At 49.3% G+C, this 56848-nt stretch carries 59 protein-coding genes and 1 riboswitch (1 of these 60 cut by a window edge); of the genes, 15 read left to right on the top strand and 44 right to left on the bottom strand.

Going from position 1 to position 56848, the window contains the following annotated elements:
* Positions 1-123: 123 nt before the first annotated feature.
* The 12 genes from KNQ04_RS10105 to KNQ04_RS10160 form a co-directional block, all read right to left on the bottom strand.
* Positions 124-861 (bottom strand): Bax inhibitor-1/YccA family protein, encoded by a 738-nt coding sequence (locus KNQ04_RS10105; RefSeq protein ID WP_214850346.1) that lies wholly within the window; start codon positions 859-861, stop codon positions 124-126.
* 59 nt (positions 862-920) lie between these two features.
* Positions 921-1712: an AAC(3) family N-acetyltransferase gene (locus KNQ04_RS10110; RefSeq protein WP_214850348.1), complete on the bottom strand. Its 792-nt coding sequence runs from the start codon at positions 1710-1712 to the stop codon at positions 921-923.
* A 12-nt stretch (positions 1713-1724) separates the two neighbouring features.
* The gene (locus KNQ04_RS10115; protein ID WP_214850350.1) at positions 1725-4736 is read right to left on the bottom strand and encodes an AAA family ATPase; all 3012 of its coding nucleotides are present in this window, start codon (positions 4734-4736) and stop codon (positions 1725-1727) included.
* Positions 4718-5839, bottom strand: a complete 1122-nt coding sequence (locus tag KNQ04_RS10120) for an exonuclease SbcCD subunit D (RefSeq protein ID WP_214850352.1) — start codon at positions 5837-5839, stop codon at positions 4718-4720. The genes KNQ04_RS10115 and KNQ04_RS10120 overlap by 19 nt, the downstream gene beginning before the upstream one ends.
* Positions 5840-6006: 167 nt before the next feature.
* A complete protein-coding gene (locus KNQ04_RS10125) occupies positions 6007-6369 on the bottom strand; it encodes a hypothetical protein (protein WP_214850354.1) in 363 nt (120 codons plus the stop codon).
* A gap of 125 nt (positions 6370-6494) precedes the next feature.
* Positions 6495-7505: a ThiF family adenylyltransferase gene (locus KNQ04_RS10130; RefSeq protein ID WP_214850356.1), complete on the bottom strand. Its 1011-nt coding sequence runs from the start codon at positions 7503-7505 to the stop codon at positions 6495-6497.
* Entirely contained in the window at positions 7502-8266 is a 765-nt protein-coding gene (locus KNQ04_RS10135; RefSeq protein ID WP_214850358.1) for a thiazole synthase, read from the bottom strand. Before KNQ04_RS10135 ends, KNQ04_RS10130 begins: the two co-directional genes overlap by 4 nt.
* Positions 8267-8268: 2 nt before the next feature.
* Positions 8269-8472 (bottom strand): sulfur carrier protein ThiS, encoded by a 204-nt coding sequence (gene thiS, locus KNQ04_RS10140; protein WP_214850359.1) that lies wholly within the window; start codon positions 8470-8472, stop codon positions 8269-8271.
* Complete coding sequence (locus tag KNQ04_RS10145) at positions 8456-9460, bottom strand: NAD(P)/FAD-dependent oxidoreductase (RefSeq protein WP_214850360.1); 1005 nt, start codon at positions 9458-9460, stop codon at positions 8456-8458. Before KNQ04_RS10145 ends, thiS begins: the two co-directional genes overlap by 17 nt.
* Positions 9457-10047, bottom strand: coding sequence for a thiamine phosphate synthase (locus KNQ04_RS10150; protein ID WP_214850361.1), 591 nt, complete (start codon positions 10045-10047; stop codon positions 9457-9459). Before KNQ04_RS10150 ends, KNQ04_RS10145 begins: the two co-directional genes overlap by 4 nt.
* A gap of 89 nt (positions 10048-10136) precedes the next feature.
* A riboswitch (TPP riboswitch) is annotated at positions 10137-10239 on the bottom strand.
* Between the two features lie 65 nt (positions 10240-10304).
* Complete coding sequence (nagZ, locus tag KNQ04_RS10155; protein ID WP_214850362.1) at positions 10305-11537, bottom strand: beta-N-acetylhexosaminidase; 1233 nt, start codon at positions 11535-11537, stop codon at positions 10305-10307.
* Positions 11534-11959 carry an OsmC family protein gene (locus KNQ04_RS10160; protein WP_029333427.1) on the bottom strand — a complete coding sequence of 142 codons (426 nt, stop codon included), beginning with the start codon at positions 11957-11959 and terminating at the stop codon, positions 11534-11536. Before KNQ04_RS10160 ends, nagZ begins: the two co-directional genes overlap by 4 nt.
* A gap of 205 nt (positions 11960-12164) precedes the next feature.
* Between KNQ04_RS10160 and KNQ04_RS10165 the strand changes: the two genes are divergently transcribed.
* Together KNQ04_RS10165 and KNQ04_RS10170 are read left to right on the top strand one after the other, a co-directional pair.
* The gene (locus KNQ04_RS10165) at positions 12165-13352 is read left to right on the top strand and encodes an MFS transporter (protein WP_214850363.1); all 1188 of its coding nucleotides are present in this window, start codon (positions 12165-12167) and stop codon (positions 13350-13352) included.
* Positions 13353-13570: 218 nt separating this feature from the next.
* Positions 13571-14068: a C40 family peptidase gene (locus KNQ04_RS10170; RefSeq protein WP_214850364.1), complete on the top strand. Its 498-nt coding sequence runs from the start codon at positions 13571-13573 to the stop codon at positions 14066-14068.
* 49 nt (positions 14069-14117) lie between these two features.
* Here the strand turns inward: KNQ04_RS10170 and KNQ04_RS10175 are convergent, their stop codons facing one another.
* From KNQ04_RS10175 to KNQ04_RS10195, 5 genes are all read right to left on the bottom strand, one after another.
* The gene (locus KNQ04_RS10175) at positions 14118-14408 is read right to left on the bottom strand and encodes a hypothetical protein (RefSeq protein ID WP_214850365.1); all 291 of its coding nucleotides are present in this window, start codon (positions 14406-14408) and stop codon (positions 14118-14120) included.
* A 71-nt stretch (positions 14409-14479) separates the two neighbouring features.
* Positions 14480-15073, bottom strand: a complete 594-nt coding sequence (locus KNQ04_RS10180) for a hypothetical protein (RefSeq protein WP_214850367.1) — start codon at positions 15071-15073, stop codon at positions 14480-14482.
* A 169-nt stretch (positions 15074-15242) separates the two neighbouring features.
* The gene (locus KNQ04_RS10185) at positions 15243-15431 is read right to left on the bottom strand and encodes a hypothetical protein (RefSeq protein ID WP_214850369.1); all 189 of its coding nucleotides are present in this window, start codon (positions 15429-15431) and stop codon (positions 15243-15245) included.
* 12 nt (positions 15432-15443) lie between these two features.
* Positions 15444-16295, bottom strand: a complete 852-nt coding sequence (locus KNQ04_RS10190; protein WP_251136997.1) for an SDR family oxidoreductase — start codon at positions 16293-16295, stop codon at positions 15444-15446.
* 152 nt (positions 16296-16447) lie between these two features.
* A complete protein-coding gene (locus KNQ04_RS10195; RefSeq protein WP_214850370.1) occupies positions 16448-16903 on the bottom strand; it encodes an NUDIX hydrolase in 456 nt (151 codons plus the stop codon).
* Positions 16904-17244: 341 nt separating this feature from the next.
* On the opposite strand from KNQ04_RS10195, the gene KNQ04_RS10200 reads away from it, so the two are divergent.
* Entirely contained in the window at positions 17245-17979 is a 735-nt protein-coding gene (locus KNQ04_RS10200; RefSeq protein WP_214850371.1) for a peptidoglycan DD-metalloendopeptidase family protein, read from the top strand.
* A gap of 392 nt (positions 17980-18371) precedes the next feature.
* A complete protein-coding gene (locus KNQ04_RS10205) occupies positions 18372-19301 on the top strand; it encodes a peptidoglycan DD-metalloendopeptidase family protein (protein ID WP_214850372.1) in 930 nt (309 codons plus the stop codon).
* Positions 19302-19347: 46 nt separating this feature from the next.
* Here KNQ04_RS10205 and KNQ04_RS10210 read toward each other — a convergent pair whose 3' ends face one another.
* From KNQ04_RS10210 to KNQ04_RS10250, 9 genes are all read right to left on the bottom strand, one after another.
* Entirely contained in the window at positions 19348-20454 is a 1107-nt protein-coding gene (locus KNQ04_RS10210; protein ID WP_214850373.1) for a glycerol dehydrogenase, read from the bottom strand.
* A 99-nt stretch (positions 20455-20553) separates the two neighbouring features.
* Entirely contained in the window at positions 20554-21381 is an 828-nt protein-coding gene (locus tag KNQ04_RS10215) for a sugar phosphate isomerase/epimerase family protein (protein WP_214850375.1), read from the bottom strand.
* Positions 21329-22327, bottom strand: a complete 999-nt coding sequence (locus KNQ04_RS10220) for a DUF6005 family protein (protein ID WP_214850377.1) — start codon at positions 22325-22327, stop codon at positions 21329-21331. The genes KNQ04_RS10215 and KNQ04_RS10220 overlap by 53 nt, the downstream gene beginning before the upstream one ends.
* Positions 22327-22581 carry a hypothetical protein gene (locus KNQ04_RS10225; RefSeq protein ID WP_214850378.1) on the bottom strand — a complete coding sequence of 85 codons (255 nt, stop codon included), beginning with the start codon at positions 22579-22581 and terminating at the stop codon, positions 22327-22329. The genes KNQ04_RS10220 and KNQ04_RS10225 overlap by 1 nt, the downstream gene beginning before the upstream one ends.
* Positions 22578-23786 (bottom strand): AMP-binding protein, encoded by a 1209-nt coding sequence (locus KNQ04_RS10230; RefSeq protein ID WP_214850379.1) that lies wholly within the window; start codon positions 23784-23786, stop codon positions 22578-22580. Before KNQ04_RS10230 ends, KNQ04_RS10225 begins: the two co-directional genes overlap by 4 nt.
* Positions 23773-25422: an IucA/IucC family protein gene (locus KNQ04_RS10235; RefSeq protein ID WP_214850380.1), complete on the bottom strand. Its 1650-nt coding sequence runs from the start codon at positions 25420-25422 to the stop codon at positions 23773-23775. The genes KNQ04_RS10230 and KNQ04_RS10235 overlap by 14 nt, the downstream gene beginning before the upstream one ends.
* Positions 25379-27106: an IucA/IucC family protein gene (locus KNQ04_RS10240; protein ID WP_214850381.1), complete on the bottom strand. Its 1728-nt coding sequence runs from the start codon at positions 27104-27106 to the stop codon at positions 25379-25381. The genes KNQ04_RS10235 and KNQ04_RS10240 overlap by 44 nt, the downstream gene beginning before the upstream one ends.
* Before the next feature lie 444 nt (positions 27107-27550).
* Entirely contained in the window at positions 27551-28468 is a 918-nt protein-coding gene (locus KNQ04_RS10245) for an ABC transporter substrate-binding protein (protein ID WP_214850382.1), read from the bottom strand.
* 87 nt (positions 28469-28555) lie between these two features.
* On the bottom strand, positions 28556-30040 hold the full coding sequence (locus tag KNQ04_RS10250; protein WP_214850383.1) for a helix-turn-helix domain-containing protein: 1485 nt from the start codon (positions 30038-30040) through the stop codon (positions 28556-28558).
* Between the two features lie 104 nt (positions 30041-30144).
* Between KNQ04_RS10250 and KNQ04_RS10255 the strand changes: the two genes are divergently transcribed.
* Both KNQ04_RS10255 and KNQ04_RS10260 read left to right on the top strand, forming a co-directional pair.
* A complete protein-coding gene (locus KNQ04_RS10255; protein WP_214850385.1) occupies positions 30145-31152 on the top strand; it encodes a FecCD family ABC transporter permease in 1008 nt (335 codons plus the stop codon).
* Entirely contained in the window at positions 31152-32150 is a 999-nt protein-coding gene (locus KNQ04_RS10260) for a FecCD family ABC transporter permease (RefSeq protein ID WP_214850388.1), read from the top strand. The genes KNQ04_RS10255 and KNQ04_RS10260 overlap by 1 nt, the downstream gene beginning before the upstream one ends.
* A gap of 42 nt (positions 32151-32192) precedes the next feature.
* On the opposite strand, the gene KNQ04_RS10265 is transcribed toward KNQ04_RS10260, so the two are convergent.
* From KNQ04_RS10265 to KNQ04_RS10275, 3 genes are all read right to left on the bottom strand, one after another.
* On the bottom strand, positions 32193-32513 hold the full coding sequence (locus KNQ04_RS10265) for an antibiotic biosynthesis monooxygenase (RefSeq protein WP_214850511.1): 321 nt from the start codon (positions 32511-32513) through the stop codon (positions 32193-32195).
* A gap of 171 nt (positions 32514-32684) precedes the next feature.
* On the bottom strand, positions 32685-33392 hold the full coding sequence (locus KNQ04_RS10270) for an AAA family ATPase (RefSeq protein WP_214850392.1): 708 nt from the start codon (positions 33390-33392) through the stop codon (positions 32685-32687).
* Between the two features lie 17 nt (positions 33393-33409).
* Positions 33410-34150 carry a hypothetical protein gene (locus tag KNQ04_RS10275; protein WP_214850394.1) on the bottom strand — a complete coding sequence of 247 codons (741 nt, stop codon included), beginning with the start codon at positions 34148-34150 and terminating at the stop codon, positions 33410-33412.
* 149 nt (positions 34151-34299) lie between these two features.
* On the opposite strand from KNQ04_RS10275, the gene KNQ04_RS10280 reads away from it, so the two are divergent.
* The gene (locus tag KNQ04_RS10280; RefSeq protein ID WP_214850395.1) at positions 34300-35244 is read left to right on the top strand and encodes a DUF2268 domain-containing putative Zn-dependent protease; all 945 of its coding nucleotides are present in this window, start codon (positions 34300-34302) and stop codon (positions 35242-35244) included.
* A gap of 50 nt (positions 35245-35294) precedes the next feature.
* Here the strand turns inward: KNQ04_RS10280 and KNQ04_RS10285 are convergent, their stop codons facing one another.
* Positions 35295-36488: an acetyl-CoA C-acetyltransferase gene (locus tag KNQ04_RS10285; protein WP_214850396.1), complete on the bottom strand. Its 1194-nt coding sequence runs from the start codon at positions 36486-36488 to the stop codon at positions 35295-35297.
* A 330-nt stretch (positions 36489-36818) separates the two neighbouring features.
* On the opposite strand from KNQ04_RS10285, the gene KNQ04_RS10290 reads away from it, so the two are divergent.
* The 3 genes from KNQ04_RS10290 to KNQ04_RS10300 are packed head-to-tail and all read left to right on the top strand — an operon-like array spanning position 36819 to position 38590.
* On the top strand, positions 36819-37940 hold the full coding sequence (locus KNQ04_RS10290) for a GGDEF domain-containing protein (protein WP_214850397.1): 1122 nt from the start codon (positions 36819-36821) through the stop codon (positions 37938-37940).
* A gap of 56 nt (positions 37941-37996) precedes the next feature.
* Positions 37997-38173, top strand: a complete 177-nt coding sequence (locus KNQ04_RS10295) for a hypothetical protein (RefSeq protein WP_214850398.1) — start codon at positions 37997-37999, stop codon at positions 38171-38173.
* Between the two features lie 12 nt (positions 38174-38185).
* Positions 38186-38590 carry a DUF350 domain-containing protein gene (locus KNQ04_RS10300; protein ID WP_214850399.1) on the top strand — a complete coding sequence of 135 codons (405 nt, stop codon included), beginning with the start codon at positions 38186-38188 and terminating at the stop codon, positions 38588-38590.
* 43 nt (positions 38591-38633) lie between these two features.
* On the opposite strand, the gene KNQ04_RS10305 is transcribed toward KNQ04_RS10300, so the two are convergent.
* The 3 genes from KNQ04_RS10305 to trhA form a co-directional block, all read right to left on the bottom strand.
* Positions 38634-38891 (bottom strand): hypothetical protein, encoded by a 258-nt coding sequence (locus tag KNQ04_RS10305; RefSeq protein WP_214850400.1) that lies wholly within the window; start codon positions 38889-38891, stop codon positions 38634-38636.
* A gap of 78 nt (positions 38892-38969) precedes the next feature.
* Complete coding sequence (gene rpiA, locus KNQ04_RS10310; RefSeq protein ID WP_214850403.1) at positions 38970-39668, bottom strand: ribose-5-phosphate isomerase RpiA; 699 nt, start codon at positions 39666-39668, stop codon at positions 38970-38972.
* 103 nt (positions 39669-39771) lie between these two features.
* Positions 39772-40419: a PAQR family membrane homeostasis protein TrhA gene (trhA, locus tag KNQ04_RS10315; RefSeq protein ID WP_214850405.1), complete on the bottom strand. Its 648-nt coding sequence runs from the start codon at positions 40417-40419 to the stop codon at positions 39772-39774.
* A 115-nt stretch (positions 40420-40534) separates the two neighbouring features.
* Here trhA and KNQ04_RS10320 point away from each other — a divergent pair, with 115 nt between their 5' ends.
* The 3 genes from KNQ04_RS10320 to KNQ04_RS10330 are packed head-to-tail and all read left to right on the top strand — an operon-like array spanning position 40535 to position 42681.
* Positions 40535-41056 (top strand): DUF1836 domain-containing protein, encoded by a 522-nt coding sequence (locus KNQ04_RS10320; RefSeq protein WP_214850406.1) that lies wholly within the window; start codon positions 40535-40537, stop codon positions 41054-41056.
* A 55-nt stretch (positions 41057-41111) separates the two neighbouring features.
* Positions 41112-42083: a DUF4003 family protein gene (locus tag KNQ04_RS10325; RefSeq protein ID WP_214850407.1), complete on the top strand. Its 972-nt coding sequence runs from the start codon at positions 41112-41114 to the stop codon at positions 42081-42083.
* Positions 42084-42111: 28 nt separating this feature from the next.
* On the top strand, positions 42112-42681 hold the full coding sequence (locus tag KNQ04_RS10330; protein WP_214850408.1) for a class I SAM-dependent methyltransferase: 570 nt from the start codon (positions 42112-42114) through the stop codon (positions 42679-42681).
* A 280-nt stretch (positions 42682-42961) separates the two neighbouring features.
* Here the strand turns inward: KNQ04_RS10330 and KNQ04_RS10335 are convergent, their stop codons facing one another.
* From KNQ04_RS10335 to KNQ04_RS10350, 4 genes are all read right to left on the bottom strand, one after another.
* Positions 42962-43207 carry a hypothetical protein gene (locus tag KNQ04_RS10335; protein WP_214850410.1) on the bottom strand — a complete coding sequence of 82 codons (246 nt, stop codon included), beginning with the start codon at positions 43205-43207 and terminating at the stop codon, positions 42962-42964.
* Positions 43208-43266: 59 nt separating this feature from the next.
* A complete protein-coding gene (locus tag KNQ04_RS10340) occupies positions 43267-45021 on the bottom strand; it encodes a bifunctional diguanylate cyclase/phosphodiesterase (RefSeq protein WP_214850412.1) in 1755 nt (584 codons plus the stop codon).
* Between the two features lie 16 nt (positions 45022-45037).
* Positions 45038-46681 carry a sensor histidine kinase gene (locus KNQ04_RS10345; RefSeq protein WP_353049717.1) on the bottom strand — a complete coding sequence of 548 codons (1644 nt, stop codon included), beginning with the start codon at positions 46679-46681 and terminating at the stop codon, positions 45038-45040.
* A gap of 70 nt (positions 46682-46751) precedes the next feature.
* A complete protein-coding gene (locus KNQ04_RS10350) occupies positions 46752-47189 on the bottom strand; it encodes a YaiI/YqxD family protein (protein WP_214850414.1) in 438 nt (145 codons plus the stop codon).
* Positions 47190-47319: 130 nt separating this feature from the next.
* Between KNQ04_RS10350 and KNQ04_RS10355 the strand changes: the two genes are divergently transcribed.
* A complete protein-coding gene (locus KNQ04_RS10355) occupies positions 47320-49068 on the top strand; it encodes an ABC transporter ATP-binding protein (RefSeq protein ID WP_214850416.1) in 1749 nt (582 codons plus the stop codon).
* Positions 49065-49952, top strand: a complete 888-nt coding sequence (locus KNQ04_RS10360; protein WP_214850417.1) for an NAD(P)-dependent oxidoreductase — start codon at positions 49065-49067, stop codon at positions 49950-49952. Before KNQ04_RS10355 ends, KNQ04_RS10360 begins: the two co-directional genes overlap by 4 nt.
* A gap of 802 nt (positions 49953-50754) precedes the next feature.
* Here the strand turns inward: KNQ04_RS10360 and KNQ04_RS10365 are convergent.
* From KNQ04_RS10365 to KNQ04_RS10395, 7 genes are all read right to left on the bottom strand, one after another.
* Entirely contained in the window at positions 50755-51387 is a 633-nt protein-coding gene (locus tag KNQ04_RS10365) for a DUF975 family protein (protein WP_214850419.1), read from the bottom strand.
* Positions 51388-51576: 189 nt separating this feature from the next.
* A complete protein-coding gene (locus KNQ04_RS10370) occupies positions 51577-52236 on the bottom strand; it encodes a copper homeostasis protein CutC (protein ID WP_214850430.1) in 660 nt (219 codons plus the stop codon).
* A 24-nt stretch (positions 52237-52260) separates the two neighbouring features.
* Entirely contained in the window at positions 52261-53025 is a 765-nt protein-coding gene (locus tag KNQ04_RS10375; RefSeq protein ID WP_214850432.1) for a DeoR/GlpR family DNA-binding transcription regulator, read from the bottom strand.
* A 204-nt stretch (positions 53026-53229) separates the two neighbouring features.
* A complete protein-coding gene (plsY, locus tag KNQ04_RS10380) occupies positions 53230-53841 on the bottom strand; it encodes a glycerol-3-phosphate 1-O-acyltransferase PlsY (RefSeq protein ID WP_214850435.1) in 612 nt (203 codons plus the stop codon).
* Between the two features lie 17 nt (positions 53842-53858).
* The gene (locus KNQ04_RS10385; protein ID WP_214850436.1) at positions 53859-54887 is read right to left on the bottom strand and encodes a M15 family metallopeptidase; all 1029 of its coding nucleotides are present in this window, start codon (positions 54885-54887) and stop codon (positions 53859-53861) included.
* 96 nt (positions 54888-54983) lie between these two features.
* Entirely contained in the window at positions 54984-55418 is a 435-nt protein-coding gene (locus KNQ04_RS10390) for an acyl-CoA thioesterase (RefSeq protein ID WP_214850438.1), read from the bottom strand.
* A 12-nt stretch (positions 55419-55430) separates the two neighbouring features.
* Positions 55431-56848: the 3' portion of an AAA family ATPase gene (locus KNQ04_RS10395; protein ID WP_214850441.1), read on the bottom strand. Its footprint extends 826 nt past the window's final position; 1418 of the gene's 2244 nt are visible here — the last part of the coding sequence; the start codon falls outside the window, past its right edge — the gene reads right to left on this strand; the stop codon is at positions 55431-55433.

A 56848-nucleotide genomic window follows, 5' to 3' on the forward strand; every position in this document is an offset into this window, starting at 1 on the left:
ACAACCCTGCCGGCTTGCGCCTCGCCCGAGGAAAGCACGGGAAGAAAAAAGCATTTGCCCAGCAACACTTTATCAAAAAAAACACCGTCCCCGTCAAAACGGAAACGATGCGTTAAACAGAATTTAGTCACGAGCGGCTAAACGATACAACAAATCAAGCAACTCGATGTAAAGCCAGATAATCGTCACGATTAAACCGAATGCGGCGACCCATTCCATCGACTTCGGTGCCCGTGCCTCGACTTGGCGCGAGATGAAATCGAAGTCCATCACGAGTGACAGCGAGGCGACGATGACGATGACGAACTGAATCCCGATCGCGAGTGGCGAGCTGCCTGTCATGAACGGTAGGTCGACACCGAACAAGGCGAGCAACAAGTTGACGCCGTATAAGACGAGAATCGACAGAATCGCTGCCGTGACAGCCGAACGGAACCGTTGCGTCACTTTAATCATCCCGGTCGTATAGACGAACCACATCGCGAACGACACGACGAACGTCGCAACGACGGCTTTTCCGACTAACCCCGGGTACATGCTTTCGAACATCAAGGAAATCGCTCCGACCGCAACCCCTTCGACAAGCGCATAGACGGGCGACAGGACAGGTGCTGTTTGAGGTTTAAAGGTGATGATCAGTGCAAAAATCAAGCCGAGGACTACCCCGCCAATCAAGGCTGGGAATAAAAATTGTGGATTCGCGGCTAAAAAGAACCACGTTCCTCCGGCTGCTGCCGTGACGAGGGCGAGCAACAGGAAAATCTTACTCATCGTCCCTGCTTTCGTCATCGGTCGTTCACCAGCGCGTGCCGCTTCAAAACCACGGCGCAGGGCTGGGTTTACTTTAAATCGTGTTGCCATCGTGCGTTCACTCCCTTTAATTTATCTTTGTCTTATTACGAATCGTTCCCGAAAAAGTTTCAACTTAACCAGTTATTTAAGGCATTGAGCTGGAACATGACGACAGGAATCGATTCTTTGGCAGAAACGAGGTGTGACGTCGCACCCCCAACCTTTCCGCTCGTGACGAACGGTTCGTCCGTGAACCCTTCGCCGATCGGACCAAATGGGTCACTATCAATCAAGCGGTGCCAATAGTGAACAAATACTTCGTCATCGCCTTGCTTGATTTTACAACCGCTCTCAATGTCCGGACGATCAATCCCGTACTCGGCATAATGCCAGACAGTCGTCGCATCCCATGGTGAGCCGAGATGCAGAATCTGGCCGCCCGCCTCAATGAACCGTTCAATCGGTGAGCCGGGTCCGAACCCATTCTCGAGCGTATGGTCCGCCACGAACTCTGCCGCATCTTTGCCCCAGGCTGCGACCGACCACATCGGGTGGTCACTGCGCTCGACATCCGGAAACGTCCGGAACAACTCCGGCACCTTGCCGACGCTGCGGGTTGGTGTCTTCCGTTTATCATACGCTGGCATTTCTTGACGGACCGTCTCCCACCATTCCTCTGGTACCGCAGGACGGCTCCAATTTTTCGGGTCCGAGTTATCGGTGCTTTGTGTCGCCATCATGATCAAGCCAGCCGGTGTGACGACTTCCTGGACGGCTTCGATGACCGTTTGCGCCCCACCCGGAACCCAGCCGATTTGTTTCATCGCACTGTGAACGAATACTTTCATCCCCGGTTTGACCCCGAGCTGTTTCAGGTCGCGGATTAACTCTGACTTCGTGACCATTTGATTGACTTCCATCTGTCTCACTCCTTATTCAACGACAAGCTGTATCGTTGAGCCTGTTTTTCCTTGCGTGACTTCGATTTTGGCATCAACCCGTGACTTCAGTTCCTGGACGTGGCTGATGATCCCGACCATCCGTCCACTCGCTTGAATCGACAGTAACGTCTCGATTGCTTGTTCGAGCGACTCGGGGTCGAGTGTTCCAAATCCTTCATCGATGAACATCGTTTCAAGGGAAACGCCACCACTCGCTTCTTGGACGACTTCCGACAGACCAAGGGCGAGCGCAAGCGACGCTTTGAAGCTTTCGCCACCGGACAATGTTTTGACATGTCGTGTTTGTGACGTATAGGCGTCAAAGACATTCAGGTCGAGTCCATACTTCTTCAAGCCTTTCCCGGCTTCCGTTTTCCGTTCGAGCTGGAAGCGACCTGACGTCATCTCTTTCAAGTGACGGTTTGCCGCCTGAAGAATCTCATCGAAGTACGCCGTCTGGACGTAGGTCTCGAACGTCATCCGTTGCGCATTTTCACCGACGCCGACGCGTGCCAGCTCCCCGATGATTCCGTACCGTGCGTCCTCGGCTTCAATCGTTTGTTGCAGCATCGCCCAGGCATCAATCAATTGTTTGACATGGATGTGTTCCTTCTCGGCACCGACACGTTGATCTGTCGCTTCCGCCACTCGTCCTTCCGCTGTTTCGACGAGTGTCCGTAAATGCGCGAGATCCGGACGCGCCCCGGCATTGATTTGTTGCTTCAAGCGCTCGAGTCCTGTCGCGACTTCTTGACGCTTGACACGATCCGCTTCAAGCACCGTTGCGAGTTGTTGCATCTCGTGCCGGGACAATCGTGCCTGCTCGAACTGTTCGGACGTCTCAAACCGCTCTTCCGTCAAGGCCCGTTCAAAGTCGGCTTTCGCTTGAGTCCGCGCTGCCGCATGCGTCGCCGCCTCTTCGTTGATGTGTTCAAGCCGTCCTTGTCGTTCTGCGACTTCCCGGTTGAGCTGGTCTTTTTGTTGGTCGACCGTTGTCCGTTCGGCTTCATACTGTGTTTGGTTCGCCTGCAATGTCTGTTGTTCCTGTTCGAGAACTGTTTTCGACGCCGACGGCTCGCCTGCTTTCGTCAGTAACGCCTCGAGTCGTGCAAGCTCAAGTTCCAGTTTCCCTTGCGCAGCGAGCTGCTGATCGATTTGACTCGTCAGTGTCTCGAGTTCTGTTTCGAGCGTCCGCAAGCGTTGTTCGAGCTGACGTTTTTTGTCTTGTTGTTGCTTTTGTTCGGCTTCCGCCGCGACAAGGCGGCTGATTTCTGCGCGAATCGCATCGAGTTCCGTCGGTAGTGCCTGTTCTTGTCCGAGTGTCGTGATCGCATGCTCGAGTTGTCGCTCACGTTCGACGATTGTCCGGTACGTCGCCTGTAACTCCTGGTGCGCCGTCTGGGCTTTTAAGTAACTTTGGTGCAATGCTTCGACATCATCGAGTTTCGTCGCCGTCGCAGGTTTCGGGTGCGTAAGGCTCCCACAAACTGGACATGCTTCCCCGTCGTGCAGGTGTTCAGCGAGCTCGGACGCCAGTTGCATCCGTTCTTTGTTTCGCCCTTCCGCATAGGCAGCTTCCGCCTCTTCTTTTTCTTTGCGGACACGGGTTCCGCGTTCAATCAAGTTTTTCCGCTCCGTTTCACTCTGTTGCCACTCAAGATGTTTTTGTTCGACAGTCTGGAGACTGAAGCGGCGTTCTTGTAACGACAGCTGCGTATTCGAGACGTCAGCAAGCGTCGCGAGTTCCGCTTGGATGCGGGTCCGTTCTGCGCGTTTTGTATCTCGCTCCGTCAGCAACGCTTGTGGGTTCAACCGTGCGACATCCCCCGCCAAACTTTTTTGTTTTTGCTGCAGTTGTTCCTGTTCGCGCAGTTGTTTCAGCTCCGCCTCGATTTGATCGATCCGTCGTGCACCGTCCCGGATTTCTTGTTCACGGCTTGCTAACCGTTCCGCTTGACCTGTGATTTGATCCAGCCGCCCTCGTAACGTCGTCAGTTCTGTCGTCAATTGCCCTTGCGCCGTCTCGAGGCGGACGACCGTCTGTTGCTCTGACAAGTAGGCGTCGTATAGGCCCGTGATGGCTGCTGCACGCGTCGCTGCCTCATAGCGGTCCGCTTGTCGCGTGATGTCGGGTAACATCACGGCAAGTTCTTGATCGAGTCGTGCCAACCGTTCATATTCGACGAAGGCGTGTTCGAGTTGTTCCGCCTGGCGGAAGCGTTCGCTGACCTGATTGACGTCTTGACGTGCCTGCTGTTCGACTGTTTTTGCGGCACCGATCGTTTCATCTAACGACGCCAACAATTCATCCGTCACTTGCCGGATCGTCGTCTCATTTTGATTGACCCAATCGACTTCCAGCGGCAACTCCTCAAGTTTTGCGAGTTGCTTTGTTTTCGTCTCCTTGATGGCGGCAGCAAGATCGAGTGCTTTCCGGTGCAAGCGTTGCTGGAACTCTCCATATTGTTCGGTCTTGAACAGTTGCTTCAGGATTTGCAGTTTGTCTTTTGACTCCGCCATCAACAGCTCCCGGAATTTATTTTGCGGCAACAATAAAATTTGCGAAAACTGTTTATGGTCGAGCTGCAACAGACTTTGAACCCGTTGCTTGACTTCCGGAATTTTGATGGCGAGCGGTTGCCACGCCGTCCCGTCGAACCGTGCCAGTTCCGCTTCATGCGCATAGTCCGTTTTATTGACGGGATGCGGTTGGCTCGGTTGGCGAATCACACGATAACGTTCGCCTTTCAGTAAAAATTCCAGTTCGACTTCTGTTTTGACGTCCGGTCGCGCGAAATGACTCCGTAAATCCGTCATCTCCCGTTCGCCGCCAGACGTCTCCCCGTAGAGGGCAAACGTCAAGGCATCAAAAATCGTCGTTTTGCCGGCTCCCGTATTACCGGAGATGACGAACATCGTCCGTCCGGCGAGTGCCGTGAAGTCAATCGTCTGTTCTTCTGCGAACGGGCCGAACGCCCGTAAGGTCAATCGTTCTGGCCGCATGTCGCTTCCTCCTCTAAGACGGTCTGCATCGCATCCGTCGGTCGTTTTTCCCGGACTGCTTCATAAAATTCACTGAATAAATCGGTCAACGTCGCCGTCTTGACCTGGTCGCGTGATGCTTGGACGGAGCGTGTGCTTTCGCGGGTAAAACCGGTCCGCTCAAGATGTAAAATGTTCGGATAGATTTTCTTCAGCTTACCCATCGGATCGATCAAGGCTTCCGCATCCGTCAAGTTGATTTTGATGTAGTCGTCCGTCGTCTGTGTCGCAACGAACGTCGGATCCATCAGCTCGGCGAGCGTTCCCGTCAACTCCCGTAAATCGCGTTTCGGGGCGAGCGGTTCAAAGCGGCGGTCAAATGTTCCTGCTTCATTGAGGGTCAAGATATCGACGCCTTTGACATGATTCGCCTCCGAAAACGAATACTTCAAGAGTGATCCACTGTAACGCATCGTTTCTGACCGGATCGCGAGCGGATTATGTAGGTGACCGAGCGCCGTGTAAGTGAACGGTGCAAACGTACTGGCACTGATTTGCCCCGCCGTCCCGACCGACAATTGACGCTCCGAGTCGGTCTCAAGTCCACCGATGACGAAGGCATGACCGACGAGGACGCTTGGTCCCGTAATCGTCAAGCCGCTAATGATTTTTCGCATCGCCTCGTCATGGTTACGGATCGTGTCATCCTGATAGACGTAACGGACGATTGCCGGGTCTGCGAACGGGACCGGGTAAAAGCGGACGCCTTTAATCTCAATCGGTTCAATCACCGGTGTCAGTTTACCGGCGAGGTGAAGACCCGACCGTTCGAGAAGTGTTGTTGCGAAACTTAGCCGTTCCGCCGAATCGTGGTTGCCACTGATCGCGATGACCGGAATCCCGCGGTCAAGGACGATGTCGGCGAGTGTCGCGTCGAGTAACTCGACCGCCTCAGTCGGCGGGACGGCGCGGTCATATAAGTCGCCCGCGATGACAACCGCATCCGGGCGTTCCCGGTCGAGTAATGCTAAAAATGCTTCGAGCGCGGCCCGTTGATTGTCAATCATCGATTCGCCGTGGACGATTTTGCCTAAATGCCAATCCGCTGTATGAATCCATTTCATGTTTCTTCACCCTCACTTTACTAATATATTAAGTCTAGTTTAGCACGTCTTAATCGGAAATGACGACTCTCATCCGAGCAAAACGCCCTGTCCCGAAACGGGTGTCCGGTCAATAAAAAAGACAGTAAGACCGGACTTGACCGGATCTTACTGTCTAATTCATTTCATCAATGCTTTTGTCGCATCTGCTTCACAGAGGTGATGATTGAGACCGATCCACCAATGATGGCACCAACAACAATCCCTGTTGTAAATTTTGCTTTACGATGTTTACTAGATATATGGGCTGTTTTTGTTTGTTCGAAAATTTGGGCTAAAGGGGACGTGTCCGGTTCGACTTCGATCAAGTGATCGACATGTTTTTCAACATCTGCTCGTCGCTCGACGCTACAAGGTGACAGATAGAACGGATTTAAGTTCGTCCGGTACCGATCTGGATTCCAGTTCGCTTGTTGAACCGGTTCAGTTGTCTGTTCTGTCCGCTTCGTCTGGTTCGATGATTGGACCACTTTATCGAATTCTTGTTTCATCCTAATCACTCCTCTTCGCTTTCAGTCTACCTAAAACGACACTTTACGTCTGAAGTCTTATTTACCTCTTTTTCAAACATTCAAAACATACATATTGAATATTAGTTTGATATTTTTGTGACTGTTCAGCCGAAATAGGCATGGTAGAGCTGTTTCGCCCGGATAAGGTCCTGTTCCCCGTGAATTAGGACCCGTCCGTCACGAAAGGCGACGAAGCGGTGCGTCTCTGTCTTAAAACTGAGTAAATAATCATTTTTTGCGACAAGCGTCACAACCGGACTCAGATTCTGCTCAAGGTGCGCTAAATCACGTGCCCCATCCCCACGGACCTGGACGGCGTCACGTCCGCATAACGTCGTGAACTGAACGGGTTGATTCGTCAAATACGGATACGTCCGGTCTGTTCCGCACGACGGACATGACGCTTTTCTTAAGGAGGCGACATCGATCCGGCTCTGCTCGTTCGTCCATACATCGAACGCCAGCAATTGACACCGTAACGCGTCCGTTGCCCCGATTAGCAGCTTGAAGGCTTCCGCGACTTGATAGGCGGCGACGAGTTGAATCGCCGGCCCAATCACCCCCGCCGTCTCGCACGTCGCTTGCCCGCGTGGTAAATGTTCGAGCAGACAATGGAGGCACGGCGTCTCGTTCGGTCGAATCGTAAACGTCATCCCGTAACTTCCGACACAGCCGCCGTAAATCCACGGAATCTTGTGTTGCGCCGCTGCGTCATTGATCAACATCCGGATATCGAAGTGATCGGTCGCGTCAAGGATTAAATCGACACCAGAAATCAATTCCGGTAGCTCGTAACGTGTGACATCGGTGACATGAGCTTCGATTTCGACTTCCCGATTGATTGCAGTCAAACGCCGTTTCGCAGCGATCGCTTTCGGAACATGTTGCGCGGCATCGTCCTCCGTATAAAGATGCTGGCGTTGGAGATTACTCCACTCGACGTAATCACGGTCGACGATCGTCAGCTTGCCGACCCCGGCACGGACGAGTTGCTCGGCGCTTGCCGTTCCGAGTGCGCCCATGCCGATGATGAGAACATGTTTTTTTGTCAGCTCATCCTGTCCCGCCTGACCAATCGGACGAAATCGGGTTTGCCGTGAATAACGATCCGTCATCGGCTCATCCCTGTCTCGGGACTGCTCGCCGTCGCGTAGCGTTTCTTTTCGATCCGTCCCGCTTCGAACCCAAGCCGTCCCGCTTCGACGGCTAGCTTCATCGCTCGCGCCATTTTGACCGGGTCGTTCGCGTGGGCGACCGCCGAATTAAGTAAGACGGCGTCTGCACCGAGCTCCATCGCGTAGGCGACATCAGTCGGTGACCCGATGCCTGCATCGACGATGACCGGGACCGTCATCTGTTCGATGATGAAGCTTAAGGCCAGTGGATTGAGAATCCCTTGTCCGGATCCGATCGGTGACGCGGCGGGCATGATGGCGTGACATCCGAGTTCTTCCAGTCTTCGTGCCAACAGCAGATCGTCCGACGTGTACGGTAGGACGGTGAATCCTTCTTTTAATAATTCTTCCGCGGCCCGCAGTGTTTCGATCGGGTCCGGTAACAGCGTTTTATCACAGCCGATGACTTCGACCTTGACCATATCGCACAGACCGGACGCGCGGGCAAGTTTCGCCAATCGGACCGCTTCTTCCGCTGTCTTCGCACCGGCCGTGTTCGGTAATAAATGATACTGACTCAAGTCGAGCGCTTCTAAGAAGTTCGGTTGACTCGCTTCGAAGATATCCATCCGGCGTACGGAAAAGGTCAGAATGTCTGCACCCGATGCCTTTACTGCTTGTTGCTGTGTCGTCACGTCGGGATATTTACCCGTTCCGAGTAATAACCGCGACTGAACTGTCGTTTGACCAATCGTCAACATGATTAACCGCCTCCTACGAAGTGGACGATTTCAAATGAATCGCCGATTTGAATGGGTGTGTCCTGATAAGCCGTCCGTTCGATAATCTGCCGATTCTGTTCAATGATGACCAGTTTTTCTGACAGATTCAGATGCTTGATCAATCCGTCAAGCGTCGTGATCGACGGATCGATGCTGTATGCTTGTCCATTAATGGTGAGCTCCATGTTTGTTCCTCCTCGATTCAGTTAATGCAACAGCTCCCGATTCAACAGTTGACACACTGCCCGTCACGTAATCGGCAATGAGCGCCGCCGTGACCGGGGCGAGTAAGATGCCATGCCGATGATGTCCCGTCGCGACGAAAAGTCGCTCGATTCCCGAAACCGGTCCAATGTAAGGTAATCCATCTGCTGTCTGGGGACGGATACCGGACCAAATCTGGACGATTTCCGCTTCTTCGATTGCCGGGAACAGCCGAATCGCTGACTGTAAGAGCTGTGCGATTCCACCGACGCTGACCGTCGTCGTCTCGTCACCCGGTCGTTCCGTCGCCCCGATGATGATCCGTCCGTCAAACTTCGGGACGAGATAGACATCATCGCTAAACAATGTCTCCGTCAAGACATGCCCCGGTAGACGGACGGCGAGGCACTCTCCTTTGACTGGTACCGTTCTGATGCAGACCCCGCTCGTCGCAAGGAGCGCTTCCGAACCGCGACCGCTCGCGATGACGACATGACGTGCTTGTCGTTTTCCTCTCGTCGTCTCGACACCGCTGACCGTCGCCTGCGACTGAAGTAGTCCCGTCACCGTCGTCTGTTCTTCAATCTGACCACCACGTGTGACGATTGCCTGCCGCAATGAACGGGTCAATTGGACGGGATCGAGTTGACCGACGGAGGCGAACGTGACGTCACGGTCCGCCGTCTTCATCCGAAACGGATTTTCCTTATAACCGCTGTCGATGCCGGTTTCATTAAACAACTCCCGGACGAGGTGGGGATATAGCTGTCGACTCGCTGCTGCCAGTTGATGTAGATCAGGGATCAGTTCATGGTCCGTCGCAAGCATGCCGGCTGCCGCCCGCGTCGCTCCTTCACCGGAACGATTTTGCTCAAGCACATGTACCGGCTGTCCTCGTTTGAGCAATTCGTAGGCGATTGACAAACCAATCACGCCACCACCGATGATTAGCGTCTCTGTTGCTTTCATTGATTAAGCACCTCCCGGTAAGCCTTGACCGCTTCGAGCGGATTTTCCTGACCGAGAATCCCCGACATAACCGCGATGCCGGCAACGCCGGTCGCAAGGACACCCGCAACATTATCCGGCTGAACCCCGCCGATTGCGATGACGGGGACTTTTGAAAACGTGACGATTTGCGCGAGTGCCGCAAGTCCGCGCGGAGCGACATCTTGTTTTGACGCCGTCCTGAAGACATGGCCGTACATGACGAAGTCGCTGCCCGGCTCAAGTGCTTCCGTCAAAGAATGGATTGAGCGACCAATCTGTAGTTCGCCGAATTGACGGCGCACGACGGCGACGGGAATACTACGCGACGTCAACTGAACACTCGTCTTCGTCACGAGTGCGACATCGAGCCGGTCATGGACAATCAGTTTTTCACGTGGAACACCGTCATCGACGAGCGTCTCGATCAGTTGGACGAGTCGGTCCGCCGACCAGTCCGGTTCCCGAATATGAATCTTGTCGGCGTACGGTGAAACAGCCGGCAAGACATATTGAAGTTGTGTCAGCTCCTTTGTCCCGGTCGTCACGATATGTAACTTCGGCTGCATCGTTTCCCCTCCTTGCTACACAAAAAGGACCACCCCATGAACATGATGGAGTGGTCCGAAAAATGTCTAGGCAAGACCCGAGACAGGATGATAATCAGAAGCCACTTCCCTCCGCTAGTACGAACTAGATCAGGTTCAAAGGGTCCGGATACTTCCGTCTCAGTCTGCTGCGAGACTCCCCTAGTGTAGAACTATTTAGTATTGGTTGGTTCATTCGTAGTCTACCATGACCACCCGTTTGTTTCTAGTCCGACTTGTCAGTTCAGCGCATCCGTGATCGTTTTGACCTGTTCCGTCAATTGTTCACGTGTTGCATTCGGCTTCGTGTCCGCTAAATCATACGTTTGTTTCAGACGTAAGACACGTGTCACCTTGGCGTCGAGATCAGACCGAGATAACGTCTTGTCCTTGATACTCGCCATGATTGCCGCATGGACATCCGCGTAAGCACCGGCTTGCGAGAACATCGCCATGTCGGCACCACGCTCGAGGGAGAGGCGCGCAGCTTGTGCGAGACCATATTGTTTCGTGATCGCCCCCATCACGAGGTCGTCCGTCACGATGACGCCATCAAACTTCAACTCGTCACGCAACAGTTGCTGCATGACCGGTTCCGATAACGACGACGGATTGTTTGCGTCGAGTGCCGGGAATAAAATGTGTGCGACCATCACCATCTCCGCACCGGCATCGATTGCCGCCTTGAACGGGACGAGTTCAAGTTGTTCGAGTTGCGCTTTCGTCTTCGTCACGGTCGGCAAGCCGACATGCGAATCGACGGTCGTATCACCGTGTCCGGGAAAATGTTTGACGACAGGAACGACATCTTCCGACTTGATTCCTTCCATTAAGGGAACACCGAGTCGCGCGACGTCATCCGGTTCAGCGCTGAGTGCCCGGTCACCGATGATCGGGTTCGCCGGATTGCTGTTGACATCAAGAACCGGGGCAAAATCCATATTGAATCCATAAAACCGTGAAATCGCGCCGAGCGCCTGTCCGGTCTCTTGCATCAATGCCGGATCATCCTTCTGACCGAGCGTCAGACTCGCTGGTAAATGGAGTGCTTGATCCGGGACACGACTGACCCGCCCTCCTTCTTCATCGAAGCCGAGGAACGCGAGCGCTTCGTCGTCTTGTGCGCCCCTGATTGCTGCCGTCAAGGTTTTTAGTTGGGCGTCTGACGTGATATTCCCGCCAAGTAACAGGACGCCGCCCATTGCGTGACTGTTCAACAGACGACGGTCCGCGTCCGATAACTTCGTCCCGCCGATGCCGATGTATAACAATTGATCGACTTTTTCAGCAGTCGAGAGTTTTTCGAGCTGACGTTTAATCTCTTGCTCCGCCTGTTCAGCAGCTGTCGGTTCGTCAGCGGCCGGCTGTTGCTGGCTCGTCTCCGGTTTCGGTTTCGGCTTCGGTTCTGTTACTGGTTCACTCGCGCATGCCGTCAAAAAGCTAGCCGCTAACAGCAGGTAAATCGGTTTCAAAGCGGTTCCTCGTTTCTGACGCCATTGATTGAATAGTAGACTTCGATTTCAGCATTGAGTGATTTCGAGACGGAGCAGTATTTGTCTTTTGATAAGGAGACGGCGCGACGGACTTTATCGTCCGGCAAGTCGCCTTCAAGACGGTAATGAATCGAAATCGTCGTGAAGCGGCGTGGGTGTTCCGTCGCCCGCTCGCCTTCGATGTCCATCTCAAACGATGTTAACGGCAAGCGCATTTTCTCTAAGATTGAGACGATGTCCATCCCCGTACAGCCGGCGACCGCGTGCAACAACAATTCAGTTGGTCGCGGGGCACCGTTCTCCCCGTTATTTTCAGGTGCTGCATCCATTGCCAGTTGATGTCCGGACTCCGTCATGCCACTAAAGCCCATCTTGTGATTCCATGTAATCGTCGCTTGCATTTCCCTCACTACCTTTCGATTTTTAGTTCGGTGCGATTCGCTCTCCTTCATTATAGCGTAGTCTTGCCTGAAGAAAATTGACATGCTATTCAAAATAATGCTTCTTTTCCTTCGACAACCGATTCCCGTTCACCTGACACGCGAATCATGCTATTCTGAAAAACGATAGTTTCGCGCCGCTTGGCGCTAGAATTGAGGAATTGATATGTCATCTACTACCCGTTTAAGTAAAACGGACTGGCTTTTAATCGCCACCCTCTCCCTGCTGACGTTCGTCTTAGGCACAAGCGAATTCGTCATCGTCGGGATTTTATCAGAAATCGCTTCGGCACTCGGGATTACGATTGCGAAAGCCGGGACACTCGTCTCCGCCTTTGCGATTGCCTTCGCGATCGGGACACCGGTCACGATGTCGGTCACGGGTCGGTTCGAGCGTCGCAAATTGATGCTCAGCCTGATCTTCGTCTGGGTCGTCTTGAACTTTTGCAGCAGCATCGCCGACACCTACTCGCTTCTGCTCGCCACACGGATCGTCACGGCCGTCCTGACCGGTGTCCTGATTTCGCTTGCGATGGTCGTCGCGAGTGACAGTGTCCCGATTGCGAAACGCGGTGTCGCCGTGTCGTTCATCTTCGGCGGCTTCACGCTCGCGAATGTCTTCGGCGTCCCGATCGGCACGTTCATCGGGCAACACGCCGGTTTTGAAGCGACGTTTTGGCTGACGACCGGTCTCGGGCTGATTGCTTTTCTCGCCGTCTTAAAAGTCGTCCCACGGCAACAGGCGACGGCGTCAAGTTCCGTTAAGGATCAACTACGCCTGCTCGCGAACCCACGTATCATGATTGCTTTTTTCATCCCGTCGTTCGGCTTTGGTGCGACCTATGTCGTCTACACGTACCTCGTGCCGATTCTCGAACTCGAACTCGAGCTGCCGCGGGGCTGGATCAGTCCGATTCTCCTCGCGTACGGCGTCGTTTCGATTTTCAGTAACATTCTGGCCGGGAAGATTGCCAGTCATAATCCAATCGGTCGGTTACGGTTTGTGTTCGTCGTTCAAGCCATCGTCTTAGCGGCCTTATATGTCACGACTTCATCCGTCACGCTCGGCCTGATCAATATCGCCTTGATGTCACTGATGTCGATTTTATTGACGACGTCGACACAAATCTATCTTATTGACTTGGCGGAAAAGTTTAACCCGGAAGCGAAAGGACTGGCTGCGTCCTTGATGCCGGTCGCAAGTAACGTCGGGATTGCCTTCGGCTCCGCCCTCGGTGGACTCGTGTATGCGAACGGACCGATGATGAATACGGCGCTCGTCGCCGGACTCGTCGCCTTGATCGCGGCGTTATTGACTGCAATCAGCTTCCGACTCGACCGACGCGTATCATAAACGAACCGGAACGAAAAGATTCTCACTTCACTTGTTTCCTCGGACGCAATGTGAAGGGAATCTTTTTTTGTGCCTTTTATCGTCAAAAAAGCCATCCTCTCAGCCCGAATCTTACAAGACTGTTAGGAAAATGTTGCCAACTTGTTGCTTTATCTGTAAATCTACATGATACGCTGAAGTTAGCTGTTCACCCTAACTTAGTTAAAGGAGTTTTTTTCATGAAACCGTATTATGCCATCACATTAACGGCCTTACTCGTAACGGCTTCCGTCAGTCCAGTCGTTGCGTCTGCCGCAACACCAACAAAAGTCGAGACGAAAAAACCGTTGTCCGAAAAAGCACTCGCGAAAAAGAAACTTGCGATCGCAAAACTCGCCACGTCACTGATCGGGACACCGTATAAAGAAGGCGGCACGACGACAAAAGGATTTGATGCTTCAGGCTTCACGCAATACGTCTATCAAAAAAGCGGTTTGATGCTTGAGCGGACGGTTGCGAAGCAAGCACTGATGCCATTGAAGACCGTCAAACTGAAAAAAGCGATGCCGGGTGACTTATTGTTCGTCCAGGCGAAAAAAGCGAAGACGCCGAACTTCGTCGGCATTTATACGGGTAAAAATACATTTGTTGCCGTGACGACGAAGAAAGTCGAAGCCCAGGACCTGACATGGAGCTATTACACAAAACAGGACATCCTCATTAAATCGTACCAATGACAAAAAACGCGCGGCGGACTCTGAAATGAAGTCAGCCGCGCGTTTTTACTTATTTTTCGAACTCTAAAATCGTCTGTTGCATCGGAACACCTGACATCGAAACGGCCCGTTCAACGAACAGATAACGTTTCCCGCTTACTAAAAAACGGCGGTTTCCTAAGTACTCGACCTGTTTTCCGTCCTGCTTTAATTTCTGCTCGATCGCTTTGACATGTTCATCAAGCGTATAAAAACGATCGTCAAACGTCATCGTGATATTTTTCTTTTTAAAGCCGAGTAAGTAACTGAAGAAAAACCAAAATGCTGCTCCGACGGCAATGATCCCCAAAATGATTTCCATTTGAACTTCCCCCTTTTGTTTACATTATTTTACGTTTTCTCACAAAAAAAGTTCCGGATTTGTTGAATCATTTAATAGATTTTCTTGATAAGTTCTTGCATGACAGCAATTGACTGCCGAATATCAATCCACTCTTCAAGAAAATGATCGAAGTATCGTCCTTCCGCAAGCATCCGCTCCTTCGAGTTCAATGGATCATGCTCAAAATACATATCCATCTGCTCTGCAAAATCAGCACATTCATCAATCGGCTCAAACGGCTTCCCATAATGTTCGGTCATATAATCTAGCGGCATCTCACGAAATCCGTTCGCCATTTCCGGACCATGTTTATCTTCAAGCATCGCGTAATAATTTTCATACTGTTTAAACGGGATTCCGGTATGGAACTCTTTTTTGTTGACCCACTTATAGACCATGATCCACCCTTGCAAAAAGTTTTCGATGATGTATCCCCAATCATTGCTGAACTCATTTTTCGGCCATGATGTTTTTCGCTGGATTCCGTTTGAATACGTGACATAATAATGTAATGTCCCAATATATGCTGAGTCGTTGACTAGTTCCATACCTGTCACTTCCGAAAACGTCTCCAACGGAACTTCCTGATTCGACCCTGCGTCTTCATAAGTAATCTTTAATGCGGTAACCGTCATAATTTCCATTTGTGTATCCTCTCCTACCGTCAATTCGTCCACAGTTCTTTACGTCTTTTAAACAGAAAAGGTTACAAGAAATCACTCCGTCTACAAACAAAAAGGGCTTACCACCGACGTCGGGTGGTAAGCTCTGTTTTTGATCGCCTCAGCTGCTTGGACCTCAGCCGTTATTCTTTTAATAAGGATTCGGATCTTCTTGTGGTGCATCCGGTATTTCCGTCGGTTCCGGGAACGTGTCCGGTTCCGGTTGACGAATTGGATCTTCCTGCGGTGTTTCCGGAATCTCTGACGGTGGTGTTCCCGGCACTTCATTCGGTTCTTGATTCGGTTCGTGTTCCGGTACTTCGTTTGGATTCTTCTTCATAAAACAGCCCCCTCATGATGTGATGTAGTCGCCGCCATTGACATGAATCGTTTGCCCCGTGACGTAACTTGAGTCACGTGACGCGAGATAGACGTAAGCCGGTGCATTTTCTGAAGGTTGTCCCCGACGCTTCAGTAATGTATCTTCCCCGTGCGCTTCAACTTTTTCTTTAGAGAACGTCGCCGGAATCAGCGGTGTCCAAATCGGACCCGGTGCGACGGCATTGACGCGAATGCCTTTTTCAACGAGGCTTGATGCCAGTGAACGGGTCAGCGTCGTAATCGCGCCTTTTGTCGCCGAGTAATCAATCAACGTCGGTGCTCCGCGGTACGCCGTGACGGACGACGTATTGATGATCGTATCTTCTTCTTTAAGATGCGGCACGGCAGCTTGCGTCAAATAAAACATCGAGAACAGGTTCGTCTCAAACGTCTCGCGTAACTGGTCCGGTGTGATGTCTAAAAAGTCATCCTGCGGAAATTGTTTTCCAGCGTTGTTGACGAGGATATTCAGTTGACCCAATTCCTCAATCACCTTATCGACGATCGGTTTTGCGTTTTCCGGACGACTGACGTCTTTTGCGAATGCCAGCGCTTTAACCCCGTATCCTTCAATCAGCTGTTTCGTTTTTTCTGCGTCCTGTCCTTCATTTAAGTATACGATCGCAACATTTGCGCCTTCTTTTGCGTAAGCGACTGCGACGGCACGACCAATCCCGCTGTCGCCTCCGGTGATTAGCGCGACTTTTCCTTTCAGTTTCCCTGAACCAACATACTCAGGATCGTCATAAATCGGTTCCGGCTTCATTTCCGATTCAATCCCCGGTTGCTGGTCTTGCGTCTGCCCCCGTGCTTCTTCATGCATGTCCCTCAGTTGTTTTTCGCGCAATACACTCATCCCCTCTGCGTACGATTTGGCTTCCTTAGTTAACATTCCCTTGCGATGTATGAATAAACGTCATTCCACAAAAAAATCCCCATTAAAACGGGGACGCCTACACGTCTGGCTTCAGGAATTCATTCTTTTATCAGCCGGTCCCACTCACCTGTCTTGAGCATCGTTTTGAGCTGAAGGGGGTAGAATTCGATCGAAGGCAGCTGGTCGATCGGGACGAACCGGTAAATCAGTTCTTCACCCTCAATCCCGTAAAAATCTTCCGTCGTCACGTTGATTGCGTCTACTACCTCGACTTCGTAATAAAAACCAACTTCATGAAAAGCGACATCGTCATAAGTAAAGAAATTCTCGTGGACGCACAAAAAACGTTTAGCTTGCGCGCTTAACCCCAACTCTTCTTTGATTTCACGGACGACCGCGGTTTCTCCACTCTCCATGAGTTGGATCCGTCCTCCAGGTAAGGCCCAAAACGCGTCCCGGATATTTCGGTGAATCAACAGATGGCCGTCCTTGACGATCACTGCAGCCGCCCGGTGGTTAAAGCGCTGTTTGTCGAACTTAAAGTTGATATCCATATAATTTTCACTCCTTCATTATGTTTTGATACAATATCATAATTTCCCATAATTGACGTATGTAATAAAAAAGACAAACAGATGACATGAACAGAAGTTGATATGAAGGGAATTACATAATTATTCAAAGATAAAGATTACAATATATATTATTGTTGGATATTTAAGAAATGAGATTGAAATATCGTTTTATATTTAGTGAATGCTATACTCATTTTGTTCGAAAGAAGAACGCACCAATCAACTCATTCAATCCACTCTAAATCCAACACTTTCTATAGATGACTCTGTCATTCTCTCATAAACCGTCACTTTGTTTTTACATCAGGAGGATTTACAACATGAAACGTATTTTGACAACAATGACGATGGGCGCGCTCGTCGTTTCAGGATTTGCTTCTACGGGTACAGGTAAGGTCGAAGCCGCCGGAACGTCTTATAAAGTCAAGGTCATGGCAGACGGACTGCGTGTCCGGACAGGTCCATCAACAAAGTACCGGATCATCGGTGGTGTCAATTCCGGCCAAACCTTTAAATATCTCGGCCGTAAAGGGAATTGGACAAAAATCATCTACGGTGGGAAAAAGCGGTATGTCTATGCCGGATACGTCAAAAAGTACCGCCTTTCATCAAAGAAAAGTTCAGCCAAAAAAGCATCTTATTCGTCAAGCTTCATTCGTCCGACTGGCGGAACGTTGACGCAACGATATGGTAAGGCAAGCGGCCGCTACGGATATACGTTCCATAACGGTGTCGACTTCGGAGCTAAAACAGGAACACCTGTCTACGCTACTGCTACAGGTAAAGTCATCACATCGAAACACAAAGGTGCATACGGGAACTACATCATGATGAAACATAAGGTGCATGGTTTAACGTACACAAGTGTATATGCCCACCTCAATTCACGAAAAGTCTATGCCGGTCAAACGATTGCGAAAGGGACGAAGATCGGAACCGTCGGAAGCACGGGAAATGCTTTCGGATCACACCTCCACTTCGAACTTCACCGGGGGAACTACGTCTACAGCAGCTATTCAGCTGCAAGCAGCGTGAATCCACTCAACTTATTGTAAGTCAGTCTAAACGAAGGCACCTTTCATCAGGTGCCTTTTCTTATTTCAAAATATATATATGAGGGTATCCGTCCTTTGTTAAGATTATGTGAATACCTATTTTTCCCAACTGAAACAGCTTATTCTTATTTTTTTTGAAACCATTCTTTCATAAATCCATTGCCGATGGTTTTTTCAAAGAAGTGCTGAGCCCCTTATATATAACTAAAATCCATTAAATGGCATTATTAATTTTTAGCACCTTAAAATATAATTTATTGAAACAATCTCGAAATGTTAATGTAATATTTAAACATTTTAAGTAATGCTATACTCATTTATGAAATTAATTAAACCTATTTCCAGCAAGTAATTAGATGAATTGGATTGATTTTTAAGGGGGACATACATAGATGAAGAAATTATTAACAACTTTGACAGTATCTGCTATCGCTTTAGCAGGTGCGACGACATATGCTGTACCGAAAGCGGACGCCGCGACGACGTTTTATAAAGTAAAAGTCATGGAAGACGGATTACGCGCCCGGACCGGTCCATCAACGTCAGCAGGTGTTGTTGCCGGTGTCGATAAAGGCGATACATATAAGTACCTCGGCCGGACAGGTAATTGGACAAAAATCTTATATGGTTCAAGTAAAGTCTATGTCTCCTCTACATATGTAAAAAAATATTCTGTGACGCGTTATTATAAAATCAAGGTCATGGCGGATAACTTACGTGTCCGCAGTAATTCCTCGACTTCCAGTCAGGTAGTCGGTTCGATCGACAGCGGCGAAACCTACCGCTATCTCGGGAAAACAGGTGACTGGATTAAATTTATTTATAACGGCGATAAACGGTTCGTTTATGCCGACTACGTCAAAAAATATGCCGTCTTACGGTTAACGAACTCTGGAGCCAGCAAGGCTTCAAAAGACTTCGTCACCCCGACAAGCGGACCGATCACACAAGGCTATGGTCCTGCGAGCGGTGCGTACGGCTATTCGTTCCATAACGGAATCGACTACGGAACAGCAAAAGGCACACCGGTTTATGCGACTGCTGCCGGAAAAGTCATCACATCAAAAAACTACGGTGCCTACGGGAACTACATCATGGTCAAACACTCAATCGACGGCGCATCGTTTACAAGTCTATACGCCCACCTGAACAGCCGGAATGTCTCTGTCGGCGATACGGTCTCACAAGGTCAACCAGTCGGGACGGTCGGGGCGACAGGCAATGCCTTCGGAACCCATCTCCATTTCGAGCTTCACCGTGGTACATATGTCTACAGTGCGACATCTGCTGCGAGCAGTGTCAATCCACTCGATTACTTATAAAACAACACCCCCGACCACATCCGGTCGGGGGTGTTTGTTTTCTGACTCATTTTAATTTTGCTTGATAGGCTTTCGAGTAACGGTCGGCCGCGATGATCGCATCAGCGACCTCTTCCGACGTCACGTCAAATCCGTCATGGATCGTCTCACCGTCTGCCGTCGCCGCTTCCCCGACTTTCATGATATCGGCGCGCGAGGCGTCTTTGAGTTTTACGTCCTCGAGCGTGACCGGTAACCCGAGATCCATATAAAAAGCGATATACCGTTCGATTTCTTCCTGGCTGTGTTGCTCAAGTGCGAGCTGGACGAGCGTGCCGAACGCAACTTTTTCCCCGTGCGTCAAGTGATGGATGTCCCCGTCGAGCGCCGTAAAGCCGTTATGGATTGCATGCGCTGCTGCCAGTCCCCCACTTTCGAAGCCGAGTCCACTCAGTAACGTATTCGCTTCGACGACTGCTTCAAGGGCCGGCGTGACGACTTTCGCCTGAACCGACTCATACGCGAGACGACCATGTTCGAACAACACTTCCTCACAGCGCTTCGCGATCGCTTCCGCCGCAATCGTCGGCCGGCCGCCAGCCATCGTCTTCCCACCGAAAGCGATGACACTTCTGACCTCGACCCAGGTCGCCAGGGCATCGGCAATCCCGGACGCGAAGAACCGCGCCGGCGCTTCCGAAATCAACTTCGTATCGACGAGGACGAGATCGGGATTTTTCTTATAGAAGCGATAACTCTCAAAAATCCCGGCATCAGAATAAATAACCGATAACGCACTCGTCGGCGCATCGGTCGAAGCAATCGTCGGGACGATGACGACCGGCACCGTCAGTTCGTCCGAGACAGCTTTCGCCGTATCGAGCGTCTTCCCTCCGCCGACACCGACGACAAACCGGACGTCCGCTTCTTTCGCCTGCTTCGTGATCCGTTCGACTTCATGGCGCGACGCTTCCCCGCTAAAGTCGACTTGTTCGATACCAATCTTTTCGGTTGCAAGTGAGTCATGAATCCGCTGCCCGACGATTTTAAAGACAACATCGTCTGCGATCAATAGTGCTTTATCACCGAATGGGCTCACGTATGTACCGAGCCGGTCGATGACATTTTTCCCTTGGACGTACTTTGCCGGACTGATGAAAACACGTTCTGACATGTTCAACATCCTTTCTTTTTCAACGAGACCATCAACAATGACTTACATTATATTGCTTTCCTTTTCGTCCGGTCCTCTAAACTCCTTGAGCCGTGAACATTAGGTGAATTGCAGAACAGGTCGTTCCAAACATTGACGTACCAATCGTCCGTCAGTCGCCAGCCGTTCATCTGGATTCTCCCCGAACCATTCGAGACTGCCCGTTTTAAGTGTTAACGCTTGCTTCAGTTCTTCGAAAAATCTCTCATAATCAATGATTCCATTGAACAACGGTACCATGCCGTCACGTGTCCCCCCTGCCGCATATACGTTTGCCGGATTAAAGACTTCGAATTGATCCGTCTGGGCAATTGACTTCAAGTGAAGATGTTCAATGACCGGTTCAAGACGACGATAAGCAGTGACCGGATCAGCACCTGATTCGACGACATGAAGGACGTCGAAGTTCACACGGCAAGCCGGATGGTTCACTTCTCGTACTAACCGTTCCGTTGATTCAATCGTGTCCGCTGCTGTATTTGGATGAATTTCAATTAATAACAGTTGCTTACTTTGATCTAGAACCTTACAAACGCCCTGCAACTGATATACGAGCCGGACCCGTTCCGGTTCGGTCAATTGCTGACTTGACTTGTTGCCCGCAAAAATCCGGATCCGACGTGTTCCGATTCGTTGTCCTAGACGGGATAACGCTTTCGTCTGTTCAAGCAACACCGATAACGGTGCGTCAAACGATAGATAGTGACTCAACATACTGACCTCTATAGGGTGTTCGCGTAGACGCAATACTTCATCGTCCTGTAAATGCTTCGCATGAACCCCCCAAATATCTACTGCATCAAACTGCTCCGTCAACGCATAGGATAATAAGTCGTCAAACGAGCGGAGATGATGGCGATAGCTGATGGTACACAGTGCAACTTTCATCTGTTTCCCCTTCTTTCCGGCAGTATTGGTTAAATAATCCGATGAGCCGTTGTTTGATTGTATCTTCTAACATTGCTTGATCTGCGAGCAATGCTTGAATCTCAGTTAAAACAGCTGGATCGTAAGTCATACTGTATTTAATTGTCCGGTGCTGGATGACAGTATATTGATTGACGAGTCGTTCGATTCGATCACACCACCCGTCGAAATCGGAAGAGACTAAATCAAGACCTAACTGTTCATAAAAATAAGCGAAAGCATGTTCATAGGCATATTTACGGATCGCGATGACCGGAAGTTGTTTTAGAGCAGATGGTAAGCGAATTGGTGCTTCCTTATGATGCGAGACAATTTGTCCGACTGCTTCCGTCAACGGGTGGTGCCGCTTGAGACCACTCATGAAGTAGGCTGCGACCGTTTCCCGATTCGGAAGTTTGACGTGACTCCCGTCAAACCAGAACCCTCCAGCGACAGTCGGCTGATCGATTGCCTGGATGATCCGTACGCGATCAATTTCACCTTCGTATCTAAAATCCGGGTCCATCATCCGCCATGTCTCTTCGTCATCTGTTGGTTCAAGCATCACATAATGTGGAAACACGTCATGGTGAAACTTGTTTTCCCGCTCCGGTAACTGCGCGAGATCAAGCATGACGATAATCGATTGTTCCGGTCGTTTCGTCTTCATGAGTCGTTCAAGGTTCATGATATTCGTAGCCCGTGACAGGGTCCGGTCATACCACTGATGGACTGTGATTCCGTACAGTAACCGGTACCACTCGACCATCGTTTCATGGTTAATCTCCGGGGCATGATGTGATAAAACAAAATCGGACGTCAAGCCAAAGTCGGCGTCCCAAATCCCGAAATAATACGGACGATGATCTGCTTCTGACCGTTTGATTGTTTCACAGACACAACTGACGAGACAGTGAACTTTTATCATTAAAGCACCTCCTTTTTTGTTAGCGCAGCTAAAAATATTTCAACCGTCATCTGTGGAAGCTGTCCGAGTTGCTCGTCGGCTAGAACGAGACCGTATTCAAGTTCCAAATGAACGAGCAACTGCAACAATCGCATCGAATCCAGTTGCAGTTCATCGCGAAGCCGCTCCTGTCCCGTCACTTCCATCGGTAAGATGACATCGAGTTGCGCCTCGACGATTTGGTAAAATGTCCGCTCGTCAAGGACGGAACTCATGACGTCACCCCCAGTCGGATTCGACTGATTTTTCCGTTCGGCAGTTTTTGGATTTCCGTAACAAACATCCAGTCAGTCGGACATTGATGTGGAGCAAGATGCGCATGGCAAAACGAACGTAATGTCTCCTCAGTCGCCGAACTGACGACCTGGACACAGACTCGTTCGCCTTGCAGACAATCACTTTTTTTGAAGACGACGGCTTCTTCGACGTCAACGCGACGTAGTAGTACATCTTCAACATCTGCTGGATAAACGGATAGACCGGATACGTTTATCATTTCGTCCAAGCGGCTGAAGAAGAACAGTTCGCCGTTTTCCGACGCTCCTACCAAATCCTTTGTCCCCGTCCACGTTCCATCCGATTCGACCAGCAATTCAGCCGGTTGATTTATAGTTCCAGCCTCCGTTTGAAGATGTGGTAATGGATAGCCGATTGCCTGCGCTGTTTTCGGATTAGGATGTAAAGCGATGCAACCGGTTTCCGAGCACCCGTATTGCTGTAAAAGATGATCGGTCACATCCTGAATCGCTTCAAACCAACTATTCGGCAACGTCATACCGGAAATCATTACTGCAAACAACCGTTGCTTAAATTGACTGAGCAGATAGACAAGCCCTGGTCCCGCATACAAAATCGCATCCGGATGTACCCGACAGACACGCAAGACATGTCGCGGTGCCGTATGTTCGAGAATGACAGGTACTGCCCCCCGATATAGCGTCGCCATGACCCCGCAAATCAAGCCGAACGAATGTGATGTCGGACAGGCGACAATCGTTCCTGTTGCATGCGGTAACGGAAAACATTGATCGTATGCTGTCACTTCGCGTTCAATCGACAGCCATGTCCGGTGAATCACTTTCGCCTCTCCGGTCGTACCGGAGCTGAATTGAATCAGGCCTCCCGGACGAGGTTTTGCCGGCGTCAATCGAACCGGTTGTTGAAAATCACCATAAATTAAAAAGTCACAACCTGCTCGTTCCGCCATATCGCGTGCACCGACTTCCGGTAAGTCCGGATGAAGCGGCACGACCGTTCCTTGTGCTCTTTTCATGAGTAAACAAAAGGCGATCCAGGCCGCCGTGTCTTTAGTACAAACGGCAACAACTGCTGTCCCGGGGTCAGTGAGCCAACTTAACCGGCAAACGGGATGATCCGTCAGCATCTGTTCGGTATAAAGCGTCTCTTCAATGTATAACATGCGTTTCGCTTCCCTTCTTCGTCCTTGTATATAATGTATTACGGACAAGATGCCGGCACTGCCCCGTCTCGAATTTGCGCGCGAGGAGGGACTCCGTGTAAATGGTCGGTTCGCCGAATCCTAAGGCGGCAAAGCGGTCCGGCGACAGGTCAAGTCGGTCGAGTACCGCGGCAGCCCATTTAAAAAACGTTGTTTCTTTCAAGCCGTACTTGTCCTGCAACTGATGCGATAACTCCGTCAAATGAAATACAAATACCGTATCGCTGACGAGTTCGCGTAACGCCTCGACGTGTTTCATTTCGTAATACGTCCCGACCGGAGAACTAAAAGCGGGGTGGATAGCCTTAAAATCAGGTATCTCCTCCGGATACCGGACAAATTTTCCGACATATTCGACGCTATCATGAAAATCCCGCAGAATCAGTCGCGTCGGCCAGCCGTCTTTTAACACGAGCAAACTATTTTGGGCATGTGCTTCGAGAGCAAGTCCTTCTTCGGCAACGAGACGGAAAACCGGTTGTAAATAAACGTTCAGAAATTGTTTTACCCACTGTTCCATCCCGTATTTCTTGAACCACGGGTCAAGAAACAGTACCCTGTTCGCTTCGCTGAGGGCAAGCGCCGTAAAAGGGATGACTGTTTCCTCAGCTGTGACATTCGTCAGGACATTGTCGCGATAGAGACAGCCGATGCGCCCTGATAATTTTCCGTCCTTCGTCTCGACGACCTGACTGGCGAATTCGCGGAGCAACGTTACTGGAAGCTTTTCCGCTCTTCTGATCAGCCAATCGGATAACACTGGTGCCGCAACAATGTTCGGGACGTCAAACGTCCGTCTCGCCGACGTCTGGATGAGATCAAGTGGGAGCTTAATATGCGGAGCATCCGGTACGCCTGGTTGGAAAACAGTCCGGATTGATTGAGTCGCTTGAAACAGGGGACCGCTTTCTCCAAGGTCAATCCCGCCTGCCTCGAAGACGTCCATCTCGACGTGTCTCCATTGCCACGGATGGACCGGAACAATCCGATAATCGGCGGAATCCTTTGTTGCACGGATCAGGATCGCATTTAAGCACTCAAGGGTCGCTTGACCGAATGCCTTTTCCATCACACCGTTCATTTGTGTTATGTGTACAGTGGCAGCCGGAAGTGCGACGAACCGTAAACGAAACCGCTGTCCTGACTCCGGTCCATATCGCCAATGATCGGTGCGCGAAAATCCGATGCGGGACTTAAAGCACGGATGGTACGGATGTCCTTCGATTAACGCTTGCTCTAAAGCACCGTAGGTCATTTGCGTTCGTGCAACGATGGGAACGGGACAGATCTCATCAAGCACGACCGTTTGCTCGAGTTCTTGCCGGAGCGCATCCTTAATTTGAAAACACGCGATGATTCGCGCCAGTGTCATCGGCTGAACTTGATTGTTTTTGGTCAACAGACCTGTAGAAAGTTCGAGCCAGATCCGGTCAAATGCCCCGCGCCTCCCGTTAATCGTCAGTTCATACGGGGGGCGGATGAATCGAAACGTCGTACTGCCGTCTTCTCGCGGATGTTCACTTAACGGCTCGATCTGTTCGAACAAAAGTGCTTCAAGAAGTTGTTTGCAGACACGTTGTTCGCTCGTTTGCCTCATGAGGGACCTCCCGTTGTAATGGATTATCGATTTCAATAAAGATGACCCGTTCCCCGCTGACTTCCAGCTCGTCGAGTGCATGCAGACGTGTCAGCAAGTTCGCCTTGTACGGTAGCGTCTGACGTGAACGGACATAGTGAATCCAGTCTTGAGCCGGACCGGACAATGTTTGCTGTCGTTGATCAAACCAAGTTCCGAGCCAATCGAGCATGTCTTGTTCTCGCAAGAGTCCGTCTCGATCGAAACGGTGAAGTAATCCGGCCAAATGGTTCCAGACCACGTAATACGTTAACCGTTCCTCAATCGTCGACTCGTCATAAAACAGTTCTCGTGCCTGATCCAATGACGGTTCCAAAGACAACAATTTTTCTTCGCAGGACCGGGCGAGATAATACCCCTGGTTATCGCGGAACTGATAACGGATAGGCATTCCCTGGTCAACAGAAATCAAACTGTTTTGTTGGTGTGCCTCAAGTGCGATGCCGTAGTTGTCGTACAACTCGACCAACGCCCCGAGTGTCAGTTCGATATACGTTGCAAACCAGTCCCATGCAGCTTCTTCCAATGACTGATCCGCTTGTTTCGCTTCGAGGACGAGCGACATCAAAACGGAAGGTTCATTGTCCAGCGGTTCCTGGACGAGTGCAGCGACATTGATCGCGTCGGCTTGTGCTTCCCGGTAGATCACTTCAAAACCGGATTCTTCCACATCCGTCCAAAGTGTGGCGTATGCCGGATCATGCGTAATTGAAAATCCTCGGGGCAACGTCAAATGCCCGGCGAGACGTTTCATGACTATCCCTGCCGTTAGTTCATGCCTTTTGTTGACTCGGCGTGAATTCGTTACCTGGACGGGAATCGAAAACTTCAACATGTGCAAGCCGTCGGTATGTAAAACCGTCCGGATTGAGGATGTCGCATAATACAGTGGACCGAGCTGCCCGAGGTGACGGATCCGCCCTTGTGCTAATAATTCCTTAACAGTCGTTTGCATCAACAAAAACTGAGTTTGCAGAGGGTGTGCCGGCAGAAGTGCTTCCCCAGCTGAAAGTTTTACCGTTGATCCGAGTTGCTTGAACATCTGTTCACTGATCAGCCAGTCCGTCACACTTTCCTCAATCAGTAAAGTCCGATCAACGGCAAAATAATCGAGTTGGAAACCGTTTTTAAATTCCGGAGCATATGCGATTTGTTCCCAGTCATGCATCCCCACCCGACTTTTCGGCGTCGGGTGGAACCAATGTCCGAACCGAACTGTCTGTTCATGTTCAAGAAATGTATGAGCTCGCGTCGTCTCGTCCAACTGATGTGTGATGATTTGACACATCACCCGATGGCTGTCGAGGACCCGGTATAATAAATCCGTTAATCCCGGTACAAGCCGTTGAAGATGTTTGCAACATGCAATGATGAAGACAAGAGGTGCTTCTTCCACCAATCCGCTCGGAGTCTGGCGATAAATCCGCCCGATCTCATGTCGTCCAATGCGTGAACGATGACGGATTTCGAGGATATAGACTGTTGTCACATCAATTCGGCAACCAATATTACCGAATTTCTCTCTCTCCTCCTCTTTCGGAATGAACCAATCAACTGTTTTGACTTCACGGAGATAACTATTCGCAAATGCCTGAAGCGTTGCCTGGATTGCAATCTCATCGATTCGTTCTTTTCGTGTTGTCATGACTGCCACTATCCTTCCATCAATTGATAACCATTCTCATTATAAGAAAAGAGAAAAACGGGTTTCCCCGTTCCAGCGTGTAAACAAACTCTTATGAAGAGTGGACATGCTATATCGAAAAGCGACCAGTTCGCGCTTCCCTGTCTCGCCTCGTCTTCAAAGCGATTCAAGACGGATTGCGCTCTAGATCGTTTGCATGCCTGGCTTTCCGTCACGATATCACCTTAAAAGTGTCACGTTTCGTTGACTCCTACGGGAAAAAGTGCGTTTTTAACGCACTGTTAGAGGCAGGCAAGACCCTGCTCGTTGTCCGATAGGATTAAGGAGCAACAGCTTGCGCCTCGCCCGAGGAAAGCAACGAAATAAGACGCTTTTTGCTCCCGATAGCACTTTGTCTACAGTTTGAAACAGGTTTCCCCGTTCCTCTTCCTGCTCTGTAATTGATTATTTCAGTAAAACGTCTTCCAGTTCTTTTAACCCTTTTTCACGTTCAATCGGGTCCCAAAAGCCCCATGTCGTTGATAGCTGATGGACTTGATCTTTTTTAACTGCCGTTAATCCTTTCCAGACCTTTCCGTTTGTTACTTCATCGTAGTAAGGACCACTGTTGAAGTAGGACAGATCGATGATATGGTCCGGATTGTATTTCGCCAACCCTTCGATGGAAATGTTCTCCCCGAAATCTTTTGGTAAACCTTTCGTCGGTGTTAATCCGATGTCGTCAAACAACAATGAGTTTGTCGCATGATTTGTCAGACCGTAAACGCGAATATCTTTTTTATTGACCGATACGGCCATAAACGTTTCGTCTTTGACACTGTCCTTGATGCGTTGTCCGATATTCTTCGCTTCTTCCGACAAGTCATCGATGACTGCTTGCCCTTCCGCTTTTTTGTTGACGGCTTCCGCAACTTTCAAATGGTCTTCTTTCCAGTCCCCACCGACTTCGACTGCGACAGTCGGAATCGTTTTCGCCAGTTTATCGTAAAGTGGTTTGTATCGGTCGCTGATGATCAGTAAATCCGGATTGAGCTTAACGATTTCTTCCGGATTAATTTCGTCGGCATATGGTAAGGCTTTCGTTCCTTGTAGTTCTTCCGTCAAGTGGGGCGGAAACTCATTGTCATACGCCATGACCGCATATGGTTTAACGCCGACTGAAACAAGTGAGCCTTCCCATGAGACGTGCGATAAGACGACGACCTTCTTCGGATTGTCCGGAACTTCTGTTTTCCCGAAAATATGTTCGACCGTATGGACGGCTGTTGTCTGTTTAGCTGGCTGTTCGCTTGCTTCCCCTCCACATGCAGCTAAAACTGCACATGTCGCAAGGACTGATGTTACACCTATGATTTTTTTCATTATTTTCTTTTCTCCTCCCAAACTCGTTCTACATTAGTAATGATAATCATTATCACTTAAAAACAACATGGACAAACCTGTCAACTTTCATGGACAAATCAATCGTTTGTCCTGTTCGATGTAAGTCAGGAATTGGCGTAACATATGAATCCGTCCGAGCGGTCCCCATGGATCCCAGTCAACACTGTCCGGACAATAGACGCGATGCGTGCTGACTGCTTTGAGCGTTTGCCAGACGGCATCATGTTGAACCCGTTCGATATCCGTCTGTTGGCTCCACAAAATCAATAGGTTGTCCGGTTCAATCGTTTTCAGTTCTGATAACGTGACGGCTTGGTAAACCGTCTCCGGTAAACCGGTCGCACTTGTCATTCCTAAATCGTGAAACAAAAAATCAAGCATCGTATGCTGACCTGTTCCATAAAGCCGCACTTCGTCCGGTCGAATCCAAATTACCGCCCACGTCCCCGTCCGGTGCCACGCTACCCGTTCCCGAACGGTTTGTTCCAACCGATCGACCTCCTTCATAATCGGTTCCAGGCGTTCTTCCCGATTTGTCGCGATTGCCAGCAAACGCAGATACTCGCTCCAACACGTCTGGCGGGACAATTCGAGGACGTGTTCTGTCGGCGACCAGCTGACATCATGCTGTTTATCGAGATCTGGTGTCTTGATGATCAAATCCAGTTGCATCGATTCAAACACTTCACGCGGTGCGGGGCGATTGGCGTCATAAAACTGTGTACCTTCCAAATCGGTTAAAAATACAGGCAAGCCACTCGCTCCGTATTCCGTCGGATAACTTGGTGCAAGAATCGGTTGCAGACCAAGCGCCAGCAAGTGGTCCTGCAATAAAAGACGGCTGGCGATACCGATACGGGGCGAGACACGTTTCAAAAAGTGTGTGGGAGACGATCCTGTCCGCTTTTTGAATAAACGGCTAAAATAAAATTCATCTTGCAAACCAACCTTTTGAGAGATTTGTGCCAACGTCATGTCCGGCGCCGTCAGCATCCACTCTTTCGCTGTTCGAATGCGGAGTTGATTTAAGTACGCTTTAGGTGTTTCGGCATATCGCTCCTTAAACAGCCGATTAAATGTCGGCACAGACATCCCGAGCTCCAGTGCCAGTTCGTTGACAGGACGCTTATCGCCTAATTGTTCTAGCCATTCTTTCGTCACTTGTTCGAATTCATGTTTTTCCTGTTCGTGGCTTAATGTCTCAAGCAACTCGTAAACGAGACGCTGTTGGCGTAGCATACCCTTTACGGTCGTCGGACTCGTACTCATTCTTCGCAACTGTGCGTGAAGTTGTTCCGGATCCTGCCGGTAAAGTGGGCAACGGTCTCCGGTTACGGAAAGATGATAAACAAGACTGCTCTCTTTCGTAGCTGCCAATACTTCTTGCGTTTGATCGACCCACGCGCTCTCACCCGGTTGTAACCGTTGGCGGTCGTCATATAAAAACACCTTGCCGACAACGACAATGATGATGCCCGAATTGACCGGTTGCCGGTCCCCTTCTAGAAACCAGTATTTTTTGATTATTAATGGTTTTAAATTCACTTCCATAGTGTTTGCTCCCTAAAAAAACATTTGACAAAAATTTGCTATTCGATGTAAGTTTAATCGCGTTGATAATGAATATAATTCTCATTTAAAAAGGAGAGACGTTTATGGACGCATCTGCACGCCCTCATCCAACAGCTATCGTTCTTTTGATTACGCTTTTTCTGTTTTTCTTATGTAGCGGATTATCACTCTTTTACGGAGCTTTTCCGGTCTCTTCGGACACAGTCCTCGCATCGTTCCATTCGTTTGATGCCAATAATCTGCAGCACCAATTAATTCAAGAAGTTCGCCTTCCGCGTTTAATCTGCGCAGGACTTGTCGGAATTGCCCTGGCTTTGTCAGGAACAATGATGCAGGGATTGACTCGTAACGCATTGGCCGACCCGTCCCTGCTCGGTATTACCCATGGGGCTGGCCTTGGGGTCGCGATTTCCCTGGCTTTTGTTTCTGCCCATTCCTTCTTCAGTTCGCTGATGTTCTCTTTTGGCGGTGCAGCCCTTGGTACAGGGCTCATCGTTCTTATTACGGTTTTCACACGTGGCCGTTTTTCACCTGTCACGTTGACCGTCGCCGGAGCCGCACTCAGTGCATTGTTCGGTGCGCTTTCAACAGGCATCACTTTGTTTCATCAAGTTGCCCAAGATTTAAGTTTCTGGTATGCCGGCGGGTTATCCGGCTCTAAATGGGAACATGTCCATGTTCTTCTTCCCATCGTCTTAATCGGTATGGCGATTTCCCTACATATCGCGAGAAGCATGACCGTTCTCTCGCTCGGAGAAGAGGTCGCGGCAGGTCTTGGATCGTCGTTGATGAAAGTCCGGATTCTCGGATTTTGCAGTATCGTCCTGCTTGCTGGGAGTGCCGTATCAATCGCTGGTGTCATAGGTTTCGTCGGTCTTGTCATTCCACATATCAGTCGTTTTCTTGTCGGAACGAATTATTATTTCCTCCTGCCGGTCAGTGCATTATTCGGGATGACACTTCTCATTGTCTCCGACTTACTCGCACGAATGGTTAATCCCCCGTTTGAAACACCACTTGGAGCCATTACGGCCGTAATCGGGGTTCCTTATTTTCTTTACCTTGCACGACGAAAGGTGTTGGCAATCTGATGGATATGTGGAGCGCTCTTCAAAAATCACGTTTTACGTTTCTTAGCTTATGTGTTCTTCTTATCGTTACATTTTTATACAGCCTCTCAACCGGCATTCTTCCCGTTTCGTTCAGTTCAATCAGCCGGACCATAATCGGGCAAGGAACGAATGCAGAACGGTTGATCTTGATTGACCTGCGACTGCCTCGGATGCTGCTGGCTCTCTTGATTGGATCAGGTCTTGCTGTTTCCGGGACACTGCTTCAGGGCATGTCACGCAACGCTTTGGCCGACCCGGGTATTCTCGGGATTAATGCAGGGGCCGGGCTGTTTGTCGTCATGACCCTGTTTTACTTTCGTTCCGCTTTACACCAGCTCCCGCTTTTGCCATTCGTCGCTTTTTTGGGTGCAATACTCGTCGCCTGGACGATTTATCGGCTAGCAGGAGCAACTTCGCTACGGCCTGCCAGCCTGTTGTTGGTCGGCGTCGGGATCAATGCTTTATGCGGTGCCCTTTTAATCATTTTTCAGTTGAAGATGGATCCAAGAGATTTCCAGCAAGCAACCGTCTGGCTGACAGGAAGTATTTGGCAAGCAGATTGGTCGTCCGTCTTCATGCTTACGCCCTGGATCGTCCTTTTCATCCCGCTCGCATTTATGCAGAGTCGTTCGTTGAACTTGTTGCAATTGAGCGGTTCACTGCCGCAAACCTTAGGGCTTCAGGTTGAACGCACTCGTAAGCGTATTCTGTTCGTTGCTGCCGCTCTTGCTGGATCCTGCGTGTCGGCTGGCGGAGGGATTTCATTTATCGGTCTGCTCGCTCCTCATATCGCGAGACGACTCGTCGGTCCGAACCATTACAGCCTGATTCCGGTCGCCGCGCTTGTCGGTAGTCTGCTCGTATTGTTAGCTGATTTAATCGGAAAAAATCTGTTGGCCCCGGCTGATATTCCGGTCGGGATCGTCATCGCCGTTCTCGGTGCACCGTACTTTATCGTATTGCTTTTTCGTAAATGAAGTGTGACCGATTCGTTGGGTTCTTAACGAATCGGTCACATGTTACAAACTTTTCGTTTTTTGACCGAGCATCTCATAATATACTTGACTGCTGTCGAGTATATAGGACGGTACCGGCTGACCACGGCGCTCACGATGACCTGCGAGATGGACATCACTCGTTTCCCAGGCTTTCCAGTCCTTTTCGGATTTCCAGCGGATTAAAATCACTACTTCCTCATCGTCGCATGTCCGCTTTTTTTTCAAAACGCTCAGATCAACAAATCCTGGCTGCTGTTCGATGATGCCTTCTCCTGCAAATCGTTCAATCATTGTCTCCGCGTAGCCTTTTTCAACACAAATTGTTTTCAGTTGGATAAACAGATGTATCACTCCCCTTAATTGATAATGAATCTCATTTTCGTTATCAATATAGCATTATACTCCTTAAAATTGTCAATCCCGTACTAGAATTTATTTCTTTTTTTTGAAATCCGAGCGATTTAACGTAAAAAAAGATGCATTCGCGTTCGAATGCATCTTAAACAGGTTAGTTTAGGCGGTTGGTTGTTCCGCTAAGAAACGCTCGAACGCGATGTCCGGATTATCGGTCTCATAACGCGCGACGAAGGCACGATAGGAGCCGCTGTAGACGATTTTTCCATGATGGAGAAAATGCATCTTGCACGGCAGGTGAGCGACTTCATGCAGTATGTGTGTCGACAATAACACGATTTTTTGACGGTCGAGTAACGCACCAATCGCTTCGACGACGAAACGCCGTGACTCCGGATCAAGCCCGACCGTCGGCTCGTCAAAGATATAGAGTGTACGATTGAGATGACAGACCGTCCGGATGATTAGCCAGCGTTTTTCACCGGCTGACATCTGACCGAGCCGTAAGTCTTGCAGACGCTCTAACCGGCTTCGCTCCTGTTCGCGTAACGAGGCGACGTATGTCTCCCATAACGAACGGAACGGCTCCGACCGGTCACTTTTCAGAATCAACCGGACTAAATCTTTTCCTTTTAGCATCGGCGGGAGCGGTGCCTGCTGCAATTGATAAAGAATCTCTGTCCGTTCAAACGGCGGTTGAAATCCGTCCGCCGGCAGTGCCCCGGCGACAACGTCAAACAACGTCGATTTACCTGAACCGTTTAAACCGATCACGACATTCAACCGTTCCGGATCGAGCTCAAGTTCCGCTTTATCTAAAATCATTTGTTTTTCATCATAACTGTAATCAATCTTCCCGAGTTGCATCCGTCCGTCCCCTTCCGTTAACGATTTGTCTTTGATGTGATTGACAACCGCTGATAGGCAACGTAGCCGACTACTATATAAACAATCACGCCTGTCAGAATCGATAAACCCATCATCCCGTCACTGACACTGCCTGTCAGGAAGCGGGCTTCATTCAAGATTAAATTCGCCGGATTCAGGAATGAAAAAAATGCAAGCAAACGATTATCCGTCAGTTCGAATACATCGATAAAAATGAAGACGCCAAAAATTAAAATCGTCCCGAGCGGTGTCATCGTCTCCGGCTTCAACGGGAGCGCTGCAATCAGCAGGCTACAGGCAAAGACCGGCAGTGGGACGATAAGCGCAAGTAATCCTGTCATCAGCAAGGTCTTCAGCAACGGTTGATGAAACACGATCGCCATCATCAGACTGGCAGCGAACATGTTCAACGTGAGGAAAAACCATTGCGATATGAGACGCCCGAAGATGACCGGGAATTTTTGCCCGGACAAAAACGTATACATCTTCAAAAAGCCGCTTTCCCGCTGGTTAAGTAATGAAATACCGATTCCATTGATTGCGGTCAACACGATCATGATCGTAAAAAATTGAATCATCGACGTCTGAAAGACCGGCCACGTCGGGGAATCCTTGAACCATTCGAAGTGGCGCATGAGAACGATGACAAGGGGTACGGCGAGCGTATAGAGATAAGCAAACTTATTGAAGAACATTTCTTTGTTGTAAAGCAAAAAGAATTCATAACTTTTCCGCACGCGATTACCTCCTAGTTTCTAACCCAATAAAATCCATAATCAATTTGATTCTTACATTATCTTACTATACGCTAATAAGAGAAGAAATGTTTCAAAAAATGGTTTCTTCGAACACTCTCCAACGGAACAGAAGAAAGGACGTGATTGGTATGAAACGATGGATTGTGAGTGCCGTCTTAGCCGGCTTGCTTGCCGGGTGCTCCGGGGAACCGGAAGCACAAAAAACGACGACACCGGGTATTACCTTCACGCAAGATAATAAAACAATTAAAATTATCCCACTGTATGATGCCTATCAATCATATGTCGATGCGGCACTGAAAGCTCCGATGGAAAATGGAGCGCTGTTTGAAAAATACGTTTTAGACGCTAAAGACGAGTGGATTGAGAAGGAAAAACTGACAGATACTTATACAGACCGACGTATTTTAGAAATTCCTGCTGACAATGTCGAAGAACTGAATAAAACGATTGCCTTCTTAAAAAAACACCAAAATTCCATTCATCAACAGATTAAAAAAAGTCTTCAGACTTCCATCAAAGAACTGCCGAGAATCGATAAGTTGACGGTCTTCGTTGCGCCTTATAATATCCATAACGCAGCTGAGATTCAACGCTTCGGTGGCGTCACCGGTTTTGCGTCCGGGACAAATATGTTCACCCTCTACTTAGCAAAAGATTTTTCAAAAGATACACTGGCAAATGCTGTCGCCCACGAATACCACCATACCGTTGCTTTTGAAAGCAACATGCACGACTCGATATTCAACAGTATCATCTTAGAAGGTGAAGCGGACATGTTTGCTGCACAGGTTTATCCAAAAGGTAAATCGGAAGCGACCGAACCGTTGCTCGATCATACATTAGAAAATCTATTGACACATATCAACAATTCTTCCGTGAGTGACTACGACTTACGGTACGGAAATTATGAGAAAGAAATTCCGCCATTTGCCCAATATTCGCTCGGCTTTATGATTATGACCGACTTCATTCAGAAAAATCCTGATATCCCAGTAAAAGAATGGACACACATGCCGACTGAGGAAATTTTGAAAAAGAGCGGTTATGCGAAAAAGCTGACAGTACAATAAAAAATAGAAACCAGCCCGGCGCGGATGACTCTATCCACACCGGGCTGGTTTTACTCTGCTTCGTACCGTTTGACGATTGTCGCGACCCCTTGTCCCCCACCGATACAAAGCGTCGCCAATCCTAACGATTCCCCTGTCCGTAACATCTCGTGAATCAACGTCACCATGATCCGGGCGCCGCTTGCACCAATCGGATGACCGAGGGCGATTGCCCCACCGTTTCGGTTGAGCTTCCCCGGGTCGAACTGCAATTCCTGTCCAACAGCAAGTGCTTGTGCCGCAAAGGCTTCATTCGCTTCGATGACATCGATTGCGTCTAGCGTTAGGTTTGCTTTCGCTAACGCTTTTTCGACCGCTTTGACGGGACCGATTCCCATGATCCGTGGGTCGACGCCTGACGTTCCGTTCGCAACGATTTCAACGAGTGGTGTCAGTCCAAGCTCCTTCGCTTTGCGGGCAGACATGACGACGACGGCTGCTGCCCCGTCATTGATGCCGGACGCATTGCCCGCTGTCACCGTCCCGTCTTGTTTAAAAGCAGGACGAAGCCGACCGAGACTATCGATCGTCGTGCCGGCACGCGGAAATTCATCTTCAGAAAAAACAACAGGTTGCCCTTTACGTTGCGGAATCTCGATTGGCGTAATTTCGTCTTGAAAACGCCCTGCCGCAATCGCGGTTACGGCCTTTAGCTGACTCGAAGCTGCGAACTCATCTTGCGCTTGCCGTGATAAGTCATATTCCGTTGCGAGGTTTTCTGCCGTAATCCCCATATGGAAGTCATTAAAGGCACATGTCAACCCATCCTTGATGATTGTATCGACGAGCGGTTGGTCCCCCATCCGTAAGCCGGTCCTTGCCCCGTTTAAGACATACGGCGCCTGACTCATGTTTTCCATCCCACCGGCAACGATGACATCCGCTTCACCCGACTTGATCGCTTGAAAAGCAAGCTGGATCGCTGTCAGTCCTGATCCACAGACTTTATTGACCGTCAGTGCCGGGCACGATTCCGGTAAGCCGGCAGTGAGTGCTGCTTGCCGGGCCGGATTTTGACCGAGACCTGCCTGTAAGACATTGCCGAAGATGACGTCTTCGACCGCTTCCGGACGAATACCGGCGCGGTCGATTGCAGAACGGATGACCGTCGCACCAAGTTCTGTCGCTTTGATGTCTTTTAAACTTCCGTTAAAATTTCCGATTGCTGTACGTGTTGCACTGACGATGACGACTTGTTCTGACATGACTATTCCCCCTTGATTCAAACGTTCCCCTTTAAAAAACATAAAATCTACTTTTTTAGTAATCTTTTTTGCACGTTAATCCGATAAAGAGTATGAATGGAAAAATAACATACGCGAACTTAGTCGCTCCATCTAAAATAAGTAAGCGCTTCCAATTATCCTCTTATTTCATTTAACAGTCGAAAGACGGATTGGTCAATCGAATGAGACAGATTTCTTATATGACATTATATTTTGAAATTTCTTCTATTTCCTTAATGATTTTACAAGTATAATACTCTATATAACAAGAAGATGGTAAGAAGCATAGGATTAAGGAGTTGATTGGCGATGGAGACGATATTTTATGATGTGTTAAACAACATCACACTCTTGATGAGCGCGTTTTACTTGATCGGTAAGATGTCGCCTCATCCGATCACGACCGAGTCTAAACGATCTACGCGCATTCTCTATGGGATCTTTTTAAGCATCGTGTCGATTTTATTGATGCAAATGACGATTGAACCGGCTCCCGGGATTCTCGTTGACTTACGACACATCCCGGTCATCGTTGCAGCCTATTTCGTCGGTCCGCTCCCGACGTTTATCGTGACGGCGACGATCGTGATTTATCGCTTTAGCGTCAATACGAATTTCGCTGCCTACGCGGCCTGTGTTTTTATCTTATGTATCGCCTTTGGCACGTCCTATATCGTCAGAAAAATGCCGGTCTACTCCAAACGGACATTTATGACCGTGACACTGTATGCGACGACGATCCATATGATCATTTTAGGAATCGTCCTATGGGACACGGGTGTGCTGGTCGAAACGCTTGCTGTCATCATTCCTGCATCCTTTATCAGCTGTTGGCTGACGTTACTGATCAGCCGTGACATCCGCCTTACGAAACAGACCGTCCAATCGTTACGGCAACGGACACAAATCGATTTTTTGACGGGACTGCATAACTTTCACGCCTTCACGAACTATTTGACCGATGTTAAACAAAGCAGCATCTTACAGGAAAAAACAGTCACGCTTTTAATGATTGACATTGATTTCTTCAAAAAGGTCAACGATACATATGGTCATGAAGCAGGCGATGAGGTCTTACGCCAGTTCGCGAGACGACTTGAGGACGGTGTCGGTGATGTCGGTTACCTCTCCCGTAACGGGGGTGAGGAATTTTCGGTACTCTTTGAGCATTCCCTCCTACATCAGGTAGAAACGCTCGCCGAACAACTGCGGATCCGGATCGAAACGACGCCTTTTACCATCCAGGGTCGTGACTCGATCCCAATTACCGCGTCATTCGGTCTAGCCAGCTTCAAGGAGACGACGACGCACATCGATGATCTCGTTTCCCATGCCGATATCGCGTTGTATCATTCAAAACAAAATGGACGAAACCAAGTGACACGTTTCGCCGTAGAACAAGAGGTCGCATCGACAAACCAAATCAGTTAGGGATGGACGTTTCGCTCAAAATCAGCTACGTTTGATAATGAGGTAGGTGAAGAAATGTGAAATTGACAAAAGGACCTTATATCATCATCGGTCTTCTCCTCGGATTACTGTTCGGTTTTATCGGAGATAACTTTTATCTGTATGTATCAGCCGGGATTTTAGTCGGGGCGTTACTCGAACTCTATGTCTCAATCCAACAAAAAAAAGAACGTAACAAAAAAAATCGTTCTTAAGGAGGAAGTCGTATGACTTTTAGTGATTTGTTTGTATCGACACTCGCTTATATCGGTGTCGCAACGCTCTTGCTCGCGATTGGCGTCGTTTTGTTTGAGGTGACGACGAAATCAAAAGAAATGGAATTGATCCGCCAAGGAAAAAAAGCTGCTGTTTATGCGTTCGGTGGGCGAATCCTCGGACTCGCGATCGTGCTCTACTCAAGTATCGCAAACTCCGTCAGCATCCTCGACATGGTGTTATGGGGTGCGCTTGCGATCGTCTTCCAAATCGTCTTGTTTTACCTCGCGGATTTACTCATTCCCCGTCTCAGTATGACAAAAGAAATCGATGCCAACAATGAAGCCGTCGGGCTCTTGTTATTGTTCCTATCGCTCTCGATTGGTCTCATCATCGCCGGTTCTCTTACATACTAAAAAAAAACGACAGAAAGTCCGAAACCGGATTTCTGTCGTTTTGTCATTTCTCAAGCTCATCAAGTTCTTGTTGTGAGCGCGGGAATCCATTCGCTTGCCACTCTGAGCGATAGATTGAGTCGAGTTTCGTCAGCCCGACTTCATCCGTATCCTTATCCGCATCCTGACTCGCTTCCCGGTCGAGGTGACTCAAATAATCTTTCAAATGACTTGGTGGACGTTTTGAACGCACTTTTTTCATCACGAATCCCGTTCCTGCCAGTACACCCGCACCGAACAAAAATCGTTTACGTAGTTTCATGAACGTTCCTCCTTTAACAAATCGGAAACTCCATCGTCTGCTACTCTACTATTCCCCGAATCCGTTCCACTCATTCCTTTAGACGAGGCCGCCGCCGTTACGTAAGACAGGGTGGGCGAGCAGCTTGACGTTTTCATGTTCGATCGTCAACACATGATCCGGTTGGCGCTCGAAGTACCCCGTTTCGACGACACCATGCCACGATTTTAACTCACGAACGAAATGTGCCACATCCGGGACACGGTCCAAAACGACATCTAAAATCGAATGACCGCCGTCCGTCACGAACGGTGTCTCCCCTGTCTTACGGAGCGTGTAGGAAATCCCCTTGTCTTGCAACAGCTGTTCAATCGAACTGCGCGCAAACGGTTCGACTTCGACCGGTAACGGTCCCGTCAGCCGTCGGACGAATTTTGAACGATCGGCGAGATACAACACTTCCCGTCCCTGTAAGGCGACGATTTTTTCGCGAAATAATGCGCCACCGCCGCCTTTGATGACTTGAAAGTGGTCGTCGATCTGGTCGATCCCATCGATGACAAGATCAAGTTGCGCGACTTCTGCGAGTTCGCGGAGTGGTATTCCGAGTTGTTTCGCCTGTCGCTCCGTCTCGACCGATGTGGCGACGGCTTCAATCTTAAGACCACCCGCGACAGCTTTTCCTAGTACTTCAATGAAATAGCGGGTCGTCGAGCCCGTACCGAGTCCAAGCGTCATGTTCGGCTTGATATAGGCCAGTGCCGCTTCGGCGATGAGTTGCTTGTCGTGCTCCTGCATCGTTCACCCTCCTCTGTCAAATCAATTCTTATAAGGTTTTCCCGGATTACCGTCCTTCTAATCAAAAAAACGGACCCGACGTCGCCGCCGAATCCGCTTTTCATTAAATGACAAAGAAATAGACACAACAGAAGTGCGCTAAACTTCCAAGTAGGACAAACACATGAAAAATCTCATGGAATCCCAGGTGTTTGAACGATAACGCATCCGGTTTCAATCCATAAATGATGCCGCCAATCGTGTAGAACATACCACCAAGGAACAATAAACCGATTCCGACCGGTGACAGGACGGCCGCAAGTGGCGTAATCGCGAAGACCATGATCCAGCCCATTCCGATGTAGAGCGTCGTCGATAACCAACGGGGACTGTTGAACCAAACTAACTTAAACGTAATCCCGAAGACAGCAATCAGCATGACGATTGAAAAGAGAACCCAGCCGGTCGGTCCATTCAGACTAATCAGACAAAATGGTGCATATGATCCGGCGATCAATAAATAAATCATCGAGTGATCAAGGCGTCGCCAGATGGCAATCGCCCGGTCGCTCGCAAGCACCATATGATATGTCGCCGAGACAGAATAAAGTGCAATCATACTGACGCCGAAAATAATCGCCGCGACGATGGCGAGGGCGGCCCCCCGTTCGAGTGATGCTTTAATGACTAGGGCAAGCAGTCCGACAAAGGCAAAGACGGCTCCGCCGAGGTGCGTCAATCCATTGATTGGTTCGCGCATATACGTTTTCATGAGTTTTCCCTCCGATAGTTATGTAGTTTTCAATACTACATGGCGTTATATAGATATCTTATCATATAGTAGAGAAATAGAAAGCATTACTTTTTAATTTGATGGAGGTTTTTTTATGACACATGCAGACGACACACCACGCCCTCTCGACCGCCAACTCCAGTTAGAGGATATCCCGAACATCGACCTCTACATGGATCAAGTCATTCAACTGTTCGAGCGGACGTTCGAAGCGACGACGCGGACAGCGGGTGAAACCATCTTAACGAAGACGATGATTAACAATTATGCAAAAAAGAAATTGTTTTTTCCGGTCACGAACAAAAAATACACAAAAAATCATTTGATTTTGATCAGTTTGATTTATCAACTGAAAGGAACGGTTTCGATCAATGACATCAAAACGACATTGACCGAGTTGAATCAAGGAGTCGCAAACGATACCCTCGATCTCGAAGCATTTTATGCGACCTATTTGGATCAGGCGGCACGAAATCTGGAAACGTTTGAATCACAACATGACACACCCATTGATCTCGAAGCGATTGACCAACTGCAACAAATTCTCGCACTCGCCCACATGAGCAATCTTTACCGGCGCGCTGCCGAGCGGTTGATTGATCAACTCGACAGTTAACTTCTTTTCGTGACTCATGGTAAAATAGGGAAAATGAAGATCGAGGTGACTTGTGATGGAGGAAAGCACACGTTTTCTGCAACAACTCGAAGAAGTCGGACAGTATTTCGTCAGTTATCAAGATAATATTTTGATTGAACTCGCGTTTGACCAAACGGTCGGCCATTATACTACTGCCTTTTCGACGATTGAACAAACGGCTGAATCGATTGAACTCCATTTACATTCTCACCAGACGCAGGCGCTGTTACTCGCCTCAAAAATTCACGCTTACGATGAATCGCCGTTCGACCGCATGACGGAGATGATGTCGATCCACAGCTTTTTTTCGACGCACCGGATGACACATCCCGTCAATGCCTTTTCGACGGCACTCCTCATCAGCCGGCTCGCCCCGTCTGATGCTCAGCTACAGCGGACACTGTCCCTCTATCAACTCGCTAAAAAACAGCACCGTTTCATCGTCTCTCCGTTACTGACTTCCTTGTTTTTTTTCCAGACGTACCAGCATAAAGACAGCGAGCGACTGCTTGACCGGGTCGAAGCGGCTTATGGTGTCTTAAAGAAACGTTTTGGTCGCGCCCAACAAAACTACGTCGTCGCCCTCCTGTTGACGCTGTTACCGGAAGAAGATTTTGATGCCTACGTGCACCAATTGACGAAATCGCGTGCCCTGTATCGAAAATCGCATATTCCGCTCGCCTTCCATGGACTGCTTGCCCTGCTCGGCGATCCTGTCGAGCATGCCGCCCCACTGCAACAAATCGTCGAACGTTTACGGAGTGACATCCACTTCAAACATCGGAAGGATTTAGTTTTCTTGACGGCTGTCCGACTCTATCTCGCCAATCATCCGACCCTGCAACAACTGTTTGCCCAATTCGCTCCAACCATCGACGACGTCTCGACGGAAACGGTTCCCTTTTTACTGTTTCCAATCGATATCACCGACACGTCACACGCGACGGATGGCGGTATGGTCGACGGCGGATTTGACGGCGACGGAGGGGCAAGTGGTGATGCTTGACGACGGAGAAATCTAAGGAGCTGTTTTCATGAAAAAAATTGTTTACGATACGTACTACCATCAGGATGAATACTTCGGTCAGCCGTATCCAGGACTTATTACTTTTTTTACCGACCACGAACCGAAAGGACATGTTCTTGATTTGGGATGTGGACAAGGACGTGGTGCCCTAGCACTCGGTAAGTTAGGTTATACGGTCGTTGGCATCGATCACTCGTCTGTCGGAATCGCCAAACTCAACCAACTTGCGGCGCATGATCACATGGCTGTTGAAGACAGTGTCGCAGATGTGTACGACTATCCAATATCAAACCATGTTGACTTTGTTTTATTAGATTCCATGTTGCATTTTCAAAAAAATGATTTAAAAAAGGAAACAGATTTTGTCAACCGGATATTAACGCATTTAAGAACGGGCGGTATGTTTGTTAACTGTATGTTACAAAGTTCGGATCGGGAGCAAACTCTAAAAAACATCATCGCCAACTCCCCCTATCATTTTGAAATCCGTGTTGATACCTATACGGATTATGCTGAGGCGAAGGCAAAATTCCATCTTCTTGTGGTAAATAAACTTGACTCGAAGATTGAACCGTAACGCTAGGGATAACAGCCGGGTGGATTCATCCACTTTCGGAATAACAGGCTGAAATGCAACTCACTTTTTCATCCGCCCAACCGTTTCTTCATCCCGTTTTCTTACGGAGCCGACTCCAAAGCAAAAGGGACTGGCACATAACTAGCTGACTTAAAAAAAAGAAGGAATTGTCATCTTCACAGATGCGCAACCCCTTCTTTTTTCATTCATAGAGCCGAGTTATGTCCTAGCCTCTTATCGGATTTTAAATCCTGAGCCGGTGCTTTAATCCGCTACCAGTTTATTTCTCCTGGTTCGACGCGTCATTTTCTTCAACATCTGAAGCGTCGTCTTCTTCGTGCGAAAAATCCGGTTGATTACTTGAAGAATCATCTGATTGCTTCGTGTCTGTTTTTTTGCTTGTCGCTTTATCACGCTTGTCACTTGTATCAGGTGCCGCTTCTTGATCACGTCCCGCGATTTCATCATTCGTCATCTGATTACCTGACGTAATTGGATCCGTTTCTTTACCGTGTTGTTCGTTCATGAGAAATCCCCCTTAACTAGATTACGCTACAGTTAAGAGTATTCCCTGAACGATTTCCGTTAAACATCGGACACGGACATTTGTTTCGAAAAGTCCTCGATTAATTTATGAAGTGGTTGTGGATGGTGCAAATAATGACCTTGGACGTACAAGTCATCCCCTAACATCTCGACTTGATTGTATTGAGACAACGTCTCGACTTCTTGAATGACGAGAGAAATATCAAGCGTCTCAGCCAATGCATAGACGGACCGGATCATCGACTGCTCCAGCTGGTTTTGAGCCAAGCGTCGCGTAAAAATCGGATCAAACTTAACGGCTTGGACCGGCAGATGCAACAAGGAATTCAGTGATGCATAATGACTACCGAAATGATCGACCGTCAACCGATATCCGGCACGACGTAACATCTCGAGTCGAGCAATCGCTTTTTTCCGCCCTGTCTGCAAGACCTCTTCCCGTATTTCAAGAATGATCCGATCACGCTTAAATCCGTCCTCTGTTGCGAGTGTGATCAACTCGTCTAACAGCTGATTCGATTGGAACTGACTTGCAGAGAGGTTGACCGCAACGGAGACCGGTAAATCAAATTCATCTTCGAACCGTTTTTGGTCCGCCATCGCCTGCTTAATCGTGAAGCGGCCAATCTCTTCGAACAATCCCATCCGTTCCGCAATCGGAATGAAGTCGGTCGGACTGACAAATCCAAGAATGGGATGATTCCAACGTAATAACGCTTCGACGGCAACGAATTTACCGTTTTTCATTTCAAGAATCCGTTGGTAATACAGTTCAAATTGTCCACGCTCAAGCGCGTGCGTCATTTCTTCTTCAAGGACCGAAGCAAATGGATGTTGTTCGAACTCACGGTGTTGATCGACGAACAAAATACCATTTTTCCCATCCAGTTTGACTTGTTGCATCAATGCTTCCGCTGCATAAACTTGTGTCTGACGGTTCATATAATCCCCCGTCAATAAGCTGACCCCTGACGATGCCGTCAAATGGATCGGTTCAAACCCGATATCCGTAAAGGGTTCCTCAATCGCACGCATGACACGGTCAGCGTACTCCGCGCCTGTCTCTGCGAAATCACGTTCATCGATCGGCGCTAGGATAATGAATTCATTCCCATCCATCCGACCGACGACATGATTTGGAATCGCAACATATTTCAGGCGGTCTGCCAGTACTTGCAAGACTTTATTCCCGACACGGTACCCGTACTTGGCGTTGACCGCGTGAAAATTATCAAGATTCAAGACCATCAAGAAGGCCGGATGGATCGTGACGCTTGAAATCAGCCGGTTCATGTACCGTTCGTTGTAGACGTTCGTCAAGGCATCCTTGATGACATACGTCTCGACACTGATTGATTTGCTGATGATGTCGGCGTACCGCTCAATCAATCGTAAGTCACTTGCCGTAAACTCATACGGACGGTCGTCAAAAGCACAGAGCGTGCCGATTTTCTCATTGTCGGCATTTTTTATGGCGACGCCAAGGAAACTGCCATTCCCTAACGACTTCGTGACGGGGTGATTGACCGTCAAGGGACTCGCAATCAACTCATTGATTTGAATTTTACCGGCATTTTCATCGATGACGAGTTTACAGAGGACGTGCTGAAAAACATGTGTCGAGCCTTCTGCAATCAATTCTTTATCCTGGTTGATCGCTTTGACGATGAAGTTGCTGCTCGAGTCGTTCAAGGCAAAGAACAGCGAATTGACGCCAATCTGTTCACTGAGTTTATCGAGTATCTCTTCGACTAACGGGTGCAACGCTTCATATCGTGTTTTCGAGTTATCCAAGGTTCGACCTCCTTTCTTAGAGCAACCCCTGCTCGAGTGGGAACTGGACGACGAAATGACTGCCGACACCCACTTCTGAATCGACAGAAATCGTTCCGCCGTGATCAAGGACAATCATTTTACAAATCGCAAGACCCAGTCCCGTTCCGCCAATTTTTCGTGTGTCAGAATTATCCGCCCGGTAGAATTTATCGAAAATGAACGGTAACGCTTTGTCCGGGATCCCAATTCCTTCATCCGCAACCACTATCCGAAGAACTTGATCGGTCAATTCCGCTTGAATCTGAATCGTTCCGCCGTCCGGTGAATACTTGATGGCATTCATGATCAGATTCGTAAATAACTGTTTCATTTTTTCTTCGCTCGCTAGCATCTTGTATGTCCCGGGTCCAAATGACATTTTGATTTGGTGGTGAAGACTCGCTAGTTCAAACATTGGTTTCATCTCAATCAAAACTTTTTTAAAATCAATCCGCTTTTTCACTGTTCCTTGCGTTAAATCTTCACCTTTTTGAATTTCTAAAATATCATGAATCAATTCAGATAAACGGACCGTCTCGGAATGGATGGTCTCCAAGTATTTTTTTTGACGTGGTCCGTCAAGCGAACGTTTCATCAACAATTCCGTGAAGCCCATGATCGATGACAAGGGTGTCCGTAATTCATGAGAGACGATTGAGACGAACTCGGCTTGTTTCAAGTCAAGTTCCTTATCTTTCGTCACGTCTCGCAAGACAAGCATCATCCCCCATTCGACGTTCGCAATCGCAATCCGTTCTGCATAGGCGCTAAGCAATAGATTTCCACGAAACGCCGACAGTTCGATCGTCTCCCCCGGAATGTCACCATTCATCAACTGACCGATGTAGTCATGTAAGGCGTCTGGCTGATCGACATGTTCAAAGAGTGACGTTGCCCGCTCATACGCATGACGGAAACCTTGTGTTTGATTGACGAGTTTCGGCGGGAACATGTTGAGCAGGGCTTGGTTCGCATAAATCTGCTCCCCGCTGCTCTCGATATATAAAACAGCTTCCCGAATCGAGTCGAGTAACTGATACGTCTTGATTTTTTCGTGTTCCATTTGATGGAACAACAAGTGCCGTTCTAATGTCATCCCGAGCTTTCGCGTCAAATCCAAAATGTCTCCGACTTGCTGCAAATTAAATTGCTCAAACGGATGTTTTAAATAAATCAATCCGACGACGCCGTTGTTACTCGGTGACTGAATCGGTATCGCCGACTCGAATCCACCCTCGTCAAGCGGTAACTGAATCGACTTCCGCATCATGAAGGCACGGCGTAGAACAGAATATTGATCTAAATCTTTTTCGATCAATTCCATCTCTTCGACTGACTCCGTCACGACATGACTGAGTTGTTCGCGACGATACAAAATGATTGCTCCGGCATTAAGACCGATCAGTGGTAACAATTTAAGAAGAAGTGTCTCGCAAGCCGATTCGACGTTTTGTGTCGTCAGGACTTCCATGATTTCATTACGATGTTTTAATTTATCTTCCGCTTTCGATAAGTTCTCCTGTAATCGTCCAATCTGTTGCCGGTTCGATATTTCCTGGTCGCTTGCAGGAAATGAACCCATTCGTAAACGATATGGACGCGGTTTTTTAGTTGGACGATACCGCATGACCTTTTTCACTGCATTTCTTCCCCCTACCTAGTAATTCATTTCTAAAATTATACCACGCACGCAACAACCAAGGCGAAAATCATTTGTATGGCGGTTCGGTTAATAATGTTGTAAAACTCGCTTCAAATTGTTTATCTTCTTGTGCCGTCCGTTTTTTAGGACCTTTCGTCCGTCCGCCGGCACGACGGATTTGTTGACCGACATGTCGCGTATGCAACAGGAAATCGATGTTGTCATCTGTGAAGATCCGCCCATTTTGATCAATCGGCCGCCCCTTTCGAGCTAAGGCAAGTGCCGCCAATCCATAATCTTGGGTGACGATGATGTCGCCCGGCGAAATTCGGTTGACGATCGCATAATCGACCGCGTCCGTCCCTTGACCGATTGTGATCGTCGTCGCCCCCACCCGGTTAAATTCATGCGCTGTGTCACAGACTAAAAAGACATCCACCCCGGCACTTAACCGAATCGTCAAATCAACGACTGGACACCCGTCGGCATCGACTAATACTTTCATTTCCCTCGTCCTCTCTTTTTACCTATCTAACCTAAGTGTCAGCGAGAAACGGAAACCCTGTCAAGCAAATCACTATAAGTTGACCCCGGTTCAATTTCGCAAGACAATAGGTAGGAAAGGAAGTGCACGTATGGAGCAAGCTACATTTAAATCGTTTTTACATCTTCTCAAGAGAAGTAATCCACCGGTCGGTCTGCTATCGGCAGCCGTCGCCGTCTCGGTCATCCAGGCACTAGCGGCACTGATGATACCGTGGTTCTTGAAATCACTGATTGATAACTTTTCGGTCGACCGGCTGACACCGGGACTGATTTCCTTATTCATCGTCGTTTTTCTCGTCCAACTCGTCAGTAACGCCTTTTCGATTTACTGGCTCCAGATTGCGGGACAACGCATCGTCGCCAACTTACGGACGTTACTCTGGAAACACCTTCTCGGTCTGCCGGTCCCGTTTTACGATGAAACAAAATCAGGGGAACTGGTCTCCCGTCTTAACAATGACGCGACGACGCTTCAACAACTGTTGTCGGAGCAACTCGTCCGCCTGTTGACGTCCGTCGTTTCCATCATCGGGGCGATCACGATTTTATTTTTCCTCGACTGGCAGATGACACTCGTCATGGTGATCGCCGTACCATTGACGTTACTAATCATCATCCCGCTCGTCCGGAAACTGCATGAGATTTCCCGTGCGACCCAAAAAGAACTCGCCGGCTTATCGGGCTTCTTCGCCGAGATGTTGAGCGAAGTCCGGCTCATCAAATCACAGGCGACAGAATCTTACGAAATGGATCGCGGCAATGAAAAAATTGAGAACCTGTTCGGTTTCGGGGTCAAAGAAGGCCGGATTCAAGCGATTCTATTACCGCTGTTCAACGTGACGCTGACCTCGATGCTGATCATCATCATCGGCTTCGGTGCCTACCGCGTCTCGACGAACCAAATTTCTGCCGGTGAGCTCGTCGCCTTTTCGCTCTATCTGTTCCAAATCATGACCCCACTCGTGACGATGACGGAATTCATCTCGAAACTTCAAAAAGCACGTGGGGCGACGGAACGAATTTCTGAGTTGCTCGAGGAACAGCCGGAGCAACAGGGCATGCGTGACGTCACCCGTCCGTTCGGCGCAGTTCAGTTCAATCAGCTTTCGTTCGGCTATGATGAGACGACGTTACTACATGACGTGTCCTTCTTCTTACCGCACGGCCGGACAACGGCGATCGTCGGACCAAGCGGTTCCGGAAAATCGACGTTGTTTGCGTTACTCGAGCGGTTTTATCAACCGACGTCAGGTGAGATTTTACTTGGACCGGACGGCATCGATACGTTCCGACTTGAGAGCTGGCGCCGGGCAATCGGATACGTCGCGCAGGATTCACCGGTCTTGTCGGGAACAATTCGTGATAATTTACTGTACGGACTCGTCCGTGACGTGACGGAACAGGAAATCCGTGACGCCGCCGAAATGGCGAATGCCGATGCCTTTATCGAGTCATTTCCGCAAGGTTACATGACGGAAATCGGCGAACGTGGGGTCAAACTGTCGGGTGGACAACGGCAACGGATCGCGATTGCCCGTGCCTTGCTGCGTGATCCGGAACTCTTGCTTCTCGACGAAGCAACGTCGAGCCTTGACTCGGAATCGGAACGCGTCGTCCAAGAAGCACTCGAACGCCTGATGCACGGACGGACGACGTTTGTCATCGCCCATCGCCTGGCGACGGTCCGTCACGCTGATCAAATCATCGTTCTCGAAGACGGACGGGTTTCCGGAATCGGAACACATGACTCCCTCGTCGAGACGAATGTTTTGTATAATAAGCTCGTAACGCAACAATTCATCGGTCAGACCGATACAATCAGGGGGAATCGTGGATGACGAAAACGGTAGGATTTATTGGACTCGGTGTCATGGGTCAAGGGATGGTACGGAACTTACTAAAAGCAGGTTTTACAGTCAAAGGTTACAACCGAACAAAAGAAAAAGGCTTACCACTCGAACAAGACGGGGCGACAATCGTCGACACGATCAAAGAAGCCGTCACAGGCGCCGACATCGTCATTTCGATCGTCGGCTACCCGGAAGACGTCGAACAGATCTACTTCAGTGAAGACGGAATTTTAGCGCATGCCGCGCCCGGGACAATCGTCATTGACATGACGACATCGAGCCCAGCGCTCGCCGTCAAAATCGCTGAACAAGCGGAAGCAAACGGGCTCGTTGCACTCGATGCACCCGTCACAGGTGGTGACCTCGGCGCGAAAAACGGGACACTCGCGATTCTTGTCGGGGGTAAGGAACAAGCTTTCACTGACGTCAAACCGTTGTTCGAAGCGATGGGCCGCTCGATTTCCTTATTCGGCGGTCCCGGAAAAGGACAGTCCGCAAAACTCGCGAACCAGATCGCCATCGCCGGTTCGATGATCGGGACAGCCGAGATGTTGCTGTTCGTCACGCGCTCCGGCATCGACCCAACCCAGTTCGTCGAAACGATTAAAAGTGGTTCTGCTGGCAGCTGGTCGCTCGAGAATTTAATTCCGCGTGTCATCGCGGAGAATTATTCACCAGGATTTTTCGTCAAACATTTCATCAAAGACATGCGCCTCGCACTCGAACGGGCGGATGAGTTAGGGATTGCGACACCGGGTCTCGCGCTCGTCAAATCACTTTATGATGAGCTCGCAGCGATGGGTCACGGTGAGTCCGGTACACAAGCACTCTATTTATTACTTGCTGAAAAGTCACAGCAACAGCAACCATAACAAAAAGGTCCGCCCGATTCATTCGGGTGGGCCTTTTTGATTACTTGATATCGGTTAACGGAAAATCGTATGTGGCCATTGCTTCTTACTTTCCGTATCGGAATCATAGGTGGTGAACTTCGGTTGTTGTGGCAACCGCTTCTTGCTTCCCGTGCTTTCCTCGGGCGAGCCGCAAGCCGTTGCTCCTTGCTTCTTTCGAACAAGGAGCAGGGTCTCGCCTGGCTCTGACAGCGCAGCGAAGCGGCACAAATCACTGCCGCTTGGGAGACGAGGCAAGGTAGGAAGGCGCGAACGATCGGTTTACTCCGAATTTAAGCCTATTTCCACACATGACTCGCAAACCATACTCCTCTGAGCATACTATTCTTCAACTTCTTGAAAACAAAACGATCCAACCGAGCCGCCCGTCTTGAATCGCTCCCTGGCGAATAGCAGTGCATTTGTGACCCTGCAGCGCAGCGAAGCGGCACAAATCACTGCCGCTTGGGAGACGAGGCAAGGCAGAGAGGCGCGAAGGGTCGGTTTACTCCGAATTTACCATTACATGACTCACAAACAACATACCTCTGAGCATACTATTCTTCAGCTTCTTGAAAACAAAATGACCCAACCAAGCCGTCCGTCTTGGATCGCTCCCTGGCGAATAGCAGTACATTTGTGACCCTGCTGCGCAGCGAAGCGGCACAAATCCCTGCCGCTTGGGAGACGAGGCAAGGCAGGAAGGCGCGAACGGTCGCCTTACATCCAAATCCAGTCCAACTCAAAAGGTCCTCCGATTTCTCAGAGGACCCATCCGTGCCAATTATTCGACTGCTGTTGGTTGTTCCGCTTTTAAATTCTCATAAAAATGCGCCATCGTCGTATCGAAATACGGCGTCAAGAAGATGACACCGACCGTACTCAACAAGGCGAGAATTCCCCAACCGATGAAGCTGATGTAGAGTTTGATCAAACGTCGTTTCTGTCCACGCATCATCCGTCGGCTCTCCCCTAATACTTGAATAAACGACAGTTCCGGACGATCAACGAGAATGTACGGGACGAGTCGGTACACAAGATAGAAATAGATCGCCGGTAAAATTAAAAATGATCCTGCATAGACGAGCAGCGTGACGACCGTGTACGCAAGAATCGTCCGGACGTATGATTTCAATGAAGCGAATCCTTCGAACAACGTTCCGATACCCGCTTTTTCGCCACGGACGAACCGTAAATAGGCAATCGTCCGACCGACCGTGACCGGTGCCAAAATAATCGTGACGACGATGTTCAAACCCACGAACTTCATCATACTTCCGATGTCTTCTTGATCAAACGACATCCGACTGGCAGCTAAGGCAAAAATCGCAAAATAGACGATTGAAATGCTCAGCCCAACAAACCAGTTACCTTTTAATGTCGCGAGTGCTGTTTTTTTGTACGCTGAATTTGTCATCATAAACCCCTTCTCACTTCACTTTCCCATTTGATTTTAACGTAGTCCCGCTTGAAAAAATAGGGACGTGCTTCGATTTTGGTGAAAGTTGTGACAAACTCCTGAAAGATGGACCCGCGGACGTAACAAACAAAAGGAGAGGCCCACCCTCCCACTCAAGGAAGATGTGCTTCTCCATACCAATCCTTTTTAAAGAAGTGATTTCAAAGCCGATACTTTTGACGGATCGATTTTTCCATCCACGAGAACCGCTGAACCGACGTGGAGTTCGGTCGCTTTCGTCGTTTCTAACAATTCTTTTGCCACTTCGACGGTAATGCCGGAGCCCGGTAAAATCGTCAATTCCTCGTGGCGTTCGACGAGTTCCGCGATGACCGCCTGCCCTTCGAGCGCCGTCGGTTTGGCACCTGACGTCAAAATGCGGTCGACTTCCGGGAAGTCGGCTAAGACCTCTGCTGCTTCGTGGATATCACGGCTGCTGTCGATTGCCCGGTGGAACGTCAGCGACAGTTCCCCTTTGTGTTTGATGACGCGACCGAGGAAGCCTTCATCAATCCGCCCATCCGCTGTCAAAGATCCGACGACGATGCCGGCCGCCCCTAATTCACGAATCAAGTCGATATCGGTGATGATCGTTTCTTGATCTGCTTCTGAATAAACAAACGATTTACTATGTGGTCGGACAAGGACATGGACCGGGATTTCGACTGCCGAGAGAACTTGGCGAATTAATCCGTAACTGGGTGTCAGTCCACCTTCCGATAAGGCAGATACGAGCTCAAGCCGATCTGCGCCTGCTTGTTCTGCAGCCGTCGCTTCTTCGACGGTTGCAACGATTACTTCTAACATGTACATCCCTCCCGCATTAGTGTATCACGAGACGACCGTCCAGTTCACCCGTTCGTTAAACAACTTCATCTCCCATGATGGCGGATAGGTCGAGGGACTGAGGACGATTTTAGCCCGTCTGAATTCAGCGACTTTGTATTTCCGGTTTCCATTGAACTCGTCACACGCTAAAAAGGCATAAACGTCTTTCGTGCACCCGATGACAGCTTTTTGAATCAATGACGATTCAATGTCATCACTGACGAAACCCCGTTCGATTTCTGCCCCGTCGAATGCGAGGAAACAGGCATCAAATGCATAGGAGTCCAGTGCTTGTAACACTTCGACGCCGACGGTTTGACCGTACGCATCGACCGTCCCACCGAGTAAACGAATTTCACCACTGAACGGACCGGTTTTGCGACACTGCTCGAGATGACTTGCGATCGAGAGCGAATTCGTCACGACCGTCGCTGTGCCCGTTAAGTAAGGTAACAGGTGTTCGACGGGTTCGCCTTTGCCTAAAAAGATACACGAATAGTCACTGAGCCAGCCTTTTGCGTACCGCGCGAGCCGACGTGACAATTGATCCGTCCGGCGAGAAATCGGCGATTCCGGTTTCCCCCCTTGATAAATGGCACCGCCATAAACACGTTTGAGTTGGCGGTCCCGTTCGAGTTCCTCCAGATACCGGCGGACCGTTTCCCCTGAAACAGCCAATCGATCGATTAAGTCTTTTGTCATGACCTTGCCTTCTTCTTCCAGCCATTTCATGATTTGTACTTTCCGTTCTTCTCCTAGTAACGACACACGAGCTTCCCCCTTCACTAACGAATACTAGTTCTAGTGTACCGAACGTCTGTAAAGGTCTTGTAAATCCGATGTAAAAAAACGTGTGCTTCCTATGAATTGTTGTTGAATTCCTTGATTTTTCAGAATTAACACGTCCCTCATACAAAAAAGTCCACCTTTATTCACGGATGACGTGAACAAAGGTGGACGAAAGCAAATCGATTATTTCTTTTCTTTATCGAACAATGGAATCTTCGACTCCGTCCCTTGCCGGATCCGACTGATGTTATCGCGGTGCTTGAAGATGACGAATAACGCAAGCACGGTAAAGAACGTCGGAACGATCCAGTCGTCCTGGAAAATCCCGATGGTCACGGCAGCAACGATTCCGATGCTCGCGGCGACGATCGAACTGAGCGACACCATCCGGCTGAGACGCAACGTCGTTAAGAACGAGGCAAGCAAGATGATGAATAAGATCGGACTTGTCACGAGTAACATCCCACCTGACGTCGCGACAGCTTTTCCACCTTTGAACTTCGCGAAAATCGGATAGATATGTCCGATGACTGCCGCGAGCCCGGCAAAGAGTGGGTGGAGCTCTGACGCAAGTAAAATCGGAACGAGACTCGCGACAGCTCCTTTACCAAGATCACCAATTAAAACGATAATCCCTGCCTTTTTACCTAAAACACGGAACGTATTTGTCGTTCCTAAATTTCCGCTCCCGTGCTGACGAATGTCGATGCCATGTCCCCATTTTCCGACAAGTAACGCAAAAGGTATCGATCCGAGCAGATAGCCGAGAATCAAAATCCCGATGATTTCAATCATGGTCAACCTCCAAAGTATTAATGACCGACCTTCATGTATTCTTCGAGAGTCTGTCCATTATTTTTGATTTGTGTTGCGGGACCGACACCGACGTAACGAATATGCCATGGTTCATACGTGTACCCTGTCCGTGCTTGGAATCCTTTATCATAGCGGACGATGAAACCATACTTCGCCGCATTGTTCGCGATCCATTTTCCTTCTTTTGTGTTCCCAAGTTCAGCTGTCAAACCATTGCCGACACTCGGTGCTGAAATATCGAACACAAGTCCCGTCTGGTGTTCACTATGACCCGGACGTGCTGAATATTGATCGGCTGCTGCTTTTCCGTCTCGTGCGACATAGTTATTGTAGAGGACCGTCTGGCGTTGGCCCGACCGGAATCCACTGACGGCATTCAATGTCACGCCGTCTGCTTTTGCGGCAGCAAACATTTTTTCCATTTGTTTTGCGGCAGGTGCACGCATGTAACTTTGTTCGAGGACTCCCGAGTAGGAGAAACTGATGTCTGGAACGACGAGATCCGACGGTTTGTAGTCGATTGGCAAACTGTATTTTTTGTTGACGACGACAAGCAAACCAAGTCCTAAATCGGCTTTCGTATCGGATTTATCGACGTCTGGCGTCTCTGACTCTGGTTCAGATGGTGTTTTAGGTTCCGGGTCTTGCGACGATGTTGTTTTACCATCATCCTTTTTATCATCAGTTGTTTTATCTTCCGTTGTTTTGTCTTCAGCCGCTTTATCATCTGCGGCTTTTTTATCAGCTGCCGCTTTATCGTCCGCTGCCTTCTTATCAGCTGCCGCTTTGTCTTCGGCTGCTTTCTTGTCAGCAGCTGCTTTTGCGTCTGCTTCTTTTTTCGCTTCTGCGGCTTCTTTTTCTTTCGCTACTTCTGCATCTGTCTTCTTATCTTCCTTGGCGACGGTATCGTCTGTTTTTTCTTTTGTCGTATCTTCTGTTTTAGTGGCATCTTCTGCGCCTTGATCCCCAGGGTTACATCCTGCAAGGAGGAGCGCCAATGTACTGACTGCTACGAGTTTTTTCATGGTTCATTTCCCCTCTTCCTTCGTGCTATTCTATGTTACCTCTAATCGACACAATAGAAAAGCCCTCCAGCAAGAAATCCTGCTGAGGGCTTAGGCTTAATTCGAGACGAGTCGTGCATCCTCAGCACTCATCTGTTCATAGATGGCATGCCAGTTCGGAAAGACCTTTGGTAAACGAATCGGTCGGAAATTCTCTTTTTTGACGACGACGTGGGTCGTTTTTGCGGCGACGGCAAGCTGACCGTCCGCATTTTTGACTTCATAGCCATAGATCGTCCGCAGACCATCATAATGATCGATCCAGACCGTGACCGTCGCCGTGTCGCCGTATGTCAATGACCGTTTGTAGTCGAGGTTGACGTTCGTGACCGGTGAGACATAGCCTTCCTCTTCCATCTCCTTATAATCAAGACCGAGCGACTTGATTAGCTCCGTCCGTGCGATTTCCAGATAAACGAGATAGTTCGAGTGATAGACGATCCCCATCATGTCCGTTTCCGCGTAGCGAACCGGTATTTCAATCGTGTGCATGTAGCTTCCCCCTTAAAAATCCTCTTTTTCAAGATAGGACCATTCTGAACCGCTGACAGTGGCTTTGTCAATTAATCGGACAGACTGTTTCGCAATCGCCCGTTCGACGATCGTAATCGCGGCACGGGCATTGCCGTTCGGCACGACTTGAATCTGTTCCTCTAGCGCAAGACGCGCGTCTTCCGTCAGGACATACCCGTAACGTTCCGCATAGTTGACAATAATTTCAATCAACTCGTCTTTTGCGTAGTTCGGGAAGTGAAGTTCGCGTTTAAAACGCGATTTCAGACCGGGGTTGCTCGCGAGTAACGCCTGCATCGGCTGTTCATATCCGGCCAGGACGACGACGAGGTTATCACTGTGCTTCGTCATCTCATCGACGAGCGTATCGATTGCTTCCTTGCCGAAATCGTTCGCTCCACCGTTTAACGAATAAGCTTCGTCGATGAAGAGGACACCACCGAGCGCGTCCCGAATGACGTCGCGCGTCTGTTGTGCCGTCTGTCCGACATAACCGGAGACAAGATCGGCCCGGCTGACGACTTTCAAGTGTCCGCGTTTCAAATATCCCGCTTGACGCAAGACATCGGCATAAAGGGCAGCGACCGTCGTCTTCCCTGTTCCGCTGTTGCCGCTGAAGACGGCATGCAGTTCGACGGGTAAGACTTGGAACCCCGCTTCCTGGCGCCGTTGTTGCATCGAAAGCAGTGCCTGGATTTGTTTGAGTTCCGCTTTGAGTTCCATCAGACCGACGAGCGACGCCAGCCTCTCATCGATCGACTCGTCTTCCGGTGCAACGAGTTCGAAGTCCGCTTGTTCGAGCAGGGCAAAATCCTCATGGCTCGCACTTTCGCCGAGGCTTGCGCCCTTTTTGAAGATTGCATCGAGGACGATGTTGCGGACGGCACGCCCGTTTCCGAAACTCGAGTCGACCCGTTCGCGCTCGAGTCGCGCAAGTAACGTCCGCTCCGCTTGTTCCGTCAGGACATAATCGTTTGACGTCGCGATCGACCGACCGATTTCAAGCAATTCCTGATCCGTATAGTCGGCGAGCAGGTAATGGTTCGATTCCGGGAATCGGCTCCGAAGACCGGGGTTCGCCTTTAAGAAGTCACGCATTTCTTCCGGATATCCGGCAAGGACGACGGCGAAACGTCCCGCGTATTCGCCGCTCGTCATCGCTGCGACAAGCGTATCAATCGCTGCCTGTCCGTAATCATTCCCGCTCTGACCGGACCGTTTCAAGGCATATGCCTCATCGATGAAGAGGACACCGCCGACCGCCTCGCGGACTTTACTCATGACCTGTTCCTCCGTCTGACCGACGAAGGCACCGACGAGGGAGGACCGGTCCGTCTCGACGACTTCTGCCCGTTCAAGGAGTCCGAGTTCATGGTAGATTTTTGCCATCAGCCGGGCAAGCGTCGTTT

Origin of the sequence: Exiguobacterium sp. s193 (genome assembly GCF_018618755.1) — a bacterium.
GTDB lineage: Bacteria > Bacillota > Bacilli > Exiguobacteriales > Exiguobacteriaceae > Exiguobacterium_A.

Excerpts from the sequence above, each read along its gene's own strand:
- KNQ04_RS10285 (WP_214850396.1), bottom strand. The coding sequence starts at position 36,488 with ATGTCAGAACAAGTCGTCATCGTCAGTGCAACACGTACAGCAATCGGA.
- KNQ04_RS10320 (WP_214850406.1), top strand. The coding sequence starts at position 40,535 with ATGACACATGCAGACGACACACCACGCCCTCTCGACCGCCAACTCCAG.
- KNQ04_RS10150 (WP_214850361.1), bottom strand. The coding sequence starts at position 10,047 with ATGCAGCCGAAGTTACATATCGTGACGACCGGGACAAAGGAGCTGACA.
- KNQ04_RS10230 (WP_214850379.1), bottom strand. The coding sequence starts at position 23,786 with ATGTTATACATTGAAGAGACGCTTTATACCGAACAGATGCTGACGGAT.
- KNQ04_RS10300 (WP_214850399.1), top strand. The coding sequence starts at position 38,186 with ATGACTTTTAGTGATTTGTTTGTATCGACACTCGCTTATATCGGTGTC.
- KNQ04_RS10120 (WP_214850352.1), bottom strand. The coding sequence starts at position 5,839 with ATGAAATGGATTCATACAGCGGATTGGCATTTAGGCAAAATCGTCCAC.
- KNQ04_RS10220 (WP_214850377.1), bottom strand. The coding sequence starts at position 22,327 with ATGATAAAAGTTCACTGTCTCGTCAGTTGTGTCTGTGAAACAATCAAA.
- KNQ04_RS10280 (WP_214850395.1), top strand. The coding sequence starts at position 34,300 with ATGAAACGATGGATTGTGAGTGCCGTCTTAGCCGGCTTGCTTGCCGGG.
- KNQ04_RS10125 (WP_214850354.1), bottom strand. The coding sequence starts at position 6,369 with ATGAAACAAGAATTCGATAAAGTGGTCCAATCATCGAACCAGACGAAG.
- KNQ04_RS10240 (WP_214850381.1), bottom strand. The coding sequence starts at position 27,106 with ATGACAACACGAAAAGAACGAATCGATGAGATTGCAATCCAGGCAACG.
- KNQ04_RS10355 (WP_214850416.1), top strand. The coding sequence starts at position 47,320 with ATGGAGCAAGCTACATTTAAATCGTTTTTACATCTTCTCAAGAGAAGT.
- thiS (WP_214850359.1), bottom strand. The coding sequence starts at position 8,472 with ATGGAGCTCACCATTAATGGACAAGCATACAGCATCGATCCGTCGATC.
- KNQ04_RS10385 (WP_214850436.1), bottom strand. The coding sequence starts at position 54,887 with ATGAAAAAACTCGTAGCAGTCAGTACATTGGCGCTCCTCCTTGCAGGA.
- KNQ04_RS10250 (WP_214850383.1), bottom strand. The coding sequence starts at position 30,040 with ATGGAAGTGAATTTAAAACCATTAATAATCAAAAAATACTGGTTTCTA.
- KNQ04_RS10360 (WP_214850417.1), top strand. The coding sequence starts at position 49,065 with ATGACGAAAACGGTAGGATTTATTGGACTCGGTGTCATGGGTCAAGGG.
- KNQ04_RS10165 (WP_214850363.1), top strand. The coding sequence starts at position 12,165 with ATGTCATCTACTACCCGTTTAAGTAAAACGGACTGGCTTTTAATCGCC.
- KNQ04_RS10235 (WP_214850380.1), bottom strand. The coding sequence starts at position 25,422 with ATGAGGCAAACGAGCGAACAACGTGTCTGCAAACAACTTCTTGAAGCA.
- KNQ04_RS10260 (WP_214850388.1), top strand. The coding sequence starts at position 31,152 with ATGGATATGTGGAGCGCTCTTCAAAAATCACGTTTTACGTTTCTTAGC.
- KNQ04_RS10245 (WP_214850382.1), bottom strand. The coding sequence starts at position 28,468 with ATGAAAAAAATCATAGGTGTAACATCAGTCCTTGCGACATGTGCAGTT.
- KNQ04_RS10130 (WP_214850356.1), bottom strand. The coding sequence starts at position 7,505 with ATGACGGATCGTTATTCACGGCAAACCCGATTTCGTCCGATTGGTCAG.
- KNQ04_RS10305 (WP_214850400.1), bottom strand. The coding sequence starts at position 38,891 with ATGAAACTACGTAAACGATTTTTGTTCGGTGCGGGTGTACTGGCAGGA.
- KNQ04_RS10330 (WP_214850408.1), top strand. The coding sequence starts at position 42,112 with ATGAAAAAAATTGTTTACGATACGTACTACCATCAGGATGAATACTTC.
- KNQ04_RS10185 (WP_214850369.1), bottom strand. The coding sequence starts at position 15,431 with ATGAAGAAGAATCCAAACGAAGTACCGGAACACGAACCGAATCAAGAA.
- rpiA (WP_214850403.1), bottom strand. The coding sequence starts at position 39,668 with ATGCAGGAGCACGACAAGCAACTCATCGCCGAAGCGGCACTGGCCTAT.
- KNQ04_RS10110 (WP_214850348.1), bottom strand. The coding sequence starts at position 1,712 with ATGGAAGTCAATCAAATGGTCACGAAGTCAGAGTTAATCCGCGACCTG.
- KNQ04_RS10215 (WP_214850375.1), bottom strand. The coding sequence starts at position 21,381 with ATGAAAGTTGCACTGTGTACCATCAGCTATCGCCATCATCTCCGCTCG.
- KNQ04_RS10370 (WP_214850430.1), bottom strand. The coding sequence starts at position 52,236 with ATGTTAGAAGTAATCGTTGCAACCGTCGAAGAAGCGACGGCTGCAGAA.
- KNQ04_RS10115 (WP_214850350.1), bottom strand. The coding sequence starts at position 4,736 with ATGCGGCCAGAACGATTGACCTTACGGGCGTTCGGCCCGTTCGCAGAA.
- KNQ04_RS10255 (WP_214850385.1), top strand. The coding sequence starts at position 30,145 with ATGGACGCATCTGCACGCCCTCATCCAACAGCTATCGTTCTTTTGATT.
- KNQ04_RS10210 (WP_214850373.1), bottom strand. The coding sequence starts at position 20,454 with ATGTCAGAACGTGTTTTCATCAGTCCGGCAAAGTACGTCCAAGGGAAA.
- KNQ04_RS10105 (WP_214850346.1), bottom strand. The coding sequence starts at position 861 with ATGGCAACACGATTTAAAGTAAACCCAGCCCTGCGCCGTGGTTTTGAA.
- KNQ04_RS10390 (WP_214850438.1), bottom strand. The coding sequence starts at position 55,418 with ATGCACACGATTGAAATACCGGTTCGCTACGCGGAAACGGACATGATG.
- KNQ04_RS10290 (WP_214850397.1), top strand. The coding sequence starts at position 36,819 with ATGGAGACGATATTTTATGATGTGTTAAACAACATCACACTCTTGATG.
- KNQ04_RS10200 (WP_214850371.1), top strand. The coding sequence starts at position 17,245 with ATGAAACGTATTTTGACAACAATGACGATGGGCGCGCTCGTCGTTTCA.
- KNQ04_RS10325 (WP_214850407.1), top strand. The coding sequence starts at position 41,112 with ATGGAGGAAAGCACACGTTTTCTGCAACAACTCGAAGAAGTCGGACAG.
- KNQ04_RS10335 (WP_214850410.1), bottom strand. The coding sequence starts at position 43,207 with ATGAACGAACAACACGGTAAAGAAACGGATCCAATTACGTCAGGTAAT.
- KNQ04_RS10135 (WP_214850358.1), bottom strand. The coding sequence starts at position 8,266 with ATGTTGACGATTGGTCAAACGACAGTTCAGTCGCGGTTATTACTCGGA.
- KNQ04_RS10145 (WP_214850360.1), bottom strand. The coding sequence starts at position 9,460 with ATGAAAGCAACAGAGACGCTAATCATCGGTGGTGGCGTGATTGGTTTG.
- KNQ04_RS10160 (WP_029333427.1), bottom strand. The coding sequence starts at position 11,959 with ATGCAAGCGACGATTACATGGAATCACAAGATGGGCTTTAGTGGCATG.
- KNQ04_RS10205 (WP_214850372.1), top strand. The coding sequence starts at position 18,372 with ATGAAGAAATTATTAACAACTTTGACAGTATCTGCTATCGCTTTAGCA.
- KNQ04_RS10180 (WP_214850367.1), bottom strand. The coding sequence starts at position 15,073 with ATGGAAATTATGACGGTTACCGCATTAAAGATTACTTATGAAGACGCA.
- plsY (WP_214850435.1), bottom strand. The coding sequence starts at position 53,841 with ATGATTGAAATCATCGGGATTTTGATTCTCGGCTATCTGCTCGGATCG.
- KNQ04_RS10170 (WP_214850364.1), top strand. The coding sequence starts at position 13,571 with ATGAAACCGTATTATGCCATCACATTAACGGCCTTACTCGTAACGGCT.
- trhA (WP_214850405.1), bottom strand. The coding sequence starts at position 40,419 with ATGAAAACGTATATGCGCGAACCAATCAATGGATTGACGCACCTCGGC.
- KNQ04_RS10190 (WP_251136997.1), bottom strand. The coding sequence starts at position 16,295 with ATGCATGAAGAAGCACGGGGGCAGACGCAAGACCAGCAACCGGGGATT.
- KNQ04_RS10195 (WP_214850370.1), bottom strand. The coding sequence starts at position 16,903 with ATGGATATCAACTTTAAGTTCGACAAACAGCGCTTTAACCACCGGGCG.
- KNQ04_RS10350 (WP_214850414.1), bottom strand. The coding sequence starts at position 47,189 with ATGAAAGTATTAGTCGATGCCGACGGGTGTCCAGTCGTTGATTTGACG.
- KNQ04_RS10270 (WP_214850392.1), bottom strand. The coding sequence starts at position 33,392 with ATGCAACTCGGGAAGATTGATTACAGTTATGATGAAAAACAAATGATT.
- KNQ04_RS10225 (WP_214850378.1), bottom strand. The coding sequence starts at position 22,581 with ATGAGTTCCGTCCTTGACGAGCGGACATTTTACCAAATCGTCGAGGCG.
- KNQ04_RS10365 (WP_214850419.1), bottom strand. The coding sequence starts at position 51,387 with ATGACAAATTCAGCGTACAAAAAAACAGCACTCGCGACATTAAAAGGT.
- KNQ04_RS10175 (WP_214850365.1), bottom strand. The coding sequence starts at position 14,408 with ATGGAAATCATTTTGGGGATCATTGCCGTCGGAGCAGCATTTTGGTTT.